The sequence below is a fragment of the Parvibaculum sp. genome, assembly GCF_030651915.1.
Classification (GTDB): domain Bacteria; phylum Pseudomonadota; class Alphaproteobacteria; order Parvibaculales; family Parvibaculaceae; genus Parvibaculum.
Map to the genome: position 1 here is coordinate 1 of NZ_JAUSBV010000008.1, position 55,755 is coordinate 55,755.

Consider the following 55,755-nt stretch of genomic DNA (forward strand, 5'->3'; position numbering starts at 1 on the left):
ATAGGCCGAATAGGTCGCGCCACCCGTCTCCGCAAGCACCTTCGTGATCGCTGCCGTCAACGACGTCTTCCCGTGGTCAACGTGACCGATCGTACCGATGTTGCAGTGCGGCTTGTTCCGCTCAAACTTCTCTTTGGCCATGGGCGTTAGCTACCTTCAATTGATCGGTTAGGACTTGATCGGCGCGCGCCGCGCTCGAACTCTTCTTACTCTCGTCTCTGCCTTCGGCCGCATTTCGCCTCGGCGGGGCGCAGCACCGGCTGCACGGAGACTGGAGCGGGTGAAGGGAATCGAACCCTCGTCATCAGCTTGGAAGGCTGTTGCTCTACCATTGAGCTACACCCGCCGACCGGGTCGGTACTGGCCCTGAACTGTTCGCCTGTCTCAATGCCTGCGCTGGATGGTGGAGGGGGTTGGATTCGAACCAACGTAGGCATAGCCAACGGATTTACAGTCCGTCCCCTTTAGCCACTCGGGCACCCCTCCGTGTCCGATGTCAAATGTTGTGAAATCCCAATAAGTTCGCGGATGTGACTGCTCTTGCGGCCTCGTGGGACACGCGCGGCTTTATTCAGGTTTGCCGCCGCTGTGTCAACTAAAATCCCGGTCCCGAAAGCGTGAACATCCCCGCAGCGTGCCTCCAGCCGTGTTACCCGGCAAGGCGCGCTGTTCGGGGGCGTTTGCATGAGCCCGACCGACAAAATATAAGCGGCTCCATGACCAGACGCAAGCAGCCCTCCCATTCGCGGTCCGCCAGCACCGCGCCGCACACCACCCACGCCCATAAACATGGCCGGGGGCGCGGTGCCGGCAAGGCCAGCCGCTCGAGCGACGACGGCTATCTATATGGTTTTCATGCAGTTTTGGCCGCCTTGGGCAATCCCGCTCGCGACGCAGAACGCCTTTGCCTGACTCGGAACGCAGAATCCGAACTGGCCCGCCAAGGCATTGATGCAGCCCGGCATCTCGGACTTCGTCCGGAACTTATGGAAAATGAAGACATCGCCGCCCTGCTCCCGCCAGGCGCGGTCCATCAGGGCATCGCGCTTCGCGCCTCGCCCTTGCCCGAACGCGACGTCGCCGAGGTTTGTGACGGCGCCGCCCGCGTTGTCGTGCTGGACCAGGTCACCGACCCGCACAATTTCGGAGCGATTCTCCGCTCGGCCGCCGTTTTCGGGGCAACGGCACTCATAACGACAGACCGGAATAGCCCGCCCTTTGGCGGCGCACTCGCCAAGGCCGCGTCCGGGGGTCTCGAGCAGGTTCGCATCGCCCGCGTCACAAACCTCGTCCGCGCCATTGATGAACTGAAGGAACTGGGCTTCGAGGTAATTGGTCTCGATGGCGATGGCGAGGCCTCCCTGCCCGATCTCGAACTCTCGCCCCGCGTCGCGCTGGTGCTCGGCGCCGAGGGGACGGGCCTCAGGCGTCTCACCCGCGAGCATTGCGACTTACTGGCCCGCCTGCCGGCCGCAGGCACCATGAAAAGCCTCAACGTCTCCAACGCCGCCGCCGTCGCTCTTTACGAACTCTTCCGCCGCGGCCTCTGACGCCGTCACCTGCGGCACTTGCTGCCGACGCGTCCCGCAACTATCTTGCGCGCACGGTCGCCCTTGTAGCTCAGTTGGTAGAGCACCTGATTTGTAATCAGGGGGTCACGGGTTCGAATCCTGTCGGGGGCACCGATTCCTCAAAGCAAGGCCGCGGGCCTCAATCGATCGTATCGGCCAGCAGGCCGCGCGCCCGGAGCATGTCTCGCATCACTGTACCGACAGCCTGCGGCGAGAAGCGGTCGATCATGAGCTGTCGGCCGCGCATGGCTTTGGCGTTTGCCGCATCCCGGTCCGCCTCGATTACACACAACCAATGTGCCGCATCGTCGACACTCGGCTCCGCCCAAACCTGATCTTTCCAGTCCACGTAATGCTCTTCGGCGACCGGCACGAAATCATACGCCACCGGATATCCGGTCGACGCCGTCACAAAATCCGTGCTGCCGGAATAGTCGGTGGCAACGACGGGCTTACCGGCCGCCATTGCTTCCGCTGGCCCAAATCCGAACCCTTCCGAGCGGTGCAGGGAAATAAAGACGTCGCAATCGAAGATCAGACGATCCATCGCCGCTCGATCGAACGTCTTGTCGATCAGGACAATACGCGTATCCGCCGCTGCAATCTGAGCGAGCCAATCACGGCCATCATCATTTCGGCCGCCCCGCACCTTGATTACCAGACGCACATCACGCCGGGACAGCGGAAAGGCAAGCTGGAAAGCCGCTACAGTGGCATCAGGATTCTTCCGCGATCTGAAGGAGTCAAAATCGAAATAGGTCAGGATCGTGAATGGTTGGTCGGAATCTCCCGACATCGCTGCGTCCGTCGGAATGCGAACGGGCTGCGGCAACAGCGCAACCGGTCGATCAGTACTCGCACGAAAGGCATCTTCCACAAATCGGGATGGCGCCCAGATCTCATCAAATCGGTCGACAAACATACGATATTCATTTGGGATTCGCCCGAGTTCCCAGAATGGGTAGAGAATATTTGTGCTGTCGGGCCGCAATCGTCGGACATGCGGCCTGAGCCCCACGGGGGGCAGAACCAGAAGATGGACGAAACGATCCATCGCATCGCTGCATTTCGTCGCAAATGTTGTATCGGACTCGCGGCCTGGCAGATGAACGTTAACGAAGGTCGCGGGAATGCATGCAGCATCGATCGCGTAAGCGAGATTGCGTGCCGCCTGCCCGAGACCGATCTCGGAGCGAAGAAAGCCGCTCAGGCAGATACCATGACGCAAGGCGGGGCGCTGGCGGGAAGGCAATTCGGCCTGGTTTGCGCGCATCTCGGCAATCAGGCCGGTGGCGCTCGTCTCGTCTGCCCGAGCGAGGTGCGCCAGCGGACTTTCGGCATCCGAGTAGTCGGGCCGCAAGGTACGATATTGGCTGAGAGAGAACCACGGCACTGGCTTCCGCTTCTCGCGCCAGCCGGACTTCATGTAGTGTTCGAACGGATCGAGACCGCGATCTGCCACGTCGCGATAGAAATCGAGATACCAGACCGGATCGAAAGCACCCAGGGCTTCGACGCGCCGGCGCACAAGGAGCCGCGCCTGTTGTCCCGGCCTACCCCACCTGATCCACCGGAGCAGACGCTTGTGAAAGTCGTCCCTCCATCTCGCGGATCTGCGATCACCGGATATCATACAGCCCTCCCGGCGACATAATTCTATTGCGTTGCCGCAAAACAGTGATTTTTCCGCCTCTTCAGCATGGTGCCACATTTGTCTGCATGACAGACCGGGCGCCGTCTACCATAAAAAATTACCCGGGGTCGACATCGGCGGGCGCGGCCTCCCCGGCCAGAGCGGATTGATCCGGACGCCGACGATGCATATAGCATGCGGAAGACGCCGCTTGCCGCTGTGCAGGGAGGCAATTATCTTGCGCAGCGTTTCATCAGGAGTCCCTCCCATGACCATGCCGTCTGAGATCAAAGCGCGCGCGACGGCGTTGATTGCTGCCGAACGCACACGCTTTGTCGAACGGCATCCGGCTTCGCGGCGAATGGCAGTAGACGCAGGCACCCATTTCCCGGGCGGCGTACCCCTGCACTGGATGCTCGATTGGGAAACGCCCTTCCCGCTCTTCATCCGCGAGGCGTCGGGTTCCACCATCACCGATATCGATGGCCACCGCTATGCCGATTTCTGTCTTGGAGACACCGGCGCCATGTTCGGCCATTCGCCAGAGCCGGTTGCCCGCGCGATCGCCGCACAGGCACAGCGTGGTCTGACAGCGATGCTGCCATCCGACCTGACAGCCGAGGTCGGCAACCTGCTCGCGCTGCGCTTCGGGCTGCCCTTCTGGCAGGTGACGGCGACCGCAAGCGACGCCAACCGCGCCGTTGTCCGTTGGGCCCGCGCCTTGACGGGTCGCACGAAAGTACTGGTCTTCGACGGTTGCTATCACGGCCAGGTCGAGGACGCCTTCGTGAAGCTCGAAAATGGCGAAACCAAAATGAAGCCGAGCCTGCTCGGCCAGGTGAGCGACATCGCGCGAACAAGCGTCGCCGCGCCCTTCAACGATCTCGATGCCGTTGAGCGCCTGCTGGCGGACGGCGACATTGCACTGATCCTGACCGAGCCGGCATTGACCAACACGGCGATGGTACTGCCGGAACCCGGCTTCATCGAAGATATGATCGCCGCCGCGCACCGCCACGGCGCGCTGATCTGCCTCGATGAGACGCACACGATCTCCGCCGGTCCGGGTGGCTTCACCCGCGCGCATGATCTCTCACCCGATTTCTTCGTACTCGGCAAGCCCGTGGCCGGCGGTCTCCCTGCCGCCGTTTTCGGCTTCACGGCCAAGGTCGAGGCCAACATGCGCCGCGTGCTCGAGACGAAAGTGCCAGGCTATTCGGGCATCGGCACCACGCTTTCCGGCAACATGCTGGCGCTAGCCGCCATGCGTGCCTGTCTCGCCGAGATAATGACGGGCGATGCCTATGCGCACATGACGGCGCTCGCCGCGCAGCTTGCTGGCGCTCTTCGCGCCGCGGTGGAGAAACGCCGCCTGCCATGGACCGTGACACAACTCGGCGCACGGGCCGAACTGGTGTTCAGCCCGCGCCCGCTGCGCGACGGTGCCGAGGCCGCCGCCGCCATCGACCACGACGTCGAGCGCGCCATCCATCTTTTTCTGCTCAATCGCGGGGTGCTCGTGACGCCCTTTCACAACATGACACTCGTCGCGCCCACAACGACGCAAGCCGATGTCGAGAAACTGGCACACAATTTCGATGAGGCGCTTGGCCTGCTCTGCGGCGAAAAGGAGATCGCGGCATGACCCGCGCCAATGAAAAGGAGGCGGCCGATTTTCTCTCCGCCCATCCGGAGATCGTCCAGATTCAGGCATTCCTGACCGATCCTTCGGGGGTCGCGCGCGGCAAGGTACTCCGGCCCGAGGAAATCCTGACCGCCTATCGCGACGGCCGCCCCCTGCCATGCTCCATCCAGTCGCTCGACATGCTGGGCGCCGACGTTCTCGAAACCGGCCTGGTCTGGGCCGAGGGCGACAGCGACCGCCCCTGCTTTCCCGTTGCCGGCACGATCACCCATGCCCCCTGGCACGACACGCCGACCGCGCAACTGATCCTCGCCTCCTATGAAAAGGACGGCACAACAACACCGGCCGATCCGCGCCACGCGCTTGCCCGCGCCGTCGCATCGCTTGAACGCAAGGGACTGAAGGCGGTTGTCGCCATTGAACTGGAATTCTATCTGATCGATCGCGCATCGGCGCAATCGGGCAAGCCAAAGCCGCCCGCCGCGCCAAATGGCTTCGTACCGTCGCATCTGCAGGCCTATCTGATGCAGGACGTCGAGGATTTTGCGCCGGTTCTCGACGGCATATTTGCCGGAGCGAAAAAGATGGGCCTCCCCGCTCGTACGCTCATTTCCGAATATGCACCCGGCCAGTTCGAGATCGTGCTCGCGCACCGCGACGATGCGCTTCGCGCCGCCGACGATGCCATTCTCTACAAGCGTCTGGTCAAGGGTGTTGCCGACCGGCACGGCTACATCGCCTCCTTCATGGCCAAGCCCTATGCCGATATTTCCGGCAGCGGCATGCATGTCCACATATCGCTGGCGGACGAAAAGAACTCCAATCTCTTTGCCGGCGACGATCCGGCGCTGACCCCGCTGCTGCGCCAGGCCATTGGCGGTCTCGAAGCAACCATGGCCGACTCGATGGCAATTTTCGCACCCAACGCCAATTCGTTCCGCCGCTTTCGCCGCAATTCTTATGCGCCTTTGTCGCCCGCCTGGGCCATCGACAATCGCTCGGTGCCGCTCCGCGTCACTGCCGGGCCTCCGGCGACGCGCCATCTTGAGCATCGTGTCTGCGGAGCCGACGCAAATCCTTATGTGGCGCTCGCTACCGTCATCGCCGGCATCGAGGAGGGCATCGACCGGAATATCGAGCCGAGCGAACCCGTCAACGGAGACGGCTACGCGAAGCGCGAGGCGACGCTGCCGATGAATTGGTGGAGGGCACTGGAAATTGCGCGCCGCTCCGACTTCCTGCGCGAAAGACTCGGCGAAAAATTCGTCGATATCTTCCTGACCATCAAGGAAGTCGAATGCGACCGCTTTTTTGCCGAAATATCCGATGTCGATTTCGACTGGTACTTGCGCAACGCCTGACTGTCCGGCCTAGTCCGGGCAGGGATAGTTCGCCGCCAGCGCGCGCGCGCCCATTTCGAACGCCGAACGTCCATAGAGTTCCGGATGTTCTGGCGCGAATTCGATCACCTGCCGCGCAAACGTTTCGAAGGCGAGCTGCTCGGGCAGACGGAAGCAGACTTGCTCGTCCAGTCCCGGCCCAAGGCGCCGCACAACCAACGGCGCACCGGCTTCAACCGACGCATAAACGCCGACCGCAAGCCCGGCCAGAAACTGATGGCAGGACGCGCGTGCAATCCGGTCGTCGGCCTCCGCTGAGGCGCTCGCAGCAACCGTACATGCCGAAACAAGTTCGGCGCCGGTTGTAATGCGCGGTGCCTGCGCCAGCGCATGTCCCGCCGGCAGAAACGCCGACGCCAGAATCAATATGGCAAGTTTGCTGACATACTTCATGGCAATCTCCCTCTCCTGTTAACGCAATCTATTATGAACTTGATTTTCAAGGCTGACACGTCAACCGATGACGCGCGACGATAAAGCGCAGACAGATAAGGGGCCGCAGGGCAGCCGGTTTTGTCACCTCGTCTCTCTTCGGGATCAGTCGGCGCTGGTCGCCTTCTTCAGCGGATCTTCGAGCGGCACTTGCCCCTGCTCGGAAAAGCGCTTTCGCGCCTCTTCCTCTTGCTTGGTCCGCGCCGTCTGGTCGGTGATCTGCCTGCCCAGCGCCACGACATTCGGAATCTCGTCGTCCGTCAGCGCCTTCATATACTGCTTCCGCTTCATCGCCTTTTCGATATAGGGCGCGAGTTCCTCCGCCTTCCTCTTCTGCCGCTCGTCCTCATGCTCCTTGAACTCCGGCATGACATCGTTTGCGAACATTTCCAATGCTTCGCAAATATCCTCATGCCGGTTGCGCCCGCCCTGCTGGATGAACGCGACCTGATCGACGCCGGCTTCCGCGAAGCCGCGCAGATGCTGCCGCATCTGCTCCGGCGTACCGATGCCGCGATTGCCGCCCTCTTCCGGCAGATGCGGACGCGCCTTCTCGAAGGCCTCCCAGATGTTGGTGCGGCCCGGCTTGTGCTCGCCGAAAATGTAGTGATGACCGAGCGCGTAGCCGAAGAAACGGAACCCGTCCATGCCGCGGCGCTTGGCCTCCTCCGCATCCTTGTGCAGCGAGAAGCCTGTCACCATGGCAATGTTCGGATTGCAGGCATGGCCGATCGGCACGGCCTCTTCCTTGAAGATACGGTAGTAATCGTCGACCCACTGCTTGGCTTCCGCCGGATCGACAAAGGCGAAGGTCAGCGCCCCGATGCCGAGCCGCGCCGCGAGCTTGATCGTCTCGCGATTGGAGCAGGCAACCCAGAGCGGCGGATGCGGTCGCTGCACAGGCTTCGGCACCACGTTGCGGCAGGGCATCGAAAAGAACTCGCCCTCATAGCCGGGATAGGGGTCCATCGCCATCATGTTGGCGCATTGCTCCACCGCCTCGCGCCATTGCGACCGCTTCTGGTCGACCGGAACGCCATAGCCGCCGAGCTCGAGCAGCGCCGAGCTTTCACCCGTACCCCATTCGACGCGGCCTTTCGACACGAGATCGAGCGTCGCGATGCGCTCGGCCACACGCGCCGGATGATTGTAGTTCGGCGGCATCAGTGTGATGCCATGACCGAGACGAATGTCCTTGGTGCGCTGCGAGCAGGCCGCGAGGAAAACCTCCGGCGCCGAGGAATGCGAATACTCTTCGAGGAAATGATGTTCGACCTCCCAAGCATGGTCGATGCCGATCTTGTCGGCGAGTTCGACCTGGTCGAGCGCATCCTGAAAGAGCTTCAGCTCGTCACCTTCGTGCCAGGGTCTTGGCAACTGATGTTCGTAGAATATGCCGAACCGCATGGCGTATCTCCCACTGTAGAGAATTCGTCAGTCGAATACCTTGATTTCGGATGGCGTCCTGTAGCTGGCGCCGGCCAGCGCCGGACTTTCGGCCGCGCGCGCGAATGCTGCCTTGATGTTGCGGGCGCGCTCGGTGAACAGCGGCGCCATGTCGGGATGCGTGAAGATGTAGAGTTCGCCGGCCTGAATGGCCTCGACCACCCGCGCGCCCACACGGTCGGGATCGAGCCCGCCGAGGATGAGCTGCTTTGCCGCTTCGACACGCGCCGGATCACGGTCGTCCGATGCCGGTCCGAATTTGTCCTGCCGCGCCCGCGCGCTTTCATGGATACGCGTACGCACAAAACCCGGACAGAGAACTGACACGCCGATATTTTCCGGCGCCAACTGCCCCGCCCATCCTTCCGACATGCCGACCACGGCATATTTCGACGCCGTATAGGGCTCCATCCCTGGAATCGAGATCATTCCCGCCATCGACGCCGTGTTGACGAAATGCCCGCCCTCGCCATGCGCGCGGATATGCGGCAGGAAGGCTTCGGTGCCGTAGACCACGCCCATGAGATTGACGGCGATGGTCCAATCCCAGTCGCCGGGTTTCAACGCGCCGATCGGCCCGCCGGCGCCGACACCGGCATTGTTGCAGACGACATGCACCTTGCCGAAAGCCGCCACGGTCTCTTCTGCCGCGCGTTCCACCGATTTCCGGTCGGCCACGTCGCAGCGCACGCCCGCCGCCTTGATCTGCCGTTCCTTGAGTTCGCTTACCGCAACGGAGAGATCGTCCTCGTTGATGTCGGCCAGCATCACATTCATGCCAGCGGCGCCGAATGCCCGCGCCATCGACAATCCGATGCCGCTCGCACCGCCCGTCACAAACGCCGCCTTGCCTTGCAGGTTTTTCATTATGCGGCCTGCTTCACATCGTCGAGTGCATCGAATTCGGCAAAGAGCTTCGCTCCGTTCGGCGCCTTTTCGAGCCCGGCGCGGATTGCCTCACGCGTCTGCTCACGGCCGAAATCGGCCTGCGTCACCGCATGCCAGTACACCATGCCCTCCCAGATCGGATCGATCAGATCGCTGCCCTTGACGCGCGAGCCGTCGATCCCTTTGAAGGTAAAGCTGCGCATTTCCGAAATCGTCGTCTGCAGATAGCCGACATGAATGGCCTCGTCGGTACGAATGCGCTCGACCATCTCGGCCGCGAGTTGCGCTTCCGCCCGGCGGTCCGGGAACGCCTCCTCATCGCGCATGATCTGGCAGCAGAACGCAAAAAAACTCTCGGCCCGCACCTCGATCATCAGCACATTCATCAGAAGCAGAATGAGCTGCTCGAATCCTGCCGGAAGCTGCGGCATCAGGCGTCCGGTGTCGGGCCGGCCGATGCTTTCCGGCACGTTCGGCATGGGATAGCGGTCCTTGCCGAAGCAGAGATCGCGCGCCGCAAACCACATCTGGTCATGTGCGCCATATTCGGGTTCGGCAGGATCGCCGCCCTCATCCGCACCGTGTGCGTAGAGCAGGCCCTTGTGCAGATGCCCGGTGCAGGTCTCCGAAATGTCATCCTCGATGATCGTCTGAAAATCCGGCGCCTGCAGGTCGCAAAGTAACTTGCCGCGCGCCTCGATGATCCCGGTGATTGTCAGCGAATTCCAGAACGGAACGCCGACGCCGTGACGCAGCAGAAGCTTTTCCTGCGAAATGTTCGGATAGTTGCCGCGCTTCAGCAGTTGTACGGTCGCATCGATCAGCGGATACCCTTTCGCGGTCAGCGCCTTCTGCCAGGCATTAACGGCCGGCCAGCGATACAGAACCCGCGGCGAAACATAGCTGCCGTCGGCCAGAAAGCCGCCATGCAGCTTGTAACCTGCCTCGACTTGCGGTTTTGCATAATCGTGCGAGGCCATCAACTCGTCCCGCGTATAAGTGAGCTTCGCCATTCCGTTATCCTCCGTTTCGGCCTCTTGCTGGGCCGCAATAGTCGCCGCTACTTTTTGAGCGCGCGAACGAAAAGCCTGGTCATGCCGTCGATCATCGCACCGCGGTCGAGCTTCTGGCGGAAGCCGTAGGCGCCGCCCTGCTTGATCGCACCGACAATCAGATAGCCCGCAAGCCGCGTATCGAGATCGGCAAGGGCCTCGCCGGTTCCCTTCCAGTGTTCGAGCGCCTTGATCCAGCCTTCCGCCCAGCGATCCGCCGGCATTTTCCGGCCGGTATCGCCCTTCCACAGCACGCTGACATCGGTCAACGTCGCCGCCAGCACGCCCGGATTGGCGTCCGAATATTCGAATATCGCCAGCAGGATTTCGCGGATGCCGTCCTCAAGCGAATTCGCACCCGCCAGATGCGCCTCGAGAAAGACCTCGAGTTCCTTGGCCGCCTCTTCGGTGAAGGCGAGGAAGCAGTCGAGCTTGTCTTCGAAATGCAGGTAGAACGTCCCGTGACCGACGCCGGCCTCGCGCGAAATATCCTGCGGCCGCGTGTCGTGATAGCCGCGCTCGACGAAGAGATTGCGCGCCGCGGCCATCAGCTTGCGGCGGCTTTCGAGTTTGCGCTTGGTCGCACCCGACACACCGCCCCCTGCCTTGCCGGCGGTGGGCGCCCGTGCCTCTTCCTCATTTTCCAGGACGGCCGCTTCAGCGGCTTCTCGGGTCCCGGAGCCCGTTTCCTCCGTGGTCATGGAGAAAGCGTTGCCCTGAAATGACAAAATGTCAACTCACTTGAGTGAAATTTGCGGGCATTTTCGCCGCCGCGACGCCTGCACACTTTATCCGGCGCGGCGTTTCGTTCAAGACCTTCGCCCGCGGCCCTCCTAGATGTCACCTGCACAAAGGAGAGCCGCCATGTCCAAACAACGCAGTTTCGTTCCCGCCCTGGGAAAATCGGAGTTCACCAACAGCTATGACAAGGTGATCGCCGTCATGACGCGCGAAAAGCGTTGGCGGCCACTGGTCGTGAAGGCGCTGGCGCTCAAAGCCGGTGAGACAATTGTCGACATCGGCGCCGGCACCGGCTCACAGTCGATCCTCCTCAAGCAGGCGGCACCCGGCATCCGTGTCATTGGCATCGATCCAGATCCCGAGGTGCTGGCCATTGCGCGACGCAAGGCGGAGGCAGCCGGTCTGGACATCGACTGGCGCCAGGGCTTCGGCGACGAAGCCGACGGCATCCTGGGTTCGGGACTGGCGGACGCCGTTGTCTCCAGCCTCGTGCTCCACCAATGCCCGATGGAGGTCAAATCCGGCATCCTCACCGCGGCACATCGCCTGCTCAAGCCCGGCGGCCGCCTCGTCATCGCCGACTTCGGCCTTCAGCGCACATTCTTGATGCGCACGCTCTTCCGACAGGTTCAGGCGGTCGACGGCTACGAATACACGCAGCCAAACGCCGAAGGCATCCTGACCGAGTTGATCCCGGCTGCCGGTTTCGCCGATCTGGAAGAACGGCATGTCTTCCCGACGCATACGGGTTCGATCAGCATCTATTGCGCGGTGAAGCCGTCCTGAAATTCAACCGAGCATGTCGGCGGCAACGCGCGGCGTCACGCCGAACATCCGCCGCATCGTTCGGGTGAAATGCGCCTGATCGGCAAAACCGCCCGCTGCAGCAGCCGCCGCGAGCCCGGCGCCGTCGGAAAGCGCGCGCGACGCCCGCGCAAGTTTCTGCCAGAGCAGCCATTGCGAAAGCGCGACGCCGAGTTCCGTCTGTGCGAGTTCCCGCAAGCGCTGTGTTGAAAGCCCGGCAACAGCCGCAGCATCCCGCACGGCTCCGGGCGCACCGGTCCCATGCCGCAGGCAATCGAGCGCCGCGGACAATCGTGGATCGACGGGCGCACCGCCCTGTCCCGCAAGCTGCACCGACAGCCGTCCAATCGTTCCGGCAATGTCGGCGGCGTCGAACATGGTTTCGACCGCCGACGGCGCGGGCATCGCCGTATCGCCGGGGCAAAGCCGCCGAAGCGCACGGCCGAGTGGCGCTTCGGCTTCAAGATAAAACGCCGTCACCGCCGCCTCCTGCGGCAACATCTCATGGCGCGTCATGGAAGGCACGATCACAGCCCGTCCACGTACGACAGCGTCGTCGCATCGCACAGCGACTGCACCCGACGCGGCCACGGCAATCTGGATCGCGGCGTGGCGATGCGCGGTATTCGCATCCGCCGGTCCCCGATAGGCAGCCCATCCGTCACCGAATTTGAACCGCCCGGACCACATCGTTTTCGCCTACTCCGCCGCCTTGCGCCCGCCCTCGATGATCTGCCAGAGCTTCAGCGGCGTCACCGGCATGTCGATCTCCTCGATGCCGTAAGGCTTCAGCGCGTCAATCACCGCATTGATGAAGGCGGCCGGCGCGCCGACGGTGCCGGCCTCGCCTGCGCCCTTGACGCCGAGTTCGTTGGAGAGCGCCGGGAACTCGTTATAGCTGACGTCGAATGACGGCACGTCGTCGGCGCGCGGCATCCAGTAATCCATGAACGAGCCGGTCACGAGCTGCCCGGCCGCGTCGTAAAGCGCGTGTTCGCCCATCGCCTGCCCGAGCCCCTGCACGATACCGCCATGCACCTGGCCCGCGACGATCAACGGATTGATGATCTGGCCGAAATCGTCGACCGCCGTGAATTTGACGATACGGAACTGCCCGGTCTCGCTGTCGATCTCGACCTCGCAGATATGCGCGCCGTTCGGGAACGTGTTCTTGTCCTGCTTGTATTCGCCGTCGCCGGCCAGCTCGCCGAGATTGGCTTGCGTCGCCGCGATCCGCGCCACCGCGAAGAGATCGATCGTCTTGTCGGTGCCCGCTACCGCGAAAACCGGCTGACCGTCGGCGCCCCGATACTCGATGTCGGCCTTCGCCGCTTCGAGCTCGTTGGCCGCGATCTCGCGCCCCTTCTCGATCAGCTTGTCGGAGGCATCGGCCATCGCGCCATTGGCGAGATAAAGCGCCTTCGACCCGCCCGTACCGGCACCACCCGGCAGAATGTCCGAGTCGCCGAGATGCACCTTGATCTTTTCGGCATCGACGCCGAGCCGCGACGAAATGAGCTGCGTCCACACGGTCTCGTGGCCCTGACCGTTGGTCTGCTGGCCGGTCCATACATGTACCATTCCGTCTGCCCCGTCGACGGCGATGCGCGCATAATCGCTCATGCCGGCCGCCGTGCGTTCGACATAATAGCTGATGCCGATACCGCGCAGCTTGCCATCCTTGGCCGCTGCCGCGCGCCGCGCTTCGAAGCCCGCATAGTCGGCGCGCTTCATCGCATCGTCGAGATTGAATTCGAAATTGCCGGAATCGAAGGGCAGCGATGGCGGCGCGTTGAACGGCATCGCGCTCTGCGGCACGAAATTACGCTTGCGCAACTCGGCCGGCGAAAGCCCGATCTCCTTCGCCGCCTTCTCCATCAGTCGCTCGATGACATAGGAGGCTTCCGGCCGCCCGGCGCCGCGATAGGCGTCCACCGGCACCGTGTTGGTGTAGACGGCGCGCACATGGTTATACATCGCCGGCACCACATAGACGCCGACATGCATGCCGCGCGGCGCGAGCGACGGGATGAACGGCCCGAACTGGCTCTGATAGGCGCCGAGATTGGCGATGGTGTCCACCTCGACGGCGAGAATCTTCCCGTCCTTGTCGAGTGCGAGTGCCGCTTCCGTCACATGGTCGCGCCCCTGGCTGTCGGTGATGAAACTGTCGGAACGGTCGCCGACCCATTTGACCGGCCGCCCCAGCATCTTCGAGGCAAACAGCACCAGCGGATATTCGGGATAGACGAAAGTCTTCATGCCGAAGCCGCCGCCGACATCCTCGGTGATCACGCGCAGCTTCTCGACCGGAATTTTCAGCGAATGCAGCGCGATATTGTTGCGCATGCCGTGCACGCCCTGGCTCGCCGTATAAAGTGTGTAGTGGTCGCGCGCCGCATCATAGGCGCCCAGCGCCGCGCGCGGCTCCATCGCCGCGACAACGATCCGGTTGTTGACGAGCTTGACACACGTCACATGATGCGCCGCCTTCATCGCCTCAGCCACCTGATCGGCCTTGCCGATCGACCAGTCATAGGCGAGGTTGCTGCCGTTCTCCTCCCAGATCACCGGCGCGTCCGGCGCGATCGCGCCGGCCGTGTCCGCCGTCGCCGGCAGGTCGTCGTAATCGATGAGCAGCAGTTCCGCCGCGTCGCGCGCCTGCGCCGCCGTCTCGGCGACGATCATCGCCACCGTATCGCCGACATGACGCACCCGGTCCCGTGTGATGAGATTGCGCACAGTCTTGAAGATCGGCGTGCCGTCCTTGTTCTTCAGCATGTCGGCGGCCGGCGAATAGACCGTGCCGAGCCCGGCCTTCTCCGCGTCTTCGCCTGTATAGACCGCGATCACGCCCGCCGCTGCCTTCGCATCCGATGTATCGATCCCGGTGATCCGCGCATGCGCTCGTGGACTGCGCACCATATAGGCATGCGCCTGCTCCGGCAGCGACATGTCGTCGGCGTAGCGCCCTTCGCCGGTGATCAGCCGCAAATCCTCGACGCGCCGCGCCGGTTGCCCCACACCGAACTTGACCATCAACGGACCTCTTTCATGCCGATTGCGTTAGCAGTGCAGATGGCGACTCGCCACCCGCACCGCAAATGAAAATTCGTTGAAGCGCGCTCGCGATCCCGATCAGTGCCGATAAGACGGATCGATCCGGTCGAGTGTGCGCAGAAGCGCCGGCCAGGCGAGATTGCCGATGCCGTGCTTCTTGTGGAACATGCCCTGCTCGGCGGTTTTCTCCGGCACACCCTGATTCGGCATGGTGAGTTTCACCCCGCCCGAAAGCGCGCGCACCTGCATCGTACAGGCCCGCTCCAGGAAATAGAGCCGCAGGAACGCGTCCGGGCAGCTCGCGCCTGCCGCCAGCAAGCCGTGGTTGCGCAAAATCATGCAATGCTTGTTGCCGAGGTCGCGCACCAGCCGCTCGCGCTCGTCATGTTCAAGCGCGATGCCTTCATAATCGTGATAGGCGAGGTCTTCCAGCACCACCATCGCGGTCTGCGACAGCGGCAGCAATCCGTCCGCCTGCGCCGACACGGCGACACCGTCGTCCGAATGCGTATGGATCACCGCATTGGCGTCAGGCACCGACATATGCACAGCACTGTGAATGGTGAAGCCGGCCGGATTGACCGCATAATCGGTCGGCATGACGATATTGCCGTCGAGATCGACCTTCACCAGGCTCGACGCCGTGATTTCATCGAAGCTCATGCCATACGGGTTGATCAGGAAATAATGCTCGGGCCCCGGCACACGCGCCGAAATATGCGTGTAGATGAGATCGCTCCAGCCGTAATGCGCCACCAGCCGGTAGGTCGCCGCGAGATCGACGCGCACCTGCCACTCGTCCGCCGACACCTGCTTGCGCACCGAAGCGCCGCTGAAATCTTCTGCCACCGACATGGGGCCCGCCTTCCGTCACATGTTTGAAAACCGGATTCTTTGTTCCGGTCAGTCTGCCATGCGCGGCGGCACTCCGCAAACGCCGCCCTATTCCGCCGCCTTCGCCTGTGGAACCGGCGCCAGCACCTTGCCTGGATTGAGAATGTTCTTCGGATCGAGGGTGCGCTTCAAGAGCCGCATCAGCGCCACTTCTTCCGGGCTGCGCGACCAGTCGAGATAAGGCCGCTTCTCAAGCCCGATCCCGTGCTCGGCCGAGACCGATCCCTGCCGCTCGCGCAACTCGCCATAAACGATCGCCTCGACGCCGCGCCGCGTCTCGGGTCCTGCATCCGGAAAGCGGCCCGGAATGACATGCAGATTGCCGTCGCCCAGATGCCCGAACACCATCAGCGAACTGCCGGTCCATTTGGCGGCCAGCGCATTCTTCACTTCGCCGATATAGCTCTCCATGTCGGCGATCTTGAGACTGACATCGAAGGTGAACATCGGATAGGTGTGCACCACCTGCCCCACATCGTCGCGCAAGGCCCACATCGCGTCGCGCTCGGCCTGGCTCTTGGCGATCACCGCGTCGGAAATCATGCCGTCTTCGAGCGCCGCCATCATCGCCGCCTCGAAGCGCGCGCTATCGGCCTCCTGGTCGCCGCCGAGAGACTCCACCAGCACATAATAGGGATGCCCATGCGCGATCACCGGCCGCCCCTTGGCGGGCTCGCTGGTCACGAGCTTGTAGAAATCCTCCCACATCACTTCGAAGGCCGACAGCGCCCCGCCCAGCGCGCGCTCCATATGCCGCAGGAACGCCGGCAGTTGCGCGAAGCTTTCGACTGCCACAAAGCCCGTATCCTGCGACGCGGGTTTCGGCCGCAGCCTGAGCACCGCCCGCGTCACGACGCCGAGCGTCCCTTCCGAGCCGATGAACATGTGTTTGAGGTCGTAGCCGGCATTGTTCTTGATGAGCTTGTTCATGGACGTCATCACAGTGCCGTCCGCCAGCACCACTTCAAGCCCCAGCACCAGGTCGCGCGTCATCCCGTAGCGGATCACGCGGTTGCCGCCGGCGTTCGTCGAGATATTGCCGCCGATGGTCGCCGAGCCGCGTGCGCCGAGATCGAGCGGAAACAGCAGCCCCTTGGCCTCCGCCGCTTCGCATACTGTCTGCAGCACGCAACCCGCCTGCACGCTCATCGTGCCGCCGACGGCATCGATCTCCTCGATCTTGTTCATGCGTTCGAGCGACAGCGCGATATGCCCCTGTGCTTCGCCGCCTTCCACGAGCCCGGTCTTGCCGCCCCACGGCACCACGCCCTCACCCGCCGCATGGCAGAGCTTCAGCGCCTTGGAAACCTCCTCGGTCGAGGTGGGCCTGAGCACGGCGGCCGGCACACCGAGCTTGCTCCAGCCCCCTTGCGCCTTCTCCTCCGCATCCTTGCCCGTCAGCACGCCGGCATCGCCCAGCGCCGCCTTGAGCTTCTGAATGAGATCGTCCGATGCCATGTCATCCTCCCGGGGATCATGTTCTTGCGGACCACTATAGCGCGAAAGCAGCCACCGCGCGCCTCACCCGATTACCCGCTTCACACAGGCTTGCCACCGCTGATACCGCTCTGCCCGCTCGCTTTCGGCCATCTTCGGCTCGAAGCCGCGCTCGCGCCGCCAGTGTTGCGCCACATCAGCCATATCGCCGTAAAATCCCACCTGCATGCCGGCCAGATAGGCCGCGCCCAGCGCCGTCGTCTCGGTCACTTCCGGCCGCTCCACCGGCCGCCCGATAATGTCGGTCAGGTTCTGCATGAACCAGTTGTTGGCGACCATGCCGCCATCGACGCGCAATGCCTGCGGGCTTTCCAGCCCCGCCGCCGTCATGTCGGCGCCCATCGCATCCATCAGATCGCGCGTCTGGAACGAGACGCTTTCAAGCGCCGCCCTGACGATCTCCTTGGCGCCCGTGTCGCGCGTCATGCCGAACAGTGCCGCCCGCGCATCGGGCTCCCAGTATGGCGCGCCGAGCCCGGTGAACGCCGGCACCAGCACGGCCTGGCTGTTCGGATTGGCCTCGCGCGCCATTGCCTCGCTCTCGGCCGAACTGTCGACCAGCTTCATCTCGTCGCGCAGCCATTGCACGATCGCGCCGGCCATGAAGATCGAGCCCTCCAGCGCATAGGTCGTCTTGCCGCCGATCCGGTAGGCGACCGTGCCGAGCAGCCGGTTGCGGCTCGTCACCCGCCGCGCGCCGGTGTTGACCACCGCGAAACAACCCGTGCCATAGGTCGATTTCATCAGCCCCGGCTCGAAACAGGCCTGTCCCACTGTTGCTGCCTGCTGATCGCCGGCGACACCCGCCACCGGAATTTCGGCGCCGAGCAGATCCTTCACCGTCACGCCGAAATCGGCACAGCAATCCTTGACCTCCGGCAGCAGCGCTTTCGGAATCTCGAACCAGCCGAGAATTTCGTCGTCCCAGTCCTGCGTCTCGATGTTGAACAACAACGTCCGCGACGCATTTGTCGCATCGGTCGCATGCACCTTGCCGCCGGTCAGGTTGAAGATCAGCCACGCATCGATGGTGCCAAAGCAGAGCTCCCCCGCCGCCGCCCGCTTGCGCGCGTCCGGCACATGGTCGAGCAGCCATGAAAGCTTGGTGCCGGAAAAATAGGGATCGAGCAGCAGCCCGGTCTTGGCCTGCACGATCGCTTCCTTGCCCTCGGCCTTCAACTTGGCGCACAGCGCCGCCGTGCGCCGGTCCTGCCAGACGATCGCATTGTGCAGCGGCTTGCCCGTGGCGCGCTCCCACAGCACCGTCGTCTCGCGCTGATTGGTGATGCCGATCGCCGCGATATTGGCCGCCGTCGTGCCGCCGGTCAGCACGCCGCGGCAAACCTCCAGCGTCGCCGCCCAGATTTCGGCGGCGTCATGCTCCACCCAGCCGTCCTGCGGGAAAATCTGCCGCAGCTCCTTCTGCCGGACCCGCATCGGCGAGCCCGACGCATCGAAGAGCAGCGCCCTTGTGCTGGTCGTCCCCTGATCGATCGACAGAATGTAACGCGCGTCCTCGGCCGCCATCGCCGCTCCCCCTTGATCTTCCGGAACGGGAGGCTACCCCGCCCCGCGATCCGGCAAAACCCCTTGCACTGAGGGGGCGAAATTCCGCTGACCCGATGCTATATTCCGGTCATGGACCTTGACCGCCCCCTCAAAGCCGCACCGCCAATGATCGACCCCTTCGGCCGCGCGGTCACCTATCTGCGCGTCTCGGTGACGGACCGCTGCGACTTCCGCTGTGTCTACTGCATGTCCGAGCACATGAACTTCCTGCCGAAGCCCGAATTGCTGACGCTGGAAGAGCTCGACCGCGTCTGCTCGGCCTTCATCCACAAGGGCGTCCGCAAGCTCCGCCTCACCGGCGGCGAGCCGCTGGTCCGCCGCGATGTGATGACACTGATCAAGAGCCTCGGCCGCCATCTCGACATCGGCGCCCTCGACGAATTGACGCTGACCACCAATGGCAGCCAGCTCGCGCGTCACGCCGCCGATCTCCACGCCGCCGGCATCCGCCGCATCAACGTCTCGCTCGATACGCTGAAGCCCGACCTCTTCGCCGAAATCACCCGCTGGGGCCGCCTGCCCCAGGTGCTCGACGGCATCGCGGCGGCAAAACGCGCCGGCCTCAAAATCAAGATCAACACGGTCGCCCTGAAAGGCGTCAACGAAGCTGAAATCCCGGCGCTGATCGAATGGGCGCATGGCGAAGGCCACGACATCACCTTGATCGAAACCATGCCGATGGGCGACATCGACGGCGACCGCACCGATCAATATCTACCGCTGTCCGCCGTGCGCCGCACACTGGCGACACGCTGGACGCTCGACGAAATGCACTTCCGCACCGGCGGCCCCGCGCGCTATGTCCGCGTCAAGGAAACCGGCGGCCGCCTCGGCTTCATCACGCCGCTGACGCACAACTTCTGCGAAAGCTGCAACCGCGTCCGCCTCACCTGCACCGGTACATTGTATATGTGCCTCGGCCAGGACGACGCCGCCGACCTCCGCGCCGCCGTCCGCGCCGGCGCCAGCGACGACCGCCTCAGCGCCGCCATCGACGAAGCGATCTCCCGCAAGCCGAAAGGCCACGACTTCATCATCGACCGCGATCACAACCGCCCCGCCGTCGCCCGCCACATGTCGCTGACCGGCGGCTGAACCTCACCCCTGGGTCTGCTTTCTTGCCCAGTCGAGATAATCCGCGTTCCCCGCAAGGATCGGCAGCGTCAGCAGCGCCGGCACCTCGTAAGGATGCAGCTTGCGCGCCGCCGCCATCGCCGCCTCCGCCAGCGCCGCCCGCGTCTTGATGAAGGCGGCCACTTCGTCCTCCACCACCACCTCATCGCCCCATTCATAAACCGAACGCAACCCCGGATAGATATTGACGCAGGCCGCAAGCTTTGCCGCGACAAGCGCCCGCCCCATCGCCTCGGCCACCGCGACCGATGGCAAGGTCGTGTAGACAAAGACGAATTCTCCGCCTTGCGTATCTTCGCTCATATGCTTACCTCCTTGCTGCGCCGCCGCTATTATGCCGCCCGACAGGGGGACGAGAGATGAAATTCGAGAAGATCGCCTTCGTGGCGTCCGACATGCCGGAGGCCCAGGCCGCGCGGAAAGCGCTGGCCGCCCGCTATGGCGATGCCGCGCCCGGCAAGGCCGATGTCATCGTCGCGCTCGGCGGCGACGGCTTGATGCTGCAAACGCTGCACGACCATATGGATCGGCGCATCCCGATCTATGGCATGAACCGTGGCTCGGTCGGCTTCCTGATGAACGAATATCGCGACAACGATCTTCTGGAGCGCCTCGACCTCGCCGAGCTGGCGACGCTCCATCCGCTGCGCATGAGAACGACGCTGGTCGGCGGTGAGCGCCGGGAGGCCCTCGCCATCAACGAGGTCTCGTTGTTGCGCGAAACCTATCAGGCCGCGAAAATCCGCATCTCCATCGACGGCAAGACGCGCATGGAGGAATTGATGTGCGACGGCGTGCTGGTCGCAACGCCGGCCGGCTCCACCGCCTACAATCTTTCCGCGCAGGGACCTATCGTCCCGATCGACGCCGCATTGCTGGCCCTGACGCCGATCAGCGCCTTCCGTCCCCGGCGCTGGCGCGGCGCGCTGCTCTCGCATCGCGCGAAGGTCCGCTTCGAAATTCTCGAACACGAAAAGCGTCCCGTCAGCGCCGTCGCCGACCACACCGAGTTCCGCAATGTCCGCGATGTCGAGGTCGAGGAAGACGCCTCGATCGACCTGCTGATGCTCTTCGACGCCGATCACTCGCTCGATGAACGCATCCTGACCGAACAGTTCTTGTACTGAACTCTTGGCGGTTGCTTTTCTTCCCACCCTCCCCTTGGGGGAGGGTCAAAATTTGCAAAGCAAATTTTGGGGAGGGGTAAGCGTGGAACCTCAGCGCATAACCGGCAACACACGCGCAGCCGCCGCGCCTAAGCCTTCGGCCGCGACACGTTCGCCACCGCTTCCAGCGGCTCCTCGGTCACCGGATAGCCGGCCTCGGCCGGAATGCGCAACACGGGCTTGCCCGCCTCGTTCTTGGTCACCACCGGCTCGACGGTAACGACGGGCGTCGCGCGCGCCGCCTCGATCGCATGCGCGACGGTCGGACTGTAACCGAGCTTCGCCACATTCATCCGTGTCGGGAAGATGATCGTGCGCGTACCGGCATCCGCCTCCTGCAGCGCGATCTCGGGCCGGATCCACACCGAATCGACCGACTCGTATCCGTCATGCACCGCCAGATGATCTTCCGGCGCCGCCGCGACATAGAAGCGCGTGTCGAAGCGCTTCGGCATCATGTTGGGCGTGATCCAGTGTGCGAACGGCGTCAGCATGTCGCCGGCAAGCCGCAAGCCCTCCTTGGCGAGGAAATCGGCAATCCCGATCTCGCCCTTGTTCAGCGGATCGCGATAGGGATCGAGCGCCTTCAGCCGCGCCGCATCCACAACCTTGCCCGTGCGCTCCTCGCGCGCCAGCAATACGGCCGATTCCTCGAACGCCTCGCGGATCGCCGCGACCCGCATCGAGAATTCCCAGTCGTCAAGCCCGTCGGCGCCGTCGACGCGCCCGCGCACCCCTTCCGCGCGGTCAAGCGGATCGACCTTGCCGCCCGGAAAGACCAGCGCGCCGGAGGCAAAATCGATCTGGTGATGACGCACCACCATGAAAACCTCGATCCCCGCCGCGCCGTCGCGCACCAGCAGGATCGTTGCGGCCGGAATCAGCCCGCTTGTCGCCGGTTTGGTCATTGTCGCACTCCCTTTTGCTCCAATTTGAAGCATTGTTTTTATCGTTTGGCGACCTTGTTGGCCGCTCATCCGCGCCGGTTAAGCTCTCGGAAAGAGGCACCCTGCGAGGCTGGATGAAACGCAGACCCGCGCCCCGTCCGGAAGCAAGATGTACAGCAGTTCCTTTCGCCTGACCAACCGCGACATCGACCTCGCTTTCGAGGCCCGCCATCTTTTTCTGGTCTGCCAGCCGAAGATCGCGCTCGAAACCGGCGAGGCGCTGGGCGCCGAGGCCTATATCCGCTGGAACCATCCGGACTATGGCCTGCTGCCGCCGGGCCTCTTCCTGTCCTTTTTCGAGCGCCGCGAACGTTCGGGCGAACTGACCCGTTACGTCGCGGCTGCCGCCGCCGACGCACTGGTCGACTGGGCAGCGGTCGGCTGCCAGTGGCCGCTCTCGATCAATCTCGGTGCCGCCGATCTTGCCGACAAGCAGCTTCCCGGCGATCTCGACGGCATCCTCGGCGAGCGCGGTCTCGATCCGTCGCTGCTGACCCTCGAGGTCCCGGAAGGCGCCTTCGCCCGCCATGGCGAGGCGGCGGCCGGCATCATTCGCGAACTGCGCCGCCTCGGCTTCCGCACCGCGCTCGACGGCGGCGGTGCCGTCATCGTCCCCGACGATGTCGTGAGCCGCGACTGTTTCGACGAAATCAAGATCGGCGGCGCGGCGATCATCCAGTTCGCCGGCCGTCTGCGCCATGCGGGTCTCGGCTTTGTCGGCCGTCGCGTTGCCCTGGCCGCATCGCGCGGGCTCGAAGCGACAGCTGTCGGCGTCGAGGACGAAACGACACTCGCGGCCCTGCCCGCGCTCGGCTTCACGGCCGCGCAGGGCACACATATCTGCCGCCCCGTCGCGCTCACCGAACTGATCGGCTGGACGGCGCCGAAGCGCGCGGCGCCGGTCGAAGTTGAGGTTGATGTCGAAATTGCGCCGGACGCAACCCCCGTCGAAGCCCATGCCGAACCCGTTGACGGCGACGAGAACGATGTTCTCCTCCTCACCGACGCCATCGAGGAAAAAACCGCCGAAGAGACAATCGTCGCGGAAAATGTGCTGGCCGAAACACCGGCACCGCGACCGGCATCGCCGATCGCGGACACGGGCCTCTGCCTCTCCTGGGAAGATGTCGATTTTCACGTACCGGGCGAGGAGGTCCGCGCTGTCGCCTGGCGCATTGACCGCGTTTGCCTGTCCCCCGACCGCGGGCTGCTGGCGCTGATCCGCCCGCCGCGCCGTCGCCCGCACAGGCGCAAGACAGAACCCGCAACGGCCGCGCCGGCACCCGCCCGGAAAGAAACGCCGATGCCGCCGGCGCCCCGCATGCGCGCCGTTCGCCGCCTGCGGGCGCCCTCGGGCCTCGTCACCCGCCCGAGCCTCGTGCAACTGGCGCTGGGCTTCTGACGCGAAACCGATCGAAAGATCAAACCCGCTCGATGATCATCGCAATGCCCTGCCCGACGCCGATGCACATGGTGCACAGCGCGTAGCGTCCGCCGCGCATCTCAAGCTCGAACATCGCCGTCGTCACCAGCCGCGCCCCGCTCATGCCGAGCGGATGGCCGAGCGCGATGGCGCCGCCATTCGGATTGACATGCTCGGCATCGTCGGCAAGTCCGAGATCGCGCATCACGGCAAGTCCTTGCGACGCAAACGCCTCGTTGAGTTCGATCACGTCGATATCGCCGATATTCAGCCCGGCCTTTTCCAGCACCTTGCGGCTCGCCGGCGCCGGCCCGATCCCCATGATCCGCGGCGGCACGCCGGCCGTCGCCATGGCGACGATCCGCGCCCTGGGCTTGAGCCCGTTCGCCTCCGCTGCCTCCGCCGAGGCGATGATCAACGCGCAGGCGCCGTCATTGACGCCGGATGCATTGCCGGCCGTCACCGAGCCGCCCTCGCGGAACGGCGCCGGCAGCTTGCCGAGCGCTTCAAGCGTCGTCTCGGGGCGCGGATGTTCGTCTTCCGACACCACCGTCTCGCCCTTGCGGCCCGCAATCGTCACCGGCACGATCTCCGCAGCAATGCGTCCCGACGCCATCGCCTTGCCGGCCTTCTGCTGGCTGCGCCAGGCAAAGGCGTCCTGGTCCGCGCGGGAAATTTGAAAATCTTCCGCCACGTTCTCGGCCGTCTCCGGCATCGAGTCGACGCCATATTGCCTCTTCATCAGCGGATTGACGAAACGCCAGCCGATGGTCGTGTCGTAAATCTGCGCATCGCGCGAAAAGGCAGCCGTCGCCTTGCCCATCACGAAGGGCGCGCGCGACATGCTTTCGACGCCGCCGGCAATGGCGAGCGACGTCTCGCCGGATTTGATGGCCCGCGCCGCCGTGCCAACGGCATCCATGCCGGATCCGCACAGCCGGTTGATCGTCGTCCCGGAAACCGCATCGGGCAGGCCCGCCAGCAGCGCCGACATCCGCGCCACATTGCGGTTGTCCTCGCCGGCCTGGTTGGCACAACCGAAAATCACATCGTCGACCCGTTCCCAATTGACGTCCGGATTGCGCGCCATCAGTGCCATCAGCGGCACCGCGCCCAAATCGTCGGCGCGCACGCCCGACAGCGCCCCGCCATAGCGCCCGATCGGCGTCCTGACGGCGTCGCAAATGAAAGCGTCTTTGATTTGATGGCTCATCGCCCGGCCTCCGCTGAAATCGAGGCAGGCAACCTAGAGCGTTTCCAGGTGAAGTGGAAGCCGGTTCACCGACCGGAAACGCGACAAAACAAAGACTTAGAGACGTTCATCGTGAAACAATGAACGTCGCTAAAGCATTTTGTCGCGAAGGAAAACGCCGCGCCGCCCTCAGGCAACATTCTGGTCGCGGATAGTCGGCGCGGGCACCGGCGCAACCAGTCGGCCGAGCTTGTCGATCATCATATCGAGATCGGCGGCCTCGACCTGCTCGTAGACCTCGCGCAAGCCCTCAAGCACATGATGCCGGAAGAGCGGCAGATCGAGCGACCCGTCGCTGCTGCGCACGGCATGAAACGTATCGAGCACGGTGCGGAAGGCGGGATAAAGCGCTTCCGGCATCCCGGCCCGCGCATAGACGGCGCGAAAACCCAGCGCGCCGACATCGTGAATGAGCCGCCAGATGCGGTCCTGCGGAACGCTGGTCAGTTCCGCAAAGGCCGCCTCGACAAAGCGCATGTTGCCGGCGCAGGCCGTCCTCAGGATCAGCGTCGCGGTCAGACGCTTGTTCTCGATCAGTTGCGTCACCAGCGCCCGCAATTCATCGTCGTTCATGCGCACGATGGCGTCGGTCGTCGTGCGCTCGCGCGCCTGTTCTTCCAGCGTCGCGGCAACCCGTCCGTCCATCTCGTGATGCTCGATCAGATACTCGCGCATCTGCTCGGAAACCATCGCGATCAGCCGCTCGACCAGCGTGGCCGGCAGTTCGTTGCGCTGCACCAGCGGTGCGGCCACATCGGCATCGTCGGCATAGCGCTCGACCAGCATCGTCGCCGCTTCCTCGTTGATCACGGCGCCGCTATTGGCGATCAGGCGCAACACGGCATCGCGGTCGCCCTTCAGCGCCAGCGCTTCGGAAACCGGTGCCGCAACCTGCGGCCGCCCGGCAATGGCGCATTGCTTGGCCGGACTGCCGTAATAGACGAGACCCACCAGGTCCTCATCGGTCAGCACGGGCGAAGATTCGAGAACCGGAATGGCGACGGCATCGATATCGCGCGCCAGCTGCAGCACGATATTGCGCGGCGCGTCGGGAACGTCGTTGAGGCAGCGCGACAGCGCCTCGCGCACATTGACGGCGACGTCGTGAACCAGATAGCCGAGAATTTCGTGCGCGAGCTCGCGCTCGCGTGGCGCAAGCTCGATGTCCTTGAACTGGGTCGCGACCTTGGCGGCGACTTCGGCGCGCGCGTCATCGGACGGATCCGCCAGCAGCCGTTCCACATCGGCGATCGACAGCTTCTTCTCGCTCATCCGGCCCCCCGGGCTCCACATCGACGGTCGGTCGATCCCGCTCCGGGACGCCCAAATCCATCCACAAGCCTAGGCGGAACCGTTTAATGAACGGTTTACGTTAATGCCTGTGGACAACGCGGATGGGGCGTATTTGGGCCGTATTTTGACTCCATCGCCGTTTCATGGATGATCCGCTCCAATCAGAAAATTCAGGAAAACGGGGATCGAAGACATGCTGGAGGGCCTCAAGGTCATCGAAATGGCCACCTACATCGCCGCACCCGGCGCGGGCGGGATTCTGGCCGACTGGGGCGCCGAGGTGATCAAGATCGAGCCGCTCGCGGGCTGCCCCATGCGCTACACCATGGCCAACATGGGCGCCGACCATCTGAAGGGCTCGCCGATCTTCGATCTCGACAACCGCGGCAAGAAGGGCCTCGCCATCAACACCGCGACGCCCGAAGGCGTCGAGGCTGTAAAGCGTCTCGTCAAGGACGCCGACATCTTCATCACCAATGTCCGCCCCGGCGGCCTTGAGCGCGCCGGCCTCGACTACAAGTCGCTGGCTGCCATCAACCCGCGCCTCGTCTATGCCAGCGTCACCGGCTACGGCCTCGAAGGCCCCGACCGCGACCGGCCCGGCTTCGACATCGCGGCCTTCTATGCCCGTTCCGGCATCGGCTGGCTGCAGACGGTCAAGGGTGCCGAGCCGACCACGCTCCGCACCGGCATCGGCGACCACACCACCAGCATGGCGACGGTCGGCGGCATCCTCGCCGCCATTGTCGAGCGGCAAAAGACCGGCAAGGGCCGCCTCGTCGAAGCCTCGCTCTTGCGCGCTGGCATCTATGCGGCTGGATCGGATACCGCCGTCCAGCTGCGCTATGGCAAGCTCGGCTCCACCAAGCCGCGCCACGAAACCATCGCGCCTTTGAACAATTTCTTTCACACCAGGGACGGCTGGATCGTCATCGTCCCGCGTCAGGGCACGGTCGACTGGAAGGCCATCTGCCGCGTCATCGGCAAACCCGAACTCGAAACCGATCCGCGTTTCGACAATCCGAAAACCCGCCGCGCCAACGCCGCCGAACTTGTCGACATCCTCGACGCCGCTTTCGCCGAGCACGACACGGAATACTGGCGCGCCAGGCTCGACGCCGAAGACATGATCTGGGCGCCGCTGATGCGGCCCGCCGATGTCTATGCCGACCCGCAGGCTCATGCCGCCGGTGCCTATGTCGAGGTGATCGAGGAAGGCGGCAATGGCACCTATCTCTCGCCGGCCTCGCCGATCCGCTTCCCCGGCGCCGAACCGGAAGGCCCGCGTCCCGCGGCGCCGATGCTCGGCGAACACACCATCGAAACGCTGAAGGCCGTCGGCTTTCGCGAAGCCGAAATCGAAAACCTCCGCAAGGCAGGAGCGATCGGATAAATCGGTTCGCGCCGGGCGCCGCGCCGCGAACCGGAACACAAAATTCTGAAATCTAGGGAGCCCGTCGATGACCGACACCAGCTACACGCCGCCGAAAGTCTGGACCTGGAACAAGGAGGGCGACGGCGGCCGCTTCGCCGCCATCAACCGCCCCATCGCCGGTCCGACGCATGACAAGGAGCTGCCGGTCGGCAAGCACCCCTTCCAGCTCTATTCGCTGGCGACGCCCAACGGCGTCAAGGTCACGGTGATGCTGGAGGAACTGCTGGCCGCCGGCCACAAGGGCGCCGAATACGACGCCTGGCTGATCAACATCTCCGAAGGCAACCAGTTCGGCTCGGGCTTCGTCGCCGTCAACCCGAACTCGAAGATTCCGGCGCTGATGGATCGCAGCGCCAATCCGCCGACGCGCATTTTCGAAAGCGGCGCCATGCTGCTCTACCTCTCGGAAAAATTCGGCGGCGCCTTCGTGCCGAAGGACCTCTCGAAGCGCGCCGAAGTTTATTCATGGCTGATGTGGCAGATGGGCTCCGCGCCCTATCTCGGCGGCGGCTTCGGCCACTTCTATGCCTATGCGCCGATGAAGAACGAATATGCGATCAACCGTTTCGCCATGGAGGTGAAGCGCCAGCTCGACGTCCTCGATCGCCGTCTCGCCGAAAGCGAATATATCGCGGGGCCCGACTACACCATCGCCGACATGGCGATCTGGCCCTGGTACGGCGCGCTGGCGAAAGGCCTGCTCTACGAAGCCGGCGAATTCCTCAGCGTCCACGAATACAAACACGTCAACCGCTGGACCGATCAGATCGCCGAACGTCCGGCGGTGAAGCGCGGGCGCATGGTCAATCGCGGCTGGGGCGATCCGGCCAGCCAGCTCCCCGAACGCCACGACGCCAGCGATTTCGACAAGGTCGGCAAGGCGGGCGAGTAATCAGGAGAGCTTGGAGCGCGCGCCGGGGCGGATGCGTCCGGCCGCCGCTTTTTCGGCTCAATCTCGTGACAGAAAGCCGCGCCCGGAAAATCGGGTGCGGCTAAGGCGCTGCCGGGCCCTCGGCATGTCAGGCGGAAACAACCTTCAAATGAGTTCCACGACTTTCCGTCCGGACATTCAGGGACTGCGCGCCGTCGCGGTTCTGCCGGTTCTGATCTTTCATATCTGGCCGGAGGCCATGCCCGGCGGCTATGTCGGCGTCGACGTCTTTTTCGTCATCTCGGGCTTTCTGATCACCGGCCTGCTGTTGCGCGAGTTGGAACGCGAAAACACCATCGGCATCGCCCGCTTCTATGCGCGCCGTGTCCGCCGCCTGCTGCCGGCCTCGACTTTGGTGCTGGTCGCGATCGCCGGCCTCACCCTCACCTTGCCGCCGTCGCAATGGCGGGGCGTCGCCTCGGAGATCGTCGCCAGCGCGCTCTATTTCGAAAACTGGTGGCTGGCCGCCCAGTCGGTCGATTATCTCGGTGCCGAAAATGCGCCGGGGCCGCTGCAACATTTCTGGTCGCTGTCGATCGAGGAACAATTCTATTTCGTCTGGCCCCTGCTGATGATCGGCACGGGCGCGCTCTGTCGGCGCCGGGGCTGGCCCTTGCGGCCGGCGCTCGGCGCGGCACTCGGCAGCGTCTTCGTAATCTCGCTTGCCTTGTCGGTTTACGAAACCATCCACGCGCCACAGGCCGCATACTTCATTTCGCACACCCGCTTCTGGGAACTGGCGCTGGGCGGTCTGCTCGCCGTGGCGGGAACCCGCGCCGCCATTGCCGGCGAGAGCGCGAAGATCGCCGCTGTAACGATCGGCCTCGCGGCCATCGCCGTCGCCGCCATGTTCTACTCCGCCGCCACCGCCTTTCCCGGTTACGCAGCCCTGCTGCCGACGCTCGGCACCGCGCTCGTCGTCATCGGCAGTGGCGCGGCGGCGCGCTTTGCCCCGCACCGTCTGATCGAAAGCCGTCCGGCCGTCTGGATCGGCGACCTTTCCTATTCGATCTATCTCTGGCACTGGCCGCTGATCGTCTTCTACCGCAATTGGACCGCGAACGTCCCCGGCCTCTGGGACGGTCTTGTCCTTGTTGCGGTCTCGATCCTGCTTGCCGCGCTTTCGAAACACTTCATCGAGGATAGCTTTCGCGACAAGGCAGGCGCGCCGCGCATCGGCCGCAGCCTTGCCGGCGGCCTTGCCTCGATCCTTCTCTGTCTCGCCGCGGCCGGCATTGTCTTTGCGGTCGTCGCCGGCCAGCGCCCCGGCGAACTGACGGCAGCGAACTATCCCGGCGCGGCCGCCCTCACCGATGCGGCATCCGTCCCCGATGGTGTATTGGCAGCGCCGCCGCTCGCCTTCGTGCTCGACGATCTGGCAGCGGCCTATGGCAATGGCTGTCATCTCGATCTCGACGAGGCGGAACCGCGCGCCTGCCGCTACGGCGTTGCGGATGGCGCCTTTCACGTCATGCTGATCGGCGACTCCCATGCCGCAAGCTGGTTGCCGGCACTCGAGACCCTTGCAGAAGCGCGCCGCTGGCGCATGACTGCGCACACGAAATCGGCCTGCCCGATGGTGCTCGGCAAGCTGGCCAAGGATCCGTCCTGCCCGCTCTGGGGCGAAAATCTGCTGGAAGAGGTGGCGCGCGAAAAACCCGACCTGGTAGTGCTCGTCATGTCGGCCGACAACATGATCGCGGGCGCCGGCACGCGGGAAGCCCGTTTCCCGCTACTCGTCGCGGCATTGCGCAAGACAGCGTCGGCGCTGCGCGAAAAGGGCATCGCGGTCGCCGCGATGCGCGACACGCCGCGCTTTCCGTTCGACCCGCCCGAATGCCTGGCACGCGATTCCGGATGCCGCGCACGGCAAGCCGATGCCTTCCCTCTGCCAGATCCGATGTCATCGGCCTTCAGCAACGATCCCGATGTACCGGTGATCGACATGACGCATGGTTTCTGCGCCGATGGCATCTGTCCGATGGTTGTCGGCAACGTCACCGTCTGGCGCGACTACCATCACTTCACCGCCACCTATGCGCGCACACTTGCCCCCGCGCTCGGCCGCGAACTCGACAGGGCGGTGGCGGCAGTCGGCATCGCGACAAACGGTACGGAGTAAAAACGATCCGGCCGGACACACGCCTTGGAGCGCTTCTCGGAAAAGTGGAATCCGGTTTTCCGAAAAGAAGCGCGACCAAACAACAACTTGGAGTCTTTCAGTGTTTCCACGAAACACTGAAAGACTCTAGCGTGACGGATCATGCAACACCGGCTTGAAGAACATGCCGAGTTGCAGGCTTTCGGCGATGCGTCCCGCTTTCTCGACAAAACGGTCGGCTGCCTCGGGCGCGCAGACCGCGTCGGCCGTCTCGCGGAACAGCGTCAGCCAGCGCTCGAAATGTTCGGGCGTCACCTGCTTCAGCTTCAGATGGGCGCGCATCGGCTGCCCCTTGTAGCGACCGGTCGTCAGCATTACCGATGACCAGAAGTCGATCATCTTCAGAAGATGCGGCTCCCAGTTATCGCCGATAACGCCGTCGAAGATCGGTCCGAGAACCGCATCGGCGCGAATGCGCGTATAGAAAGCCCGCACGAGACGATCGATTTCGGCTTCGTCGGTCGCCGGCCGGTCGCCATCGCCCTTGCGCAACCGGATATCCTCCACCGTCATCGCCACCTCCATAAGATGCATAGTAAATACATCTTAAGTCTGGACAGTCGCGGCCCCGAAAGCAATACTGCGGATACATCTTGACCTGCGGCAAATCGTCGGCGGGATCTCGGAGATCGCAATGCGCCTCACCCTGCACACCGACTATGCATTGCGCCTGCTGACTTATCTGGCGCTGAAGCGCGGCGAGGTCGCCACCATTCGCGAAGTGGCCGAGACATACGGCATTTCCCGCAATCATCTGGTCAAGATCGCCGACGGGCTTCGCCATGCCGGCTTCGTCGACGCGCAGCGCGGCCGTGGCGGCGGCTTGCGTCTCGCCCGCCCGGCGCACGCCATCGGCATCGGCGCGGTCGTGCGTGCGATGGAAGAGGATCTCAATCTGGTCGAATGTTTCGATCCGCAGACGGATCGTTGCCGCATCGGCCCGTCATGCCGCCTGAAGCATTTGCTGCATGAGGCGCTCGACGCGTGGATGGCGGTCCTGGACAAGGCGACACTGGCCGACCTGGTCGAACGACCAAAGCCGCTGCGCCGTCTTCTGGAACTGTCCGCTTAGGAAAATCGCGTTCAGCCGAAGCTGAATCCCGAACGTGGCAGCAGCCGTGCCCGCTCGCGCCGCTCTTCGGCACGAGCTTCCTCGCGCCGCTCGTCGCTGCGCTCGCTCTGGCGCAGCGTTGCGCTGCCTTGCGGGATCGGATCGAGTGAGGCCAGCACTTCGACAATACCCGGCGTCAGCTTCAGAGCTGCGCCATAGCGAGTCGCTGGGCCGCTATCGGCGCCCGACGACATCGCCGGGGTGTAGGTCGGGGATAAACCCGGGGACAACATGGTCGCACCGCGTGTCGCATAGCCCCTCTGCGCAGGCTTCGCCGGACCCTCGAAATGCCCGTCGCGGCCATTTGTGACAGTTTTATGACTGTTTTGTGACAGAGGGGGTGTTTTGGCTGCCGCGTGCTGCTGTGAGGCGTCGGCATTTTCGTGTTTGCTGACAAGGTTTTGATAGACCTCGGCAGCCGTCCGCGCCCGTCCCGAGCGGTCATAAAAGATCGATTGGTTGGCCGCGGCCGCAGCAGGAAAAAGCGTGTCAGCACAGGCACTTGGCGTATCTTCGGCGGCCGAGATCAGCTTCCCCGCTCCGCCGGCGCCGAGGAAATGCGCAATGTAAAGCTCGCCTTCATTGGTCGGCCGCCCCAGGCGATTTTCAAGCAAACCGGCGCTTTCCTGCGTATAGGCGCCTGCCATCAGCGCCGAAGCGCTGGCATCGAAGCGCAGGGCAAGAATTTCCTGCCTTTCGGCAGTATTTTCCACGACATAGCGGCCCTTGGAATTGCAGTGGATCGCCTCCGCATAGCGTCCCAAACCAAGCTCCGCGCCATACTTCTTGAGCGTGCCGAGCCAGCTTTGTTCGGTGAATTGAAACAGGCCCGACGCCGATGAAGTCGTTGATTTCGCTTGGCAATCGAGGCTCGACTCGCGCATCGCCGTCTTCAGAAGATAGTCGAAATCGGCGCCCGTCCGCTCGCTCGCCTGGGCAAGCGCGGCATGGATCGTCTGCGGTCCGCCAATGGTTTCGACAAGGCTCATAAGGCCATTCCTCTCTGCGTTCGCAAAAGAGGTCGCAAGCACCGTGCCATGCCGGTTTTGGCAGAACTCCGGCTTTTTTCACGCGCGCAGATCGCGGCAATAGCGTTAAGCTTGTTCAAAAGCGCCAAAGGCGCACGGGGAAGTTCCAGTGGGAGGGATTGCCGAATGGCAGAGGTCGACGTCGCGGCGGAAGTCGAGGAAGAGCTTCATCACCCGAAAAGGGATTTGGTCGAAAAGCCTTATCCCAGAGCCATTTACGCTTGGTATGTCGTCGCGGTGCTGGTCCTTGCCTATACCTTCTCCTTCATCGACCGCCAGATCCTGAGCCTGCTGGTCGGCCCGATCAAACGCGATCTCGGCATCTCCGACACTCAGATGAGCCTGCTGCAAGGCTTTGCTTTTGCTGCCTTTTATTGTGTCGCTGGCCTCCCCATCGGCCGTCTGGTCGATCGCTATCACCGCGTCAACATCATCGCCCTCGGCGTTTTTATCTGGAGTGTGATGACGGCGCTTTGCGGTACTGCCCGCTCTTTCCTGACGCTCTTCATCTTCCGCACCGGCGTCGGCGTCGGCGAGGCGGCGCTCTCGCCGGCCGCCTATTCGATCATCGCCGACTATTTTCCGCCGAAACGCTTGGGTTTTGCGCTCGGTGTCTATGGCATGGGCGTTTATATCGGCGCGGGTCTCGCCCTCATCATCGGCGCCGCTGTCATCGCTCTCGTTTCGGAAGGCGGCAGCGCCACCATCCCGCTGGTTGGCGAGGTCTATGCCTGGCAGATCACCTTCTTCGTCGTTGGCCTGCCCGGCATCCTCGTGGCGCTCTGGGTCTGGACCCTGCGCGAGCCCGGGCGCCGCGGCCACATCCGGCAGGAGGTCGGAGCCGATGGCGTCAGCCGCCGCGTCGAGGTGCCTGTATCCGAAGTCTTTGGATACATGGGGAAAAACTGGCGCACCATGGTGCCGCTTAACCTCTGCTACGCACTCTCGGCCATGATGGCCTATGGCGTCGCCGCATGGATTCCGACCCTCTTCGTCCGCACCCATGGCTGGTCCTATCCGGAAGCCGGCTTCTGGTACGGCCTGGTGATCGTGATCTTCGGCACCAGCGGCGTCATTGCCGGCGGCTGGATGGGCGATTTCCTGACCGGCAAGGGCATCCGCAACGGCCGCATGATGGTCTGCGCCTTCACTGGCCTCGCCGCCTTCCCCTTCACAGTCGCCTATCCGCTGCTCGACGACCCATGGATGGCCCTGCTGCTGCTCTGCCCCTCAACCTTTTTCGCCACCTTCACCACCGGCGCTGGCCCTTCGGCCCTGCAGGAATTGATGCCGAACCAGATGCGCGGCTTCGCCTCGGCCGTGCTGATTTTCGTCGTCACCATCATCGGCCTCGGCATGGGGCCGACCTCGATCGCGCTGGTGACCGACTATGTCTATGGCGACGAAATGATGCTGCGCTATTCGCTGGCCGTCGTACCGGCCATCGTGCTGACACTGGCGATTACCGCAGGTCTGCTGGGTTTGAGGCCCTATATCGGCAGTCTTGATTATCTGAAGCGCTGGAGCGCCGAAAATGAGAAATGATTAACAAAATCAATATATTGTATTAATTGTTCAACGTGAAACATCAATATATGGGGTGATGTCTGCCGCTGTGTTCTATATATAGGTGAAAAAGACAATATATAGTGATATCAATGGCTTGTAATACCAGGCGCAGGATATACTTCAGACCGCCTTGCCAAATGACCGAAGTCGCCAGGAAGCCGCTCCGGCGGCCGCATTGTCCTGCACCAGCATCGGCCTTGCGCCAGTTGGCCTTAGCCGGCGCCGCGTCCGCGCCTGCCCCAGCTTGAAGCGCAGCAGCGCGACGTCAAATGGCTTCACCAGATAGTCGTCGGCGCCTGCCTCCATGGCGCCGCGCACGCCGGCTGCACCGCCGTCGGCGCTGACATGGATGAGGCAGGTATTGGAGATCTTGCGGATGGCGGTAACCGCCAGGATGCCTTCCGCCGTCTCGAGACTTGCATCGACGAGCACCAGATCGGGCCAATGCTCTCGGGTCAGGGCAAGCGCCTCCCTCGCGTCGCACGCCGTCACGACCCGAAAACCGAGGCTTTCAAGCATTTGCGCGGCGGCCTGCCGTGTGGCGGCTGACGAATCGGCAACAAGGGCGGTGGTCAAGGTCCCAGCTCCGGCGTGAATCGATCACCTTCGCCGGCAAGACTAGGGCCCGAGTCTTAAACCAATCGTTAACCGTGAAGCGCGCCCGCCAGTCTTTCGGCCAGCGCTGCCGCTTCGGACGCCGCATAGGGCTCGGCCGTCCCGACACCCCAGACAGGCCCCGGCCATGCCGCATCGGCCGGAAACCGGGCAATCACATGCACATGGAGTTGCGGCACCATGTTGCCGAGCGCCGCGACGTTCATCTTGTGAGCCGCGGTCGCCGCCCGCAGCACCGCCGAGGCAAGGTCGATCTCGGAATGGAAATGCGCCTTCTCGGCCGCCGCCACATCGTCGAAATCGCGCAAACCCTCGCGCCGCGGCACCAGGATCAGCCACGGAAACCGCCGGTCGTTCATCAGCAACACCCGGCACAGCGTCAGGTCCGCGACCCGGAATGTGTCGGCCGCCAGCCGTTCGTGAAGTTCAAAAGCCATGAAACGCCTCAATAGGATTTCGGCAGATCGAGCACTCGCTCGGCGATGAAACTCAGGATCAGCTCCCGGCTGACAGGCGCGAGGCGGGCGATCATGATTTCGCGCATGTACCGCTCGACATGGAATTCCTTGGCATAGCCCATCCCGCCATGCGTCATCACTGCGGTCTCGCAGGCCCGGAAACCGGCCTCCGCCGCCAGATACTTGCCGGCATTGGCCTCCGCCCCGCAATTCTCGCCCGCGTCATAAAGCGCCGCCGCCTTGAAGACCATCAGATTGGCCGCCTCGAGCTCGGCCCAGCATCGTGCCAGCGGATGCTGGATCGCCTGGTTCTGTCCGATCGGCCGCCCGAACACCTCGCGTTCCCGCGCATAGTCCGTCGCCTTCTTCAGCGCGATCCGCCCAACGCCGACGGCTTCCGCGCCGATCAGCACGCGCTCGGGGTTGAGCCCATGCAGCAGATAATGGAACCCCTTGCCCTCCTCGCCGATCAGATCCTCCTTCGGCACGCGCAACCCGTCGAAGAAAACCGCATTGGAGTCGACCGCCTTCCGCCCCATCTTCTCGATCTCGCGCACCTCCGTCGCCCCGCCCCGGTCGAGATCGGTATAGAAAAGCGACAGGCCTTCGGTTGCTTTCCTGCACTTGTCCTTCGGCGTCGTCCGCGCCAGCAGCAGGATCTTGTTGGCCGTTTGCGCCGTCGAGGTCCACATCTTGCGGCCATGCACCACATAGGCCTTGCCGTCCCACTCGGCCCTGGTCGAAATCGCCGTCGTGTTGAGCCCGGCATCGGGCTCAGTAACGCCGAAACAGCAGCGGTCCTCGCCCCTGATCAGCGGCGGAAGGTTCTTCTGCTTCTGTTCGTCGGTGCCGAACACCACCACGGGCATCGGCCCGAAGAGATTGATGTGAATGGCCGATGCGCCGGAGAGGCAGGCCCCCGATTCGGCGATCGCCTGCGCGACGATGGCCGCTTCCGTCACGCCCAGCCCCGACCCGCCATAGGCCTCCGGCATCGCGATCCCGAGCCAGCCGCCCGCCGCGATGTCGCGCACGAAATCGTCCGGAAAACCGCCCTCCCTGTCGCGCTTCAACCAATAGGCGTCATCGTAGCGCGCACAGACCCGCCCCACCGCATCGCGGATCGCCTGCTGTTCCTCGCTGAACCTGAAATCCATCCCTAACCCTTTTGCGCTTTTCGTTTTTTGGATCGACGGCGCTATAACCTAGCCGAAGCATGGGGGGCGAGACAGCCCGCGCAACAATGGCAAGGGTGAGGAATGCCGGGACTTTATTTCGAGGAATTCAAGGAAGGCCAGATCTTCAGGCACGCCATCCGGCGCACGGTCACCGAGACCGACAACGTGCTCTTTTCGACCATGACCATGAACCCTGCGGCACTTCATCTCGACCACCACTATGCCGAGACCGAAACCGAGTTCGGCAAGCCGCTGGTCAACAGCCTTTTCACATTGGGGCTGATGATCGGCATTTCGGTCCACGACACGACGCATGGCACGACGATCGCCAATCTCGGCATGACCGATGTCACCTTTCCGAAGCCGGTTTTTCAGGGCGATACGCTGCGCATAGAGACGACGGTGATGGCAAAACGGCGCTCGAAATCGCGGCCGGGTGCCGGAATCGTGACGTTCCTGCACAAGGCCTACAACCAACGCAGCGAGGAAGTCGCGTCCTGCATCAGGCAAGCCTATATGCATGCCAATGGCACGGAAGAGGCCTGAAATCATGAGGTCTTTTCTCTTCGTGCCGGCCGACAGCGAGAAGAAACTGGCCAAGGGCGCGGGCTCGGGCGCCGATGCGCTGATCCTCGACCTTGAAGACTCGGTCGCCCTGTCGAACAAGGAAAACGCTAGGAAATCCGCCGTCGAATACCTGAAAAGCGCCGACCGCAACGGCCCGAAGCTTGTCGTGCGCATCAATGCGCTCGACACGCCTTTCTGGCATGCCGACATCAAGGCCGTGGTGCCGCAAAATCCCGACATCATCGTGATTCCAAAGACAATTTCGGGCGATTGCGTGCGCAAGGTGGGACATGCCATCGACGAGGTTGAGCATGATGCGGGCGGCATGCCCCCGAACGGCATCGGCCTCGGCTGCGTCGCCACCGAAACGGCGGCCTCGCTTTTCACGCTTTCGACCTATGCCGGATCGCATCCCCGCCTCGCCTTCCTGACCTGGGGCGCCGAGGACCTCGCCGCCGCCCTCGGCGCGCGCGACAACAAGGACGAGCACGGAACCTATACCGGCCCCTACCAACTCGCGCGCACGCTGACACTGCTCGGCGCCGTCGCGGCGGGCGTCGCGCCGGTCGACAGCATCTGGAAGGATTTCCGCGACGAGAAAGGTCTGGAGGCGGAAGCCCGCGCGGCCGCACGCGACGGCTTCACCGGCAAGATGGCAATCCATCCGGCGCAAGTTGCGATCATCAATGAGATCTTCACGCCCGGCGAGGCCGACCTTGCCCATGCCCGCGCCGTCATCGAGGCTTTCGAGAAAGCGGGCGATGTCGGCGTCGTCGCACTGGATGGTGTCATGCTCGACATTCCGCATCTGAAACAGGCGAAGGCGCTGCTCGCCCGCGCCGGTCAGCAAAAGTAGAGCCTATGAAACCTGCCGTCTTTCTTGCCCTGCCGCTCGGCAAACCCTTCGAGCGGAAACTGGCCGAACGCTTCACCGTCATCACCGATCCGGCCTCGCGCGGCGCCGCCGAAGCCCTCGTCACCATTGGCGCGAACGTAACGGGCGCCGCCGTGATGGACGCCATGCCCAAGTTGAAACTCATTTGCTGCTTTGGTTCGGGCCATGAAGGCGTCGACGTGGCGGAGGCCGGGCGGCGCGGCGTCAAGGTCGCAAACACGGTCGGCGCCAACGCCGCCACCGTCGCCGATCTCGCCGTGGCACTGCTCCTTGCCTCCATTCGCAAGGTCGTCACCGGCGACAGGCTGACCCGCGCGGGCACATGGCGCGGCGACAATCCGGCATCGCTCCTTTTCCTGCGCGGCCTCACCGGCCGCAAGATCGGCATCGTCGGTCTCGGGGCCATCGGCATGAAGATCGCAAAGCGCCTCGAAGGCTTCGAAACCGAGATCGGCTATACCGGCCGCAACGAAAAACCCGGCGTTCCATACCGCTATTTCCGTTCGGCGCTCGACCTCTCCACCTGGGCCGACACGCTCGTTCTCGCCCACCGCGCCGACGAAACGAACCGTCACCTCGTCAACGCCGAACTGCTGAAGGCGCTGGGCCCCGAGGGCCATGTCATCAACATCTCGCGCGGTTCGGCTATCGACGAAGATGCGCTGATCGCCGCGCTCAAATCCGGCACCATCGCGGGCGCGGGCCTCGATGTTTTCGAGAATGAGCCCGATCCGCGCCACGACCTCGTGACCTTGGACAATGTCGTGGTGACGCCGCATGTTGGCGGCGGAACATCGGAAGCCATCGTTGCAATGGGCGATACCGTGATCGCCAATATCGACGCCTTTTTCGACGGCAAACCGCTGCCGAACCCGGTAACCGCGGCGTGAACGTCAGATCAGCTTGATCGCAAGGCCGAGCGCGGCGGAAACGCCGAGCACCGGCAGCATGCCGATGTGAAACCGCAGCATGGCGACAAGCGCACCCGTGCTCAGCGCCAGGGCCCACGGGTCGAGCGTCGCAACGTCCGGCACCCAGAGCCGGAACACCGACACGCGCACTTCCTCCACCGTGCCGAACAGCACATGGAGGCCGAACCAGAGCGCCAGATTGAGAATGACGCCGACGACGGCCGCCGTGATGGCGGCAAAAGCCGCATTGAGCAGCGCCACCCGCCGCAGCCGTTCGATGTAAGGCGCGCCGAGGAAAATCCACAGGAAGCACGGAGCAAACGTGACCCAGACCGTGATGAGCGCGCCGATGACGCCGGCCGTCACCGGATCGAGACCGCCCGCCTCGCGGTAGGCGGCCAGATGGCCGACAAATTGCAGCACCAGAATGAGCGGCCCCGGCGTCGTCTCGGCCAGACCGAGCCCGTCCAGCATCTCGCCGGGATTGAGCCATCCGTAAAACTGCACCGCCTCCTGCGCCACATAGGCGAGCACCGCATAGGCGCCGCCGAAAGTAACGACGGCCATCTTGCTGAAGAAGACCGCCTGCTGCGCGAACACATGGCCTGTCCCGAGCGCCAGCAACAGAGCGACGACCGGCCCGAGCCAGACCAGCCCGCCGATCAGCGCAACGGCAATGGTGCGGCCTGCCGTTGTGCGCGTATGAGCCGGCGCTTCAACCTCTGGCTCATTGTCGTCTTTCGCCGCCAGAAGCGAACCGAAGATATCGGGCGCGGCGCGCGCGGCAACGAGCCCGAAAGCGGCCGCCGCGCCGACGACCAGCGGAAACGGCACGTCGAAAAAGAAGATCGCCACGAAGGCAGCACCCGCCAGCGCATAAAGCGCGACGGATTTCAGCATCCTTTTCGATATCCGGATCAGCGCTTCGATGACGACGGCAAAGACGGCCGCCTTGATGCCGAAGAACAAGGCCTCGACAAGCCCGAGATCGGCATAGGCCGCATAGAGGATGCTGAGGCCCAGCATCACGGCAACACCGGGCAGAATGAACATCAACCCCGCCGCCAGCCCGCCCTTGATGCCGTGCAGCAGCCAGCCGGCATAGGTCGCAAGCTGCTGTGCCTCCGGCCCCGGCAGCAACATGCAGAAATTGAGCGCATGGAGGAATTGCGGCTCCGAGAGCCACTTCTTTTCCTCGACCAGAATGCGGTGCATCAGCGCAATCTGCCCGGCCGGACCGCCGAAACTCAGAAAGCCGATCCTCGTCCAGACGCGAAAGGCCTCGGCAAAGGTGGCGGCGGGCAGGTCGGCCATATCGTTAATTGCGCCTGTGAATCACGGATGCCCGACTATGCCACCTCGGCGGCGCGGACTATAGCTCAAGCTACATCATTGACGCGCGGACCCCGGCTGTGCAGGTTGAGGCCCGCATTTTGACAGCCATCAGAAGAAACCGGACGGAAAATTGGCCAACGAACGACCAGCCGCGCCCAGAGTTCCCGAACGCTACCAGCAAGTGCTCGCGCTGATGAAGGAGGGCAAGCTCGGGGTCGCCGAAACGCAGGCCCGCGGCCTGCTCACCGAAACGCCCGGCGACGCGAACGCCATGGCGCTTCTCGCCTCGGTCATTGTCGAACGCGGCGCTTTCGAGGAAGCCAAACGCCTGTTGACCGAAGCCATCGAACTGGTACCCGACAATCCCGTTACCTGGCTCAATCTCGGCCGCCTGCTTCAGCAGACGCGGCGCTGGGGTGACGCTCTCGATCACTATGAACGCGCCGCCGCGCTTTTCCCGGCCAATGCGCGCGTGTCCGCAACGCTTGGCCAGCTCTACCAGCGCGCCAACCGCTTCGCCGACGCCGAAATGCAATACCGCCGGACCCTCGAAGCCGACCCACGCCCGATGCATCTCGTGTCGCTCGGCATGGTGCTGCTCAGGCAGGAGCGCATCGACGAAGCGGTCGAAACCTTCCAGGCGGCAATTGCCCGAAATCCGAAGCTTTCGTCGGCCTATGGCAATCTCGGCAACGCCGAGCAAAAGCGCGGCAACATCGAAGCGGCCGCCGCCGCCTACGAGCAGGCCGTTGCGCTCAATCCGAAGGACAGCATGTCCTATGTCAGTCTCGGCCTGGCGCAACTGCGCCTCGGCCGGGCACGGGAAGCGATCGAAATTTTCGAGCGCACGCTGGCGCGCATGGAGCCGGAGCGCCGCGCTGCCGCCTGGCTGCCTTTCGCCCGCGCGCAGGAATTCGGCGAAATGCCGGCGGGCTACCGCGCCGAAATGGGTGGCCTTGTGACGCGCGCGACGCTCGCCCGGCCGGAAGGCTATGACGGCATGACAGCGTTCAACGCCGCGCTCGCCGCGGCGTTACAGGACGACCCGACGCTTGTGTGGGAACCGCAGGGCAAGGCAACGCGCAAAGGCGGCCAGACGGGGTTGCTGCTCGACAACCCGCGCGAGCCCTTCATCGCATTCGAGAAATCCCTGCGCCGCGCCATCGACGCGCATTTCGATTCGATCAAGCGCGAGCCCGGCCACCCCTACCGCCGCCAGGTGCCACGGACCTATCAACTCGATCTCTGGGGCACGCTGCTTTCGGAAGGCGGCCACCAGCATTCGCACATCCATGTCGGTGGTTGGATGAGCGGCGTCTACTACGTCGCGCTTCCGCCGACGATGGGAAAAGACGAAGCACATGACGGCTGGATCGAGTTCGGCCACCCGCCGCCGGAGTTCGACGCAAAGTTTGAACCCCAGACGATCGCCTATGAGCCGCGCGAAGGCGACGCATTGTTCTTTCCGTCATATCTGTTTCACCGCACCCTGCCCTTCTCGGGCGACACGCCACGCATCAGTCTTGCCTTCGACGTCAAGCCAACAAGCTGGCGCGACTAGGTTTAGCGCGGGCGCTTAAGCGTGAAGACTTCGTCGACGACGGAATAGTCGTGATAACCGAGCCGCGCGATCGGCTTCATGGCCGCCGTATCGACCATCCCGTCGGCCACAAAACGATCATCGATGTGAATACCGACAACCTCGCCCAACACCATGTCGTAACTGTGCCGGCCGTCGCGCGAGACGAGCGGCACTGTCGTGAGCCAGACGCATTCGAAATGCGCTGGCGCGCCTTTGACACGCGGCGGCTTCACCAATCGCGACGGTTCCTTTTCAAGCCCCGCCAGCGCGAATTCGTCGATTTCGGGCCCGACGGTCGCCGAACTCATGTTCATCGCCTCGCGCTGATCCCAGCTCGCCAGATTGCAGACGAACTGGCCGGTCTCCTCGGCGTTACGCAGGCTATCCTTGCGGCCGGCGCTGGCGAACATCACGATATGGGGATCGGTTGAGACACCGTTAAAGAAACTGTAGGGCGCGAGGTTCAGCACACCCGCCATGCTGACGGTCGATATCCAGCCGATGGGCCGGGGCACGATCAGCGCCTTGAAAGGATCGTGCTTCAGTCCGTGATCGTTTGTCGTGGCGTCGTAAAACATGGGGTAGAACGCTCCGGTATATGGACGGCGGGGACGGGAAGCGTATCATGCCCCAAAAGCCGGGAAGAGACGCAAGGAGCGGTGAATGAACCAGGATGATCAGATCCGCCACGTCGCGGCGGTCGAGGCGCAGGGCTACACGATTGTCGAAAACGCCATCGAGCCGGCGCTGATCGACGAGCTGAATGAAACCCTGCTGCGGCTCGAGCGCGACATGAATGTCGTGCCGGCCAAAAACAGCTTCGAGGGCCACAAGACGGTCCGCATCTACAACCTGCTGGCCCTTGCCCCCGTCTTCCAGCGCATCCCCGTTCACGCCAGCGTGCTGCCGGTCATCGAAGGCGTGCTGGATGAGGGGTGTCTGGTTTCCTCGCTCTCCTCCATCTCCATCGACCCCGGCGAAAAGGGGCAACCGATCCATGCCGACGACCAGGTGATACCGGTGGCAAAACCCCACACCCCCTTCGTCTGCAATTCGATGTGGGCGCTGACCGACTTCACCGAGGAAAACGGCGCGACGCGGATCATTCCAAATACACATAAATGGGATCACTCGCCCACATACGGTCAGCACTACGACAGCATCCCCGCCGAAATGCCGAAAGGCTCGGTACTGATCTGGCATGGCAGCCTGTGGCATGGCGGCGGCGCCAACAAGTCGGACAAGCGCCGCGTCGGCATCGCGATGAATTATTGCGCCGGCTATATCCGCCAGCAGGAAAACCAGCAGCTCGGCATCCCGCTCGATCTCGTCAAATCGTTCGAGCCGCGTCTTCAGGACCTTTGCGGTTTCGGCACCTATCAGAACCTGATCGGCCATATCGACAAGAAGACGCCGCAGCAACGCCTGCTCGGCGCCGAGCGCAACTTCAAGTCGATCTGGGACATGGCCTAGCCCCTGAGGCCATCGAGAAGCGCCGGCAGCGCGACGATGCTTTCGATGACGTGATCGGCGAAGGGCGCGAGATCGTCATGCGCACTGGTGCCGGTCAACACGCCGATATTGAGGCCGGCGCCCGCGCTGCGCCCCATCTCGAGGTCGTGACTATTGTCGCCGACAACGGCGATCTGATGCGGTGCCAGTCCCGTCGCCGCGCAGAAGGCCAGCGCCATACCCGGGCCTGGCTTTGCGCCGTGCCCGCTGTCATAGCCCGCGGAGAAGTCGATAAAATCGCCAAGGCCGAAGCGCTCGATCGTCGCTTGGGCGGACGCCGCAACATCATTGGTCGCGATACCGAGACGGAGCCCTCTGCTTTTCAATGACGAGAACAGGATCGGCAGGTCCGTAACCGGCGGAAACCGCAGCGGCACAAGGCGTGTGAACAATGCGTCCATTTCCCGGACAAGCGCTTGCCACTCCCAGCCGCCGGCTATCGCGAGCCACGCATCGGCCAGCTCGAACGTGTTACCCGCGCCGCCGATACTGCCCGCCGCAAAGCGCTCGGTCGCCGGATCGTAACCGATAGCGGCAAGCATGTCCGGCACAAGGGCGCTTTGTCCCTTTGCGGTGATTTCCGCCGCTTCGACGAAGATGGCGCCCCAGCCATTGTCGTTGAAAAGCGTCCCGTCCTTGTCGAACAGCACGCCGCGCAAGCCATCTGCCGCGCTCATTCCGTCTTCCCCGGCCATACCGAGACGATCTCGGAAAGCTCCGGCCGCGGACGTTCATCTTTCGCCACGCTCTCGCTGCCGAGATAGATGAATCCGGCAACGCGCTCGTTTTCCTTGAGGCCCAGCGCCCGCCCGATCTCCGGATCGAACGCATACCATTCGGTCAGCCACTGCGCGCCGTAGCCCAGCGCCGTTGCCGCGACCAGCATGTTCTGGCAGACGGCGCCGGCCGACAGAAGCTGCTCCCATTCGGGTATCTTGATCCCCGGCGTCACCCGCGAGATCACCGCGACAACGGTGGGGGCGCGCATGAAGCGATTGGCCTCGAATTCGAGTTTATCGTCACCGGCATTCGCCTGCACTTTCGCATAAACGGTGCTGAGGATCACGCCGAAGGCACGCCGCGCCTCGCCTTGAAAAATCACGAAGCGCCAGGGCGCCAGCTTGCCGTGATCGGGAACGCGCGCACCGATGCGCAGAATGGTCTGGAGTTCCGCCGCGTCGGGACCGGGCTCAACCATGGTCAGCGCCTTGGTCGAACGGCGCGTCAGCAGCAGATCGATGGTTTCCTGGGAACGGGGCAAGTCGAAGCCTCTTTCTGAGCGGGACGACGAAAATATAGAAACGGTTCCCTCTACTTAGATCGGGCGCTTTACACAAACAATGGCATCCACCAACATCAAGCGGGATGAGGGAGGGGGAGATTGCGGTCAGAACACCCGTGGAAACAACGAAAAACAACCCTTACAGCGCTTGCCGCTATTTTTTTGCCCTTCTTCGCGGGCGAGACATCGGCAGGCGGCCGGCCACTCGCGCCCGGCGATGGTGAATTGATTGTGTCGGCGATCCGCACAACCGCCGATGAACGATACGACGCCAATGGCACGAAACAATGGAAGCCGCGCTACACCAAATACGAAATCGCGCCCTATGCCGAATACGGGCTGACCGAATGGCTGACGCTTGTCGGTGAAATCGCATGGGCCAGCGAGAAGACCGACTTCTTCGGTATCGAATTCGAGGACCGCGGATTTACACGTCTCAAGGCCGGCGGCCGTGTGGCGCTTGGAACATGGAACGACGCCCATTTCTCGGTGCAACCGCTGGCGACGCTGCATCTGGCAGGCGACACCAACGATCCCGCCGCAACCGGAAGCGGCGACATCGACACCGAACTCGCATTGATCGTCGCACAAAACGACACCTTGCTCGGGATCGACATCTTCACGGTCCAGGAGGTGGGCTATCGCTACCGCGATCGCGACCGGCCCGACGAGGTCCGCGCCGACATCACACTCGGCCTGAAACCGTGGCCGGGCATTATGCTGCTGGCCAAGAGCCTCAACACTGTTGCCACCAGACCGACGCCTGCCGGACAATCATTCCAGTCGGGCAAGGTCGCGCTGTCGCTCGTCTACGACATCACGTCCGACTGCGCGCTTGAGGCCGGGATCGAACGCTCCGTCTTTGGACGCAACGCAATCGTCGAGGACGGTCTGCGGCTCGCCGTATGGTACCGTTTCTAGACTACGGCGCTTCCGGCGGTTCACTCTCGGCTGTCTGCACAGCATTTTCCGCCAGGCTCGCTGTCGTGCGCAGTGCGCTCATTACATCGGTATCCGGTGGCACATCCCAGCCGCTACCGGGCGCGCGCGCCTTGAGATCTGCCAGCGAGAAGCCCATGCGCGTGTCATAGGTACGCTCGGTCTGATTGCGAAGCCGCTGCTGCGCCTCGTACCAGGCGCGTTTGACGTCGCCATCGGGACAGGTCGCAAGCTCCGCTTCCGAACGCGCGCCCCAGCGCAGCTCGGGACAATGATAGGGATCGAAGGAAAAATCGAAAGCGCGCTTCCGGGCTTCATCGAAGCTCAGTTCGCGCTCCGACCCGTCGCTGGCCGTATAGGCAACGCTGCAGGCGCCCGCTTCCTCGACATAAACGCCTTTCAGATCACGGGCGAGATCGGCGCCGGCATAGTCGAGTTTCGGATCGCCCGCCTCGGCCATCGCGACGAAGCGCACCACCTGATCGCGCAATTCCGCGAAGGACGCTTTCAGCCGCGCATCGCGCGACGGCGTCGAATAGGTTTCCCAGTCGCCATGCGTGCCGTAGATATTGGCGGGCAGACGTTGCGGCTGCGCTTGCCGGTGAAGTCCGGCCTTGACCGCGATGTCGACCGAGATCGCGCGATAATAGAGATCGTCGCAAAGCTCGCGCACCATTGCCCGCGTTTCGACGAGCGGGTCGTAGGCGACGTCGCGCCCGGCGACGGCCTGCCGCACATAATCGTAATAGTCGAGCCTTTCGCCCTGATAGACGAAGGCGGCCGCCGACCAGCCCTTCGGCCGCGGGCTTTCGGTGCCGTAGAATTGTTCGTCCGACCAGTCGGCAAGCGCGTCGTCGCCCGCCAGCACCACGCGCCCGCCAAACCATGTGCCGTCGGCGCCTTGCGAAGCGCCCACGAGCTTCATTGGACGCCAGTTCTTGAAGCCCGCCCCCATCGGCGGCGAGGCGCGCACGAAGCGTTTGCCGTAGCTGCCGCGCGTCAGCGAATTGTCGGGATGCGTGTCGATGAAGCGGATGCGGCCCTCGTCATCGACATTGTAAACGACGGCGACATGACCGTTCGGATCGTAGATCACGGTCCCGGGGCGGATCGAACCCTTCTGCAGCTTCACCGGATAGAAGTCGAACAACTCGCCGCGCGACGGCTCCGGCGCAAACCGGAACATGGCGCTCGAGACGATGTTGTTGACGGTGTTGAGGACCGTCCGCGCGTTCGGAAAGGCGCCTTCCGCCTGCGGCACGACATCGCTGCGCCGCACCGCATAATTGCCGTAGCGGGAATATCTGAGGTCGCGCGACTGGCCGACCGGCGCAACACCGCTGACATAGGAAAACGGCAAGCCGTTCTTCCAGGCAAAATAGGCGCGCAGCGCATAGGGCAGATCGGCGCAATCGGCATAAAAGAACATGCCCTTCGGATCGCTCGCCCGGTAGATGTTCCACGGCCCCTTGAGGCACTCGTCATAGGTGCGGCAATTGCTGTTGCCGATCGCCGTCACGAATTCACCGAAGGCCCGCTCGTCGCTCTCGGTCCAGGCGAGCCTGGTGATGCGCCAGCGGAAACCTTCCGGCGTTTGCGCCAAGGCCGGGTCTAAATACTCGGCTCCGCTTGCGACCGGAGCCATGGTGACCGTTTCAGCCGCAGCCACGCTCCCACCGATAGCGATCCCGAAGGTCATCACCACATACGCAAGTTTTCTCAAGGATTTCATGCCTGAACGCCCCATCGCCGCCGCGAACGCACTGACCCCCTGATGGAGTTTAACCACGAGGCCGCCTGACTGTCAGGCACAATCGGATCGGTATTCTGGCGGTCGAGTTCGGGGAGCCGCCCAACGGACAACTCCCCGCAGACGATTCCGGTCTTACACTCACCGCAGATCCGGCGGCGTCGCCTCCTGCACCAGCGCGGCAATCGCCGCATCGAGCGGCAGCGTTTCCTGCTGCTGCGAACCGAGACGGCGGATCGACACCGTGCGCTCCTCAGCCTCGCGCCGCCCGGCGACGAAAATCGCCGCCACCTTGGCGACCGAATGCTCGCGCACCTTGTAGTTGATCTTCTCGTTCCTGAGATCGATCTCGACGCGCAACCCCGCCGCCCGCATCGCTTGCAACACTTCTTCCGCATAAGGATCGGCGTCAGACGTGATCGTCGTCACCACCGCCTGCACCGGCGCCAGCCAGAGCGGGAACTTGCCCTCATAGTTTTCGATCAGGATGCCGATGAAACGCTCCATCGAGCCCAGGATCGCCCGATGCAGCATCACCGGCCGGTGCCGCGCGCTGTCCTCGCCGATGTAAGAAGCATCGAGCCGCTCCGGCAGCACGAAATCGAGCTGGATCGTGCCGCATTGCCATGTCCGCCCGATCGCATCCTTCAGATGGAATTCGAGCTTCGGCCCGTAAAACGCGCCCTCGCCCGGCGCCACCGTGTAGTCGAGCCCGGCGGCCTCGACCGCATCGGCCAGCCCCTTTTCGGCCCGGTCCCAGACCGCATCCTCGCCCGCGCGCAGATCGGGCCGCGTCGCCAGCCTCACCTTCACTTCCGGGAAACCGAGATCGCGATAGACGCTGAGCAGCAACTCGCAAAAGGCGACGCTCTCCGCCGTGATCTGATCCTCGCGGCAGAAGATATGCGCATCGTCCTGCGTCATCTGGCGCACGCGCATCAGCCCGTGCAGCGCGCCATGCGGTTCGTTGCGGTGGCAGCAGCCGAACTCGGCCATGCGCAGCGGCAGATCGCGATAGGATTTGACGCCCTGCTTGAAGATCTGCACATGCGCCGGACAGTTCATCGGCTTGATCGCCATCAGCTTCGCCTTGCCCGAAAGCACCGGCGCATCGTCCTCCGTCGACGGAATCTCGTCCGGCACCACGAACATGTTTTCGCGGAACTTCGACCAGTGGCCGGACTGCTCCCAGAACTTCGAGTCGAGAAGCTGCGGCGTCTTGACTTCCATGTACCCGGCCGCATCGATGCGGCGACGGATATATTGTTCCAGCGCCTGCCAGATGCGATAGCCCTTGGCATGCCAGAACACCGACCCTTGCGCCTCTTCCTGCAGATGGAACAGCTCCATCTCGCGACCGATCTTGCGGTGGTCGCGGCGCTCGGCCTCTTCCACCATCGTCAGATAGGCCTTGAGGTCATTGTCGTTGGCCCAGCACGTTCCATAGATGCGCTGGAGCATTTCGTTGCGGCTGTCGCCGCGCCAATAGGCGCCGGCAAGCTTCGTCAGCTTGAAGGCCTTGCCGAGCTTGCCCGTCGACGGCAGATGCGGGCCCCGGCAGAGATCGAGCCAGTTGCCCTGCCGGTAGATCGACACATCCTCGCCTGGCGGAATGCTCTCGATGATCTCGGCCTTGTAGTGCTCGCCGATCTTCCTGAAATGCGCCACGGCGTCGTCGCGCGTCCACACTTCGCGCGTGATCTTCTCGTCGCGGTCGACAATCTCGCGCATCCGCTGTTCGATTTTTTCGAGATCCTCCGCCTTGAAGGGTTCGACGCGCGCGAAGTCGTAATAGAAGCCGTTCTCGATCACCGGCCCGATCGTCACCTGCGTGCCGGGAAAAAGCTCCTGCACGGCTTCGGCCATCACATGCGAGGCGTCATGCCGCAAAAGATCGACGCCGTCGGCCGTCTCGCGCGTCACGATCTCCACCGCGGCATCGCGGTCGATGACCGTGGAAAGGTCTTTCATCTCACCATCGAGCTTGATCGCGACCGCCTTCTTCGCCAGCGACTTCGCGATGCTTTCGGCAAAGGCCAGCCCGTCGAGCGGTTTCTCATGTTCACGAACGGAACCGTCGGGAAGTTTCAGCTTGATCATTGTCTTTCTCTCAATGCGTTCCGTGCGTGCATTCCGACGGCGCCGGCGGCATCCGCCAACGCCCATATCGCCACGGCGCCCAGAAGGGCTGATCGTCCAGCCGCTCCGGCACCGGGTCGAACCCGTGGCTGCCCCATGGGTGGCACCGCGCGATGCGCGCGAGCCCCAGCCAGAAACCGCGCCACCCCCCGTGCCGCTCGATCGCCTGCAGGGTGTAATCCGAGCAGGTCGGCAGATGGCGGCAGGAGGGCCCCAGCAGCGGCGAAATGAACCACTGATAGAACCGGATCAGGCCGCGCATCGGGAGCGAAAGGAGGTCGCGCCGCATGGGAAACCACGTCGTTATGACACGCACTTGTTAGCTTTTAATCGGAGTGGGCACAACCAAGCGCCGAACGGCGCCCGATTGCCTGTGACCGATTGATTCGTCTGGAAAAAGCCGCCCGGGCGCGGGTCACGCGGGAGCGGCAGGGCCCGGCGCGTCTCAGGCGGCCGGGCCGGTGCTAGTGGCGGTGCCGGTCTGCGCGGCAGTCCCACTCCCCCGTTTGGCGGCAAGCGCGGTCTCGACCGCCTCCTCCACCGCGTCGAACACCAGCAGCGTCGAGGCATGGCGCGCCTTGTAGTCGCGCACCGGCTCCAGCACTTCGAGGTCTTTCCACTTGCCGCCGAAAATCTCGCGCGGCGGCGCGGCGCCTTCTTTCAGCATCGCCCGCATCGCGGCGCCGACTTCGTGCAGCTCGGCCGCACTCGCGCCGATCACATGCCGCGCCATGATCGACGAAGACGCCTGCCCCAGCGCGCAGGCTTTCACATCGGCGCCGTAAGCCGCCACCTTGTCGTCCTCGAGCCGGATATCGACCGTCACCTTCGAGCCGCAAAGCTTCGACACCGCCGTCGCCGAGGCATCGGGCGCGTCGAGGCGCTCGCCATGCGGAATATCCGATGCGAGTTCGAGGATGCGCTTGTTGTAGATCTCGTTGAGCATCTAGCTCGCCACTCTCCAGCTTGTGCCTTGCGCCCCATCTTCGATCGCCACGCCCATATCGGCAAGCGCGCCGCGGATGCGGTCGGCCTCGGCGAAGTCCTTGGCCTTGCGGGCGGCATTGCGCGCTGCAATCAGCCGCTCGACCTCTTCCCCGTCAATATGGGAAGCCCCGCCCGCCCCCGCAAACCAGGCCTCGGGCGTCATTTCGAGCAGGCCGATCAGCCGCCCGGCGCCGATCAGCGCCGCCTTGAGCTGTGCCCGCGTGCCGGGATCGGTCGCCGTATTGGCCTGTTTGGCGAGATCGAACAACACCGCCAGCGCCTTCGGCGTATTGAGATCGTCGGTCAGCGCCGCCATGAATTCGTCCGGCGCCGCGTCGTTGGTCGGCTCCGACTTGACGTCGGCGAGCCCCTTGAGCGCGCCGTATAGCCGGTCGAGCATGCGCTTGGCTTGGCCGAGCCCTTCTTCCGTCCAGTCGAGCGGCTGCCGGTAATGGCCGTGCAGAAGCGCCAGCCGGATCGCCTCGCCGGGTGCGTGGCTGATCAAATCGTGCACCAGCAGCACATTGCCGAGCGACTTCGACATCTTCTCGGTGCCCATGTTCACAAAGCCGTTATGCAGCCAGAAGCGCGCCAGCGGCACACCATGCGTGCATGTCGATTGCGCCAGTTCGTTCTCGTGATGCGGGAACTGCAGATCGATGCCGCCGCCGTGAATATCGATCGTCTGCCCGAGATGCTTCTCGATCATCGCCGAGCATTCGATGTGCCAGCCCGGCCGTCCCCGGCCCCACGGGCTGTCCCAGCCCGGCTGGTCCGGCGTCGACGGCTTCCACAAAACGAAATCCGCCGGGTCTTTCTTGTAGGGCGCCACCTCGACCCGCGCGCCCGCGATCATGTCGTCGCGATCGCGGCCCGAAAGCTTCCCGTATCCGGCAAAGCTCGGCACATTGAAGAGCACATGGCCCTCTGCCGCATAGGCGTTGCCGCTGGCGATCAGCCGCTCCATCATCGATATCATTTCGGCGACGCTCTCCGTCGCCTTCGGTTCGAGATCGGGCGCCAGCACGCCGAGCACACCCATGTCGTCGCGGTAGATCTGCGCGTATTTCTCGGTCACGACCGAAATCTCGACACCCTGTTCCTTCGCAGCGGCGATGATCTTGTCCTCGATATCGGTAATGTTGCGCGCATAGACCACATGCGGGTAAAGCCGCCTGAGCAGCCGCGCCAGCACATCGAACACGACCGCCGGTCGTGCATTGCCGATATGGGCGTGGTTGTAGACGGTCGGCCCGCAGACATACATCGTCACGCGGTTCGGATCGGCCGGCTCGAAGACTTCCTTCGCGCGCGTCAGCGTGTTGTAGAGCGAAAGCTTGTGTCGGTTGGGTTGGGTGTTCATCGGGCAGGCCTTTGTGTCGTCATGGGCTTCGCGAGGCGGCCCGTGCGACGACGGGCCTCAGGCGACCGGACAGCCGGTCGCACAACGGGTGGTCGTGCCACCCGTGGTCGGCGAAGTTCGACAACATGTCGTCCGGCGAACCATGGCCCTGAAAACTCCGAAATCCGCGAATCGCGGCCCGCCTGCGGGGACGCTTCGAGCCCCTTATTAAGCGAGCCGATCTTGCCCGGCAAGCCTTTAAGAATTGACCAACCGCCCCCACTGACCCACGCATTTAGCGGTGCCGCGCGATCCGCCCACCCTTGATAGGCCGTTTCCGCAAGGCTATATGCATGGTTGAGACGATGTCACATCAACTTCAGCATGGCATAAGACCCCGTGCTTGATGGGCAAAATAGGCAGCTTTTCCCCGAATTTTCGATGGGAAATCGGCCTGTGACTTGAACCGGCAGCCCGTCCTCTGCGTAGAGGGAAGACGGTCGGGAAACCCCTAACGAGATTGGTCGAATGGACATGAATGCTGTAGTTGACGGGCTGCGCGCCCGGACGGACGACGACCGCCTGACAGCGGTAACCAAGCCGAGCCGCGACGAGGCCGAGGCCGCCGTCCGCACCCTCATCGCCTGGGCAGGCGACAATCCCGACCGCGAGGGCCTGATCGACACGCCCGGCCGCGTCGTGCGCGCCTATGAGGAATTCTTCGAGGGCTACAACGAAGATCCTTTCAAGGAATTGAGCCGAACCTTCGAGGAAGTCGAGGGTTACAACGACATGGTGATGCTGCGCGACATCAATATCGAGTCGCATTGCGAACATCACATGGTCGCCATTCTCGGCCGCGCGCATATCGCTTATGTGCCGACCAAGAAGGTCGTCGGCATTTCGAAGCTGGCCCGCGTCATCGAGATCTTCGCCCGCCGCCTGCAGACGCAGGAAACCATGACGGCGCAGATCGCCGACACGATCAACGCCGCGCTGCAGCCGCAGGGCGTCGCCATCCTGATCGAGGCAAAGCATCAATGCATGACGACGCGCGGCATCAAAAAGCCGGATGTCGCCACCATCACCACGCAGTTCACCGGCGTCTTCCGCGACGATCCGCGGATGGAAGCCCGTTTCATGCAGATGATCCGCGGATACTGAGCCTTACAAGCCAAGTGCTTTGACAAGAGGCCCCGCCTTCATCTGAATGGCGGGGCCTTTTCAATTTGGCCAAATGAATCTGGAACGACGACATGACAGGTACATCCCCCTTCGCCCCGCGCGGCACCGCGCAGGAAATCGAGGAAGGCACGGCCTTCGCGCCGAAATTCGACCGCGACGGCCTCATCACCGCCGTCACGACGGATGCGAAGTCCGGCGAACTGCTGATGGTCGCCTGGATGAATGCCGAGGCGCTGGCCCGCACCGTCGAAACCGGCGAGGCCTGGTACTGGAGCCGTTCGCGCGGTGAGCTCTGGCACAAGGGCGACACCAGCGGCCAGATACAAACCGTCATCGAAATGCGCACCGATTGCGACCAGGACACGATCTGGCTCAAGGTCGAGGTTGGCGGTGACGGCGGTTGCTGCCATGTCGGCTACCGTGCCTGCTTCTATCGCCGCGTGCCGCTCGGCAAGCTCCCCGCCACGCTCGAACACACCGGCGCCGAAAAATTGCGGCAACGCTGAGCAGCGCTGAAATTCGGTCACATTTACCACCCATAAGACCGGCGCCGCCTTTCCCACGAGGCGGCGCTGTTGCATTGTCTGACGAGCATCGAGTTTCACCATGAAGTCGTTTCGCATGCCCAAACCGAAAATTGGCATTGCCCTCGGCGCCGGCGTCGCGCGGGGATGGACGCATATCGGAGTCCTGCGGGCGCTGGCGCGCGCCGGCATCGAGCCCGACATCGTGGCGGGCACATCCATAGGCGCGCTGGTCGGCGGCTGTCTCGTGGCAGGCAAGCTCGATCCGCTCGAGGATTTCGCGCGTTCGCTGACCCGCCGGCGCATGTTGAGCCTGCTCGACCTGCGCTTCCGGTCCTCGGGCCTGATTGGTGATTCGAAACTCGCCGAACTGATGCGCGAACAGCTTGCCGACCTGCGCATCGAAGACCTCGGCCGCACCTTTGTCGGCGTCGCCACCGAGCTCACCACCGGTCACGAACTCTGGCTGCACAAGGGCGATCTCACCCAAGCGATCCGCGCCTCCTATGCGCTCCCCGGCGTTTTCGCGCCGGTCGCCATCGACGGCCGTTGGCTGATCGACGGTGCGCTGGTCAACCCTGTGCCGGTTTCGGTTGCCCGCGCGCTCGGCGCCCGTGTCGTCATCGCGGTCAACCTCAACAACGATCCCTTCGACCCGTCGATTCATCGCCAGGCCCGGTCCGCGCGTTTCCCCGGCTATATCGGCGGCGCGCCGCCGGCTCTGCCGGAAGACGAACTCTTCCGCGAATTGCAGGAACGCATCGATGAGGAAACGACGGCAGAGGAGGATGCGTCGCTGACCCAGGGTGAAACCACGCCCGTCGCCGCCCGCATCCGCGAAAAACTGAGGACGCTGCGCTGGAAGCGCACGCCCGAACAGGAACTGATGCGCCGCGTCATTGGCGGCCGCAAGCGCGGCCCCGGCATCGCAAGCGTCATGCTGGCCTCGCTCAACATCGTTCAGGACCGGCTCGGCCGCATGCGCATGGCCGGCGATCCGCCCGACGTGATGATCGCGCCGAAGGTCGGCCATCTGAGCCTGCTCGACTTCGACCACGCGGACGAATTGATCCGTCTCGGCGAGCAAGCGGCTGAGGAAGCGATCCCGCAGATCAATGAAACGATCGAGCTGATGCAGTAATCTCTAGCCGGTGGCGATGTAGAGCTTCAGCGCCTCCGTCTCCATCACCGTCTCGGCGATCCGGTGCTTCACCACGTCGCCGATCGAAACGATCCCGACAAGCTCGCCGCCCTCGATCACCGGCAGATGGCGGAACCGCCCCGCCGTCATCGAATCCATCAACTCGTCGATCGAATCGTTGAGGCTGCAGGTAATGATGCGCGACGTCATCGCTTCACGCACCGGCGTTGTCAGCGCCGCCGCGCCGATCCGCGCGATCGCCTTGATGACATCGCGCTCCGAGACGATGCCGACCACCTTGCGGTCCTGCATCACGACAATGGCGCCGATCCGCCGCTCGCTCAGCGTCGTCGCTACCCGACCCAGCGTGGCGTTCGGATCGACCGTCACCACCTCCGGGCCCTTCGCCTTCAAAATCGCCGCAACGTTCATGGCATCTCCTCCCGGTCGGGTCCCGGCCGACAAACCGCGACCGCGGGCAATCGCCCGAGCCGAAATGATGCGACATTCCGCCGCAGCGAGCAAGGACAACGACAAAAACCCAAGGATTCCGCGGCGTAAAGACCGGGTCTTTGACTTCAGAGCCTGCCCGCCCGGATACTGCCTCACAGTTTACCGAGTCCTGCCTCCACTGACCCGACAACAATCCGGCTCCCCGCCATGTGGCAACGCGCCTATCTGACCCGGCTGAAGCGCGACCTCGATCTCTGGATCGAGCGCGGCTGGGTGACGGCGGCCAACGCCGAAGCGATCCTCGCTTCCGCCAGCGAACCTGGCGCCGCGACGCGCCGCATGCCGGCCATGCTGGCGATCCTTGGCGCAGTGCTGATCGGTTTCGCGGTGATGAGCTTCGTCGCTGCCAACTGGCAGGACATTTCGAAGCTCACCAAGCTGATCCTGATTTTCGCGGCGATGTGGGGCACCTATGTCGCCGCCTTCGCACTTCAGAAGCGCGGCCACCCGGCCTTCGCGCAAGCCGCCGTGCTGATCGGCCTCGGGCTGTTCGGCGCGGGCATCATGCTGATCGCGCAGATCTATCACATCGTCACCGACGATCCCGGCGGCGTTCTCGCCTGGTGCGTCGCGGCGCTTGCGACTGCATGGCTGCTGCCCTCGCGCCCGGCGCTGGCGCTCGGCATTCTGCTGGCCGTGATCTGGACATGGTTTGCAATCGACATGAACGACGCAACGCCGCACTGGGCGTTCTGGGTGGCATGGGCGGCCTCCGCCGCGCTGGCGCTGCGCCTGTCATGGCCGCCGGCCTTCCATCTTGTATTGATCGCCGGCTTCCTGTGGCAGGCAATCAACGCGGAGGCGATCCTCGACGTCAC

The 55,755-nt window shown here is 63.6% G+C and carries 53 protein-coding genes and 3 tRNA genes (1 of these 56 only partly in view); 23 read left to right on the top strand and 33 right to left on the bottom strand.

Annotated elements, in window-relative coordinates; genetic code table 11:
- From Q7V31_RS11350 to Q7V31_RS11360, 3 genes are all read right to left on the bottom strand, one after another.
- Nucleotides 1-141, bottom strand: a 141-nt coding sequence (locus tag Q7V31_RS11350; protein ID WP_304735124.1) for a GTP-binding protein, incomplete at its 3' end; no start/stop codon positions are given.
- Nucleotides 142-272: 131 nt separating this feature from the next.
- A tRNA-Gly gene (locus Q7V31_RS11355) sits at nt 273-346 on the bottom strand.
- Nucleotides 347-401: 55 nt separating this feature from the next.
- Nucleotides 402-486, bottom strand: a tRNA-Tyr gene (locus tag Q7V31_RS11360).
- 230 nt (nt 487-716) lie between these two features.
- On the opposite strand from Q7V31_RS11360, the gene rlmB reads away from it, so the two are divergent.
- Together rlmB and Q7V31_RS11370 are read left to right on the top strand one after the other, a co-directional pair.
- Nucleotides 717-1,550, top strand: a complete 834-nt coding sequence (gene rlmB, locus Q7V31_RS11365; protein ID WP_304734367.1) for a 23S rRNA (guanosine(2251)-2'-O)-methyltransferase RlmB — start codon at nt 717-719, stop codon at nt 1,548-1,550.
- A 59-nt stretch (nt 1,551-1,609) separates the two neighbouring features.
- A tRNA-Thr gene (locus Q7V31_RS11370) sits at nt 1,610-1,682 on the top strand.
- A 28-nt stretch (nt 1,683-1,710) separates the two neighbouring features.
- On the opposite strand, the gene Q7V31_RS11375 is transcribed toward Q7V31_RS11370, so the two are convergent.
- Nucleotides 1,711-3,099, bottom strand: coding sequence for a glycosyltransferase (locus Q7V31_RS11375; RefSeq protein WP_304734369.1), 1,389 nt, complete (start codon nt 3,097-3,099; stop codon nt 1,711-1,713).
- A gap of 373 nt (nt 3,100-3,472) precedes the next feature.
- Between Q7V31_RS11375 and Q7V31_RS11380 the strand changes: the two genes are divergently transcribed.
- Both Q7V31_RS11380 and Q7V31_RS11385 read left to right on the top strand, forming a co-directional pair.
- A complete protein-coding gene (locus tag Q7V31_RS11380) occupies nt 3,473-4,849 on the top strand; it encodes an aspartate aminotransferase family protein (protein ID WP_304734371.1) in 1,377 nt (458 codons plus the stop codon).
- Nucleotides 4,846-6,210, top strand: coding sequence for a glutamine synthetase family protein (locus Q7V31_RS11385; protein WP_304734373.1), 1,365 nt, complete (start codon nt 4,846-4,848; stop codon nt 6,208-6,210). The genes Q7V31_RS11380 and Q7V31_RS11385 overlap by 4 nt, the downstream gene beginning before the upstream one ends.
- 9 nt (nt 6,211-6,219) lie before the next feature.
- On the opposite strand, the gene Q7V31_RS11390 is transcribed toward Q7V31_RS11385, so the two are convergent.
- From Q7V31_RS11390 to Q7V31_RS11410, 5 genes are all read right to left on the bottom strand, one after another.
- Nucleotides 6,220-6,642: a Rap1a/Tai family immunity protein gene (locus tag Q7V31_RS11390; RefSeq protein WP_304734375.1), complete on the bottom strand. Its 423-nt coding sequence runs from the start codon at nt 6,640-6,642 to the stop codon at nt 6,220-6,222.
- Nucleotides 6,643-6,786: 144 nt separating this feature from the next.
- Nucleotides 6,787-8,088, bottom strand: a complete 1,302-nt coding sequence (locus Q7V31_RS11395) for an LLM class flavin-dependent oxidoreductase (RefSeq protein ID WP_304734377.1) — start codon at nt 8,086-8,088, stop codon at nt 6,787-6,789.
- Nucleotides 8,089-8,115: 27 nt separating this feature from the next.
- Nucleotides 8,116-8,994 (bottom strand): SDR family NAD(P)-dependent oxidoreductase, encoded by an 879-nt coding sequence (locus Q7V31_RS11400; RefSeq protein ID WP_304734380.1) that lies wholly within the window; start codon nt 8,992-8,994, stop codon nt 8,116-8,118.
- Nucleotides 8,994-10,028, bottom strand: a complete 1,035-nt coding sequence (locus tag Q7V31_RS11405; protein WP_304734382.1) for a hypothetical protein — start codon at nt 10,026-10,028, stop codon at nt 8,994-8,996. Before Q7V31_RS11405 ends, Q7V31_RS11400 begins: the two co-directional genes overlap by 1 nt.
- Nucleotides 10,029-10,075: 47 nt before the next feature.
- Nucleotides 10,076-10,768, bottom strand: a complete 693-nt coding sequence (locus Q7V31_RS11410) for a TetR/AcrR family transcriptional regulator (protein ID WP_304734383.1) — start codon at nt 10,766-10,768, stop codon at nt 10,076-10,078.
- A gap of 163 nt (nt 10,769-10,931) precedes the next feature.
- Here Q7V31_RS11410 and Q7V31_RS11415 point away from each other — a divergent pair, with 163 nt between their 5' ends.
- Nucleotides 10,932-11,594: a class I SAM-dependent methyltransferase gene (locus Q7V31_RS11415; protein ID WP_304734385.1), complete on the top strand. Its 663-nt coding sequence runs from the start codon at nt 10,932-10,934 to the stop codon at nt 11,592-11,594.
- 3 nt (nt 11,595-11,597) lie between these two features.
- Here the strand turns inward: Q7V31_RS11415 and Q7V31_RS11420 are convergent, their stop codons facing one another.
- From Q7V31_RS11420 to glpK, 5 genes are all read right to left on the bottom strand, one after another.
- Nucleotides 11,598-12,302, bottom strand: a complete 705-nt coding sequence (locus Q7V31_RS11420) for a helix-turn-helix domain-containing protein (RefSeq protein ID WP_304734387.1) — start codon at nt 12,300-12,302, stop codon at nt 11,598-11,600.
- 9 nt (nt 12,303-12,311) lie between these two features.
- The gene (locus Q7V31_RS11425) at nt 12,312-14,651 is read right to left on the bottom strand and encodes a xanthine dehydrogenase family protein molybdopterin-binding subunit (protein WP_304734389.1); all 2,340 of its coding nucleotides are present in this window, start codon (nt 14,649-14,651) and stop codon (nt 12,312-12,314) included.
- 99 nt (nt 14,652-14,750) lie between these two features.
- A complete protein-coding gene (locus tag Q7V31_RS11430) occupies nt 14,751-15,527 on the bottom strand; it encodes a class II aldolase/adducin family protein (protein WP_304734391.1) in 777 nt (258 codons plus the stop codon).
- 87 nt (nt 15,528-15,614) lie between these two features.
- The gene (locus Q7V31_RS11435) at nt 15,615-17,024 is read right to left on the bottom strand and encodes an FAD-binding oxidoreductase (protein ID WP_304734393.1); all 1,410 of its coding nucleotides are present in this window, start codon (nt 17,022-17,024) and stop codon (nt 15,615-15,617) included.
- Nucleotides 17,025-17,087: 63 nt separating this feature from the next.
- The gene (gene glpK, locus Q7V31_RS11440) at nt 17,088-18,590 is read right to left on the bottom strand and encodes a glycerol kinase GlpK (RefSeq protein ID WP_304734395.1); all 1,503 of its coding nucleotides are present in this window, start codon (nt 18,588-18,590) and stop codon (nt 17,088-17,090) included.
- A gap of 111 nt (nt 18,591-18,701) precedes the next feature.
- On the opposite strand from glpK, the gene moaA reads away from it, so the two are divergent.
- Nucleotides 18,702-19,727: a GTP 3',8-cyclase MoaA gene (moaA, locus tag Q7V31_RS11445; protein WP_304734398.1), complete on the top strand. Its 1,026-nt coding sequence runs from the start codon at nt 18,702-18,704 to the stop codon at nt 19,725-19,727.
- Nucleotides 19,728-19,730: 3 nt separating this feature from the next.
- Here the strand turns inward: moaA and cutA are convergent, their stop codons facing one another.
- On the bottom strand, nt 19,731-20,069 hold the full coding sequence (cutA, locus tag Q7V31_RS11450) for a divalent-cation tolerance protein CutA (protein WP_304734400.1): 339 nt from the start codon (nt 20,067-20,069) through the stop codon (nt 19,731-19,733).
- A 56-nt stretch (nt 20,070-20,125) separates the two neighbouring features.
- Here cutA and Q7V31_RS11455 point away from each other — a divergent pair, with 56 nt between their 5' ends.
- Entirely contained in the window at nt 20,126-20,893 is a 768-nt protein-coding gene (locus tag Q7V31_RS11455; protein ID WP_304734401.1) for an NAD kinase, read from the top strand.
- A gap of 128 nt (nt 20,894-21,021) precedes the next feature.
- On the opposite strand, the gene Q7V31_RS11460 is transcribed toward Q7V31_RS11455, so the two are convergent.
- On the bottom strand, nt 21,022-21,840 hold the full coding sequence (locus Q7V31_RS11460; protein ID WP_304734403.1) for an NUDIX hydrolase: 819 nt from the start codon (nt 21,838-21,840) through the stop codon (nt 21,022-21,024).
- Between the two features lie 148 nt (nt 21,841-21,988).
- Between Q7V31_RS11460 and Q7V31_RS11465 the strand changes: the two genes are divergently transcribed.
- A complete protein-coding gene (locus Q7V31_RS11465; RefSeq protein ID WP_304734405.1) occupies nt 21,989-23,281 on the top strand; it encodes an EAL domain-containing protein in 1,293 nt (430 codons plus the stop codon).
- A 19-nt stretch (nt 23,282-23,300) separates the two neighbouring features.
- Here the strand turns inward: Q7V31_RS11465 and pcaF are convergent, their stop codons facing one another.
- Both pcaF and Q7V31_RS11475 read right to left on the bottom strand, forming a co-directional pair.
- Nucleotides 23,301-24,503: a 3-oxoadipyl-CoA thiolase gene (pcaF, locus tag Q7V31_RS11470; RefSeq protein WP_304735125.1), complete on the bottom strand. Its 1,203-nt coding sequence runs from the start codon at nt 24,501-24,503 to the stop codon at nt 23,301-23,303.
- 180 nt (nt 24,504-24,683) lie between these two features.
- The gene (locus tag Q7V31_RS11475) at nt 24,684-25,826 is read right to left on the bottom strand and encodes a DUF2336 domain-containing protein (protein WP_304734407.1); all 1,143 of its coding nucleotides are present in this window, start codon (nt 25,824-25,826) and stop codon (nt 24,684-24,686) included.
- Between the two features lie 214 nt (nt 25,827-26,040).
- Between Q7V31_RS11475 and Q7V31_RS11480 the strand changes: the two genes are divergently transcribed.
- The 3 genes from Q7V31_RS11480 (at nt 26,041) to Q7V31_RS11490 (ending at nt 30,335) form a co-directional block, all read left to right on the top strand.
- Nucleotides 26,041-27,240 (top strand): CaiB/BaiF CoA-transferase family protein, encoded by a 1,200-nt coding sequence (locus Q7V31_RS11480; protein WP_304734410.1) that lies wholly within the window; start codon nt 26,041-26,043, stop codon nt 27,238-27,240.
- A 67-nt stretch (nt 27,241-27,307) separates the two neighbouring features.
- A complete protein-coding gene (gene yghU / locus Q7V31_RS11485; protein WP_304734413.1) occupies nt 27,308-28,174 on the top strand; it encodes a glutathione-dependent disulfide-bond oxidoreductase in 867 nt (288 codons plus the stop codon).
- 148 nt (nt 28,175-28,322) lie between these two features.
- Entirely contained in the window at nt 28,323-30,335 is a 2,013-nt protein-coding gene (locus Q7V31_RS11490; RefSeq protein WP_304734416.1) for an acyltransferase family protein, read from the top strand.
- Nucleotides 30,336-30,461: 126 nt separating this feature from the next.
- Here the strand turns inward: Q7V31_RS11490 and Q7V31_RS11495 are convergent, their stop codons facing one another.
- Nucleotides 30,462-30,887 (bottom strand): group III truncated hemoglobin, encoded by a 426-nt coding sequence (locus tag Q7V31_RS11495; RefSeq protein WP_304734418.1) that lies wholly within the window; start codon nt 30,885-30,887, stop codon nt 30,462-30,464.
- Nucleotides 30,888-31,008: 121 nt separating this feature from the next.
- Here Q7V31_RS11495 and Q7V31_RS11500 point away from each other — a divergent pair, with 121 nt between their 5' ends.
- Nucleotides 31,009-31,446 carry an Rrf2 family transcriptional regulator gene (locus tag Q7V31_RS11500; protein WP_304734420.1) on the top strand — a complete coding sequence of 146 codons (438 nt, stop codon included), beginning with the start codon at nt 31,009-31,011 and terminating at the stop codon, nt 31,444-31,446.
- Between the two features lie 11 nt (nt 31,447-31,457).
- Here Q7V31_RS11500 and Q7V31_RS11505 read toward each other — a convergent pair whose 3' ends face one another.
- Nucleotides 31,458-32,369, bottom strand: a complete 912-nt coding sequence (locus tag Q7V31_RS11505) for a lytic transglycosylase domain-containing protein (RefSeq protein ID WP_304734421.1) — start codon at nt 32,367-32,369, stop codon at nt 31,458-31,460.
- 270 nt (nt 32,370-32,639) lie between these two features.
- Here Q7V31_RS11505 and Q7V31_RS11510 point away from each other — a divergent pair, with 270 nt between their 5' ends.
- Nucleotides 32,640-34,058, top strand: a complete 1,419-nt coding sequence (locus Q7V31_RS11510; protein ID WP_304734422.1) for an MFS transporter — start codon at nt 32,640-32,642, stop codon at nt 34,056-34,058.
- A 144-nt stretch (nt 34,059-34,202) separates the two neighbouring features.
- On the opposite strand, the gene Q7V31_RS11515 is transcribed toward Q7V31_RS11510, so the two are convergent.
- From Q7V31_RS11515 to Q7V31_RS11525, 3 genes are all read right to left on the bottom strand, one after another.
- Nucleotides 34,203-34,658: a response regulator transcription factor gene (locus tag Q7V31_RS11515; protein ID WP_304734424.1), complete on the bottom strand. Its 456-nt coding sequence runs from the start codon at nt 34,656-34,658 to the stop codon at nt 34,203-34,205.
- Between the two features lie 68 nt (nt 34,659-34,726).
- Nucleotides 34,727-35,134: an HIT domain-containing protein gene (locus Q7V31_RS11520; RefSeq protein ID WP_304734427.1), complete on the bottom strand. Its 408-nt coding sequence runs from the start codon at nt 35,132-35,134 to the stop codon at nt 34,727-34,729.
- 8 nt (nt 35,135-35,142) lie between these two features.
- On the bottom strand, nt 35,143-36,312 hold the full coding sequence (locus Q7V31_RS11525; protein ID WP_304734430.1) for an acyl-CoA dehydrogenase family protein: 1,170 nt from the start codon (nt 36,310-36,312) through the stop codon (nt 35,143-35,145).
- A 102-nt stretch (nt 36,313-36,414) separates the two neighbouring features.
- On the opposite strand from Q7V31_RS11525, the gene Q7V31_RS11530 reads away from it, so the two are divergent.
- The 3 genes from Q7V31_RS11530 to Q7V31_RS11540 are packed head-to-tail and all read left to right on the top strand — an operon-like array spanning nt 36,415 to nt 38,685.
- Nucleotides 36,415-36,879, top strand: coding sequence for a MaoC family dehydratase (locus Q7V31_RS11530; protein WP_304734433.1), 465 nt, complete (start codon nt 36,415-36,417; stop codon nt 36,877-36,879).
- Nucleotides 36,880-36,883: 4 nt separating this feature from the next.
- Complete coding sequence (locus tag Q7V31_RS11535) at nt 36,884-37,756, top strand: CoA ester lyase (RefSeq protein WP_304734436.1); 873 nt, start codon at nt 36,884-36,886, stop codon at nt 37,754-37,756.
- Between the two features lie 5 nt (nt 37,757-37,761).
- Nucleotides 37,762-38,685: a 2-hydroxyacid dehydrogenase gene (locus tag Q7V31_RS11540; protein WP_304734438.1), complete on the top strand. Its 924-nt coding sequence runs from the start codon at nt 37,762-37,764 to the stop codon at nt 38,683-38,685.
- Nucleotides 38,686-38,688: 3 nt separating this feature from the next.
- Here Q7V31_RS11540 and chrA read toward each other — a convergent pair whose 3' ends face one another.
- Nucleotides 38,689-40,020, bottom strand: coding sequence for a chromate efflux transporter (gene chrA, locus Q7V31_RS11545; protein ID WP_304734440.1), 1,332 nt, complete (start codon nt 40,018-40,020; stop codon nt 38,689-38,691).
- Nucleotides 40,021-40,171: 151 nt separating this feature from the next.
- Here chrA and Q7V31_RS11550 point away from each other — a divergent pair, with 151 nt between their 5' ends.
- Nucleotides 40,172-41,602, top strand: a complete 1,431-nt coding sequence (locus Q7V31_RS11550; RefSeq protein ID WP_304734442.1) for a tetratricopeptide repeat protein — start codon at nt 40,172-40,174, stop codon at nt 41,600-41,602.
- 2 nt (nt 41,603-41,604) lie between these two features.
- Here Q7V31_RS11550 and Q7V31_RS11555 read toward each other — a convergent pair whose 3' ends face one another.
- On the bottom strand, nt 41,605-42,201 hold the full coding sequence (locus tag Q7V31_RS11555) for a flavin reductase family protein (RefSeq protein ID WP_304734444.1): 597 nt from the start codon (nt 42,199-42,201) through the stop codon (nt 41,605-41,607).
- An 85-nt stretch (nt 42,202-42,286) separates the two neighbouring features.
- On the opposite strand from Q7V31_RS11555, the gene Q7V31_RS11560 reads away from it, so the two are divergent.
- A complete protein-coding gene (locus Q7V31_RS11560) occupies nt 42,287-43,096 on the top strand; it encodes a phytanoyl-CoA dioxygenase family protein (RefSeq protein WP_304734446.1) in 810 nt (269 codons plus the stop codon).
- Here the strand turns inward: Q7V31_RS11560 and Q7V31_RS11565 are convergent.
- Both Q7V31_RS11565 and Q7V31_RS11570 read right to left on the bottom strand, forming a co-directional pair.
- The gene (locus Q7V31_RS11565; protein WP_304734448.1) at nt 43,093-43,812 is read right to left on the bottom strand and encodes an HAD family hydrolase; all 720 of its coding nucleotides are present in this window, start codon (nt 43,810-43,812) and stop codon (nt 43,093-43,095) included. The genes Q7V31_RS11560 and Q7V31_RS11565 overlap by 4 nt on opposite strands.
- Nucleotides 43,809-44,396, bottom strand: a complete 588-nt coding sequence (locus Q7V31_RS11570; protein ID WP_304734450.1) for a nitroreductase — start codon at nt 44,394-44,396, stop codon at nt 43,809-43,811. The genes Q7V31_RS11565 and Q7V31_RS11570 overlap by 4 nt, the downstream gene beginning before the upstream one ends.
- 252 nt (nt 44,397-44,648) lie before the next feature.
- Between Q7V31_RS11570 and Q7V31_RS11575 the strand changes: the two genes are divergently transcribed.
- A complete protein-coding gene (locus tag Q7V31_RS11575; RefSeq protein WP_304734452.1) occupies nt 44,649-45,338 on the top strand; it encodes a hypothetical protein in 690 nt (229 codons plus the stop codon).
- A 1-nt stretch (nt 45,339) separates the two neighbouring features.
- Here the strand turns inward: Q7V31_RS11575 and Q7V31_RS11580 are convergent, their stop codons facing one another.
- From Q7V31_RS11580 to cysS, 5 genes are all read right to left on the bottom strand, one after another.
- Nucleotides 45,340-47,079, bottom strand: coding sequence for a hypothetical protein (locus Q7V31_RS11580; RefSeq protein ID WP_304734454.1), 1,740 nt, complete (start codon nt 47,077-47,079; stop codon nt 45,340-45,342).
- Nucleotides 47,080-47,247: 168 nt separating this feature from the next.
- The gene (gene thrS, locus Q7V31_RS11585) at nt 47,248-49,206 is read right to left on the bottom strand and encodes a threonine--tRNA ligase (protein WP_304734456.1); all 1,959 of its coding nucleotides are present in this window, start codon (nt 49,204-49,206) and stop codon (nt 47,248-47,250) included.
- A 10-nt stretch (nt 49,207-49,216) separates the two neighbouring features.
- Entirely contained in the window at nt 49,217-49,534 is a 318-nt protein-coding gene (gene yidD / locus Q7V31_RS11590; protein ID WP_304735126.1) for a membrane protein insertion efficiency factor YidD, read from the bottom strand.
- A gap of 156 nt (nt 49,535-49,690) precedes the next feature.
- Nucleotides 49,691-50,191 carry an iron-sulfur cluster assembly scaffold protein gene (locus tag Q7V31_RS11595; protein ID WP_304734458.1) on the bottom strand — a complete coding sequence of 167 codons (501 nt, stop codon included), beginning with the start codon at nt 50,189-50,191 and terminating at the stop codon, nt 49,691-49,693.
- The gene (gene cysS, locus Q7V31_RS11600) at nt 50,192-51,595 is read right to left on the bottom strand and encodes a cysteine--tRNA ligase (protein WP_304734461.1); all 1,404 of its coding nucleotides are present in this window, start codon (nt 51,593-51,595) and stop codon (nt 50,192-50,194) included.
- Between the two features lie 513 nt (nt 51,596-52,108).
- Here cysS and folE point away from each other — a divergent pair.
- The 3 genes from folE (at nt 52,109) to Q7V31_RS11615 (ending at nt 54,424) form a co-directional block, all read left to right on the top strand.
- Complete coding sequence (gene folE / locus Q7V31_RS11605; RefSeq protein WP_304734463.1) at nt 52,109-52,738, top strand: GTP cyclohydrolase I FolE; 630 nt, start codon at nt 52,109-52,111, stop codon at nt 52,736-52,738.
- Between the two features lie 92 nt (nt 52,739-52,830).
- Nucleotides 52,831-53,265 (top strand): phosphoribosyl-AMP cyclohydrolase, encoded by a 435-nt coding sequence (gene hisI / locus Q7V31_RS11610; RefSeq protein ID WP_304734466.1) that lies wholly within the window; start codon nt 52,831-52,833, stop codon nt 53,263-53,265.
- A gap of 115 nt (nt 53,266-53,380) precedes the next feature.
- Entirely contained in the window at nt 53,381-54,424 is a 1,044-nt protein-coding gene (locus tag Q7V31_RS11615) for a patatin-like phospholipase family protein (protein WP_304734468.1), read from the top strand.
- A 3-nt stretch (nt 54,425-54,427) separates the two neighbouring features.
- Here Q7V31_RS11615 and Q7V31_RS11620 read toward each other — a convergent pair whose 3' ends face one another.
- Nucleotides 54,428-54,856 (bottom strand): CBS domain-containing protein, encoded by a 429-nt coding sequence (locus tag Q7V31_RS11620; RefSeq protein ID WP_304734469.1) that lies wholly within the window; start codon nt 54,854-54,856, stop codon nt 54,428-54,430.
- Between the two features lie 228 nt (nt 54,857-55,084).
- Between Q7V31_RS11620 and Q7V31_RS11625 the strand changes: the two genes are divergently transcribed.
- Nucleotides 55,085-55,755, top strand: the 5' portion of a protein-coding gene (locus Q7V31_RS11625) for a DUF2157 domain-containing protein (protein ID WP_304734472.1). Its footprint extends 628 nt past the window's final position; only the first 671 of its 1,299 coding nucleotides appear in the window; it begins with the start codon at nt 55,085-55,087; its stop codon lies beyond the right edge, outside the window.

What these genes read in the sequence shown, in the direction of transcription:
- rlmB (WP_304734367.1), top strand. Translation starts at nt 717, where the DNA reads ATGACCAGACGCAAGCAGCCCTCCCATTCGCGGTCCGCCAGCACCGCG.
- Q7V31_RS11380 (WP_304734371.1), top strand. Translation starts at nt 3,473, where the DNA reads ATGACCATGCCGTCTGAGATCAAAGCGCGCGCGACGGCGTTGATTGCT.
- Q7V31_RS11385 (WP_304734373.1), top strand. Translation starts at nt 4,846, where the DNA reads ATGACCCGCGCCAATGAAAAGGAGGCGGCCGATTTTCTCTCCGCCCAT.
- Q7V31_RS11390 (WP_304734375.1), bottom strand. Translation starts at nt 6,642, where the DNA reads ATGAAGTATGTCAGCAAACTTGCCATATTGATTCTGGCGTCGGCGTTT.
- Q7V31_RS11395 (WP_304734377.1), bottom strand. Translation starts at nt 8,088, where the DNA reads ATGCGGTTCGGCATATTCTACGAACATCAGTTGCCAAGACCCTGGCAC.
- Q7V31_RS11400 (WP_304734380.1), bottom strand. Translation starts at nt 8,994, where the DNA reads ATGAAAAACCTGCAAGGCAAGGCGGCGTTTGTGACGGGCGGTGCGAGC.
- Q7V31_RS11405 (WP_304734382.1), bottom strand. Translation starts at nt 10,028, where the DNA reads ATGGCGAAGCTCACTTATACGCGGGACGAGTTGATGGCCTCGCACGAT.
- Q7V31_RS11410 (WP_304734383.1), bottom strand. Translation starts at nt 10,768, where the DNA reads ATGACCACGGAGGAAACGGGCTCCGGGACCCGAGAAGCCGCTGAAGCG.
- Q7V31_RS11415 (WP_304734385.1), top strand. Translation starts at nt 10,932, where the DNA reads ATGTCCAAACAACGCAGTTTCGTTCCCGCCCTGGGAAAATCGGAGTTC.
- Q7V31_RS11420 (WP_304734387.1), bottom strand. Translation starts at nt 12,302, where the DNA reads ATGTGGTCCGGGCGGTTCAAATTCGGTGACGGATGGGCTGCCTATCGG.
- Q7V31_RS11425 (WP_304734389.1), bottom strand. Translation starts at nt 14,651, where the DNA reads ATGGTCAAGTTCGGTGTGGGGCAACCGGCGCGGCGCGTCGAGGATTTG.
- Q7V31_RS11430 (WP_304734391.1), bottom strand. Translation starts at nt 15,527, where the DNA reads ATGTCGGTGGCAGAAGATTTCAGCGGCGCTTCGGTGCGCAAGCAGGTG.
- Q7V31_RS11435 (WP_304734393.1), bottom strand. Translation starts at nt 17,024, where the DNA reads ATGGCATCGGACGATCTCATTCAGAAGCTCAAGGCGGCGCTGGGCGAT.
- glpK (WP_304734395.1), bottom strand. Translation starts at nt 18,590, where the DNA reads ATGGCGGCCGAGGACGCGCGTTACATTCTGTCGATCGATCAGGGGACG.
- moaA (WP_304734398.1), top strand. Translation starts at nt 18,702, where the DNA reads ATGGACCTTGACCGCCCCCTCAAAGCCGCACCGCCAATGATCGACCCC.
- cutA (WP_304734400.1), bottom strand. Translation starts at nt 20,069, where the DNA reads ATGAGCGAAGATACGCAAGGCGGAGAATTCGTCTTTGTCTACACGACC.
- Q7V31_RS11455 (WP_304734401.1), top strand. Translation starts at nt 20,126, where the DNA reads ATGAAATTCGAGAAGATCGCCTTCGTGGCGTCCGACATGCCGGAGGCC.
- Q7V31_RS11460 (WP_304734403.1), bottom strand. Translation starts at nt 21,840, where the DNA reads ATGACCAAACCGGCGACAAGCGGGCTGATTCCGGCCGCAACGATCCTG.
- Q7V31_RS11465 (WP_304734405.1), top strand. Translation starts at nt 21,989, where the DNA reads ATGTACAGCAGTTCCTTTCGCCTGACCAACCGCGACATCGACCTCGCT.
- Q7V31_RS11475 (WP_304734407.1), bottom strand. Translation starts at nt 25,826, where the DNA reads ATGAGCGAGAAGAAGCTGTCGATCGCCGATGTGGAACGGCTGCTGGCG.
- Q7V31_RS11480 (WP_304734410.1), top strand. Translation starts at nt 26,041, where the DNA reads ATGCTGGAGGGCCTCAAGGTCATCGAAATGGCCACCTACATCGCCGCA.
- yghU (WP_304734413.1), top strand. Translation starts at nt 27,308, where the DNA reads ATGACCGACACCAGCTACACGCCGCCGAAAGTCTGGACCTGGAACAAG.
- Q7V31_RS11490 (WP_304734416.1), top strand. Translation starts at nt 28,323, where the DNA reads ATGAGTTCCACGACTTTCCGTCCGGACATTCAGGGACTGCGCGCCGTC.
- Q7V31_RS11495 (WP_304734418.1), bottom strand. Translation starts at nt 30,887, where the DNA reads ATGACGGTGGAGGATATCCGGTTGCGCAAGGGCGATGGCGACCGGCCG.
- Q7V31_RS11500 (WP_304734420.1), top strand. Translation starts at nt 31,009, where the DNA reads ATGCGCCTCACCCTGCACACCGACTATGCATTGCGCCTGCTGACTTAT.
- Q7V31_RS11505 (WP_304734421.1), bottom strand. Translation starts at nt 32,369, where the DNA reads ATGCGCGAGTCGAGCCTCGATTGCCAAGCGAAATCAACGACTTCATCG.
- Q7V31_RS11510 (WP_304734422.1), top strand. Translation starts at nt 32,640, where the DNA reads ATGGCAGAGGTCGACGTCGCGGCGGAAGTCGAGGAAGAGCTTCATCAC.
- Q7V31_RS11520 (WP_304734427.1), bottom strand. Translation starts at nt 35,134, where the DNA reads ATGGCTTTTGAACTTCACGAACGGCTGGCGGCCGACACATTCCGGGTC.
- Q7V31_RS11525 (WP_304734430.1), bottom strand. Translation starts at nt 36,312, where the DNA reads ATGGATTTCAGGTTCAGCGAGGAACAGCAGGCGATCCGCGATGCGGTG.
- Q7V31_RS11530 (WP_304734433.1), top strand. Translation starts at nt 36,415, where the DNA reads ATGCCGGGACTTTATTTCGAGGAATTCAAGGAAGGCCAGATCTTCAGG.
- Q7V31_RS11535 (WP_304734436.1), top strand. Translation starts at nt 36,884, where the DNA reads ATGAGGTCTTTTCTCTTCGTGCCGGCCGACAGCGAGAAGAAACTGGCC.
- Q7V31_RS11540 (WP_304734438.1), top strand. Translation starts at nt 37,762, where the DNA reads ATGAAACCTGCCGTCTTTCTTGCCCTGCCGCTCGGCAAACCCTTCGAG.
- chrA (WP_304734440.1), bottom strand. Translation starts at nt 40,020, where the DNA reads ATGGCCGACCTGCCCGCCGCCACCTTTGCCGAGGCCTTTCGCGTCTGG.
- Q7V31_RS11555 (WP_304734444.1), bottom strand. Translation starts at nt 42,201, where the DNA reads ATGTTTTACGACGCCACGACAAACGATCACGGACTGAAGCACGATCCT.
- Q7V31_RS11560 (WP_304734446.1), top strand. Translation starts at nt 42,287, where the DNA reads ATGAACCAGGATGATCAGATCCGCCACGTCGCGGCGGTCGAGGCGCAG.
- Q7V31_RS11565 (WP_304734448.1), bottom strand. Translation starts at nt 43,812, where the DNA reads ATGAGCGCGGCAGATGGCTTGCGCGGCGTGCTGTTCGACAAGGACGGG.
- thrS (WP_304734456.1), bottom strand. Translation starts at nt 49,206, where the DNA reads ATGATCAAGCTGAAACTTCCCGACGGTTCCGTTCGTGAACATGAGAAA.
- yidD (WP_304735126.1), bottom strand. Translation starts at nt 49,534, where the DNA reads ATGCGGCGCGACCTCCTTTCGCTCCCGATGCGCGGCCTGATCCGGTTC.
- Q7V31_RS11595 (WP_304734458.1), bottom strand. Translation starts at nt 50,191, where the DNA reads ATGCTCAACGAGATCTACAACAAGCGCATCCTCGAACTCGCATCGGAT.
- cysS (WP_304734461.1), bottom strand. Translation starts at nt 51,595, where the DNA reads ATGAACACCCAACCCAACCGACACAAGCTTTCGCTCTACAACACGCTG.
- folE (WP_304734463.1), top strand. Translation starts at nt 52,109, where the DNA reads ATGAATGCTGTAGTTGACGGGCTGCGCGCCCGGACGGACGACGACCGC.
- hisI (WP_304734466.1), top strand. Translation starts at nt 52,831, where the DNA reads ATGACAGGTACATCCCCCTTCGCCCCGCGCGGCACCGCGCAGGAAATC.
- Q7V31_RS11615 (WP_304734468.1), top strand. Translation starts at nt 53,381, where the DNA reads ATGCCCAAACCGAAAATTGGCATTGCCCTCGGCGCCGGCGTCGCGCGG.
- Q7V31_RS11620 (WP_304734469.1), bottom strand. Translation starts at nt 54,856, where the DNA reads ATGAACGTTGCGGCGATTTTGAAGGCGAAGGGCCCGGAGGTGGTGACG.